Below are 57,671 nucleotides of genomic sequence, written 5' to 3' on the forward strand. Positions count from 1 at the left end.
TCGGTTATTTTCTATATTGAGAAAACCTGTAACTCTAACTGACTTACCAACCTGTAAACCCAAGATCGAAGTATTTAGTTCATCTATAAGGTCAACAAAGAAGTTTTGACCATTATCTGCCCTCAGAATAAAAGTATCGTTACCAGTAATAGAAAATATTGTTCCTGCTATTTCTGTGAATGTTAATTCTAACTGGGAGATGGTTGTAATGCTTGTCATTTCGGTTATCAGTTATTATTTATCAGTAACTCAGACTAAATCGAAGGTAATAAAATTAAAAAGTTCCTTTTTTATCCCCTTAAAACCCTTAAAAATAGAAGCTATTGATATGATGTATTTATCATAGTACCAAGGGTGAAAAAAGAATGTTACAAATAATCTGGGTAATCAAGAATAATTTAATTATATTTCTCTTTAACGATAAATGGATATTTAAACTAACCAATATAATGATATTTAAACTGTTTATTCTAACTCCTCAGTGCTATCTCCAGACTCAATAGTGGTGTCCTAAATATTTATAGCAAAAATTTATATTTCTAGTACTATTTATTATTTTATTTAACCTTATTATAAAAAAATTGTAGGGAATTATTATGAAACTTGCCTACTACTTTTATGAGAATATATTTTGTAGATGTCAAACTAGAATTAAATGTTTTATTTCATCTACTATCAAATGATAGTTCATTATTGTAGAGTGCATATTTACGTCTAAAAATTAAGTTTTGAAAGGTATTTTACAATCTGTCCTAACCCACTATTTTAATTATGTTAATCTACTACTATTTTGATTAATATAATTAGATATACAATCTTTTTTCCGATAAATTTTTCATAGTAATAATATACTTAGGTGTCACTTCAGTTATTAAGTAATTAATAAAAATATAATAACTTATTTACTAATTTAAACTAAATTAATGTTAATTATTCTTATGTTTTACGGTAAATAGAGTTACTCACTCATACCAATTACCAAAAAAAACTTTTTAGTTGTGAGTTGTCAGTCCTGAGTTATACTCCCCAGCTCAGGATACAGCTAGAAAAGTTATTGAGAAATAGTATTATAAAGTTACTTACTCATACCAATTACTAAAAAAAACTTCTGAGTTCTAATACCAAGCTCTGAGCTCTAACTTCTAACTTCTCAATTATAAATTCTATTCCTTTAGTTCTAACTCAAGTGGTTCAGGAAAAGCATCAGGTTTAACCAAAATTTTGGCAATTTTCCGATTACGAATTACCTCCACTGCCAAATTTTTTCCTACTAAACTTTTTTCTACTTCTTGTTGAACTTCTGTTGGACTTTTCACTACTACTCCCCCTACTTTTTGAATCACATCTCCTTGACGTAAACCAGCTTTTTGTGCAGGAGAATCTTCTATAACTCTCATAATTACTACACCTTGATTATCCTTAATTTTCGTATCCAGTTTTCTATTAATTTCATCCTTGACCTCAGGAGTTAAATCAACCATTGAAATACCTAAAAATGGGTGCTCTATTTTCCCATAGACAAATAATTCATCAGCAATTCTTTTTGCAGTTTCTATGGGAATAGCAAACCCTAACCCCTGAGCATTCGCTCTAATAGCTGTATTAATACCAATTACTTCACCTTGATCATTCAAAAGTGGCCCACCAGAGTTGCCAGGATTAATTGCAGCATCTGTCTGAAGAAAGCGAACTCGTTTATCTGGAATACCTACTTGAGAACTGGTGCGACCAATAGCACTAATAATTCCCACTGTTACAGTATTGTCCAAACCCAAAGGATTACCAATAGCGATCGCCCATTGTCCAGGAATTAATTGTTCTGATTTGCCAATAGATACCTCTGGTAAATCTGTGGCCTCAATTTTAATTATTGCTATATCAGTCAGTGAGTCCACCCCTTTAACCACACCATCAAATACCCGGCCATCTTTCAATGTCACCTTAACCGTATTTGCTCCATGAACAACATGAGCATTTGTAATTAAGCGGCCATCAGAACTAATAATTACCCCTGACCCAGTACCACGCTTAGTTCGTTCTTCTGGAACCGGCAAATTTTCCCCAAAGAAACGTTTCAATAGAGGATTCTTTAAAGCTTCTGGAGCTTCAGTTGTTAACTTTTTAGCTGCATCAATACGGACTACTGATGGGCCAACTTTTTTGACTGCTTCGGCAATAAAATTATGATGAGAAAAGGAAACTAGGTTATTTCCAGAGTTTGGAGTAGATGGTTGTGCTTGTTTCTTAACTACAGAAGATATTACATCAGAGTCATTTGACCATTTATTAGCTTCGAGATAATGATGACCCAACCATCCCGTAGCAGTACCAATGGACAACAGAGAAAAATACAAAGTTAATTGTTTAAAAGATAAAGCCATTTGTTTTTCCTACTAGATAATTCTATTTTTAAATATTGGGACAAGGGAGGGGAAGGGGGCTGCTTTGACCACATTCCCATGAACAAAAAAAATTACTTAAAAAATTTACTTGAGAACTAAAAATCAAAAAATACTGGGCTTGTCCTATTTAAATTAGATTTTCAATTCAAGAGAGTTGGACTCAACTACCCTTGTTCATGTTGACTAGAAGCTTCCAGAAGTTTTGATATTTATATCATTATACTTCTACATAATCAGGCGGACAGTTTCTGGCAAAAATTAATAATATTTGCTATTTGACTTCAAAAAATAACTATACCAATTTTGATTCTATATCTGAAATTACCAAAATTCATCAGTAACTAACCTCTAAATTTGCTCTCCAGCCATTTCAGATTTTTCAATATTAATTACTTCTGAGCAAAAAAAGGTAAATCTATTTTGATATCCTCCTAAAAATCCCCCATGAACCTATCTGAGTATGGAAAATAAAAAAACATTGCTAATAATATTATATCTGGATAATTAGTAATCAAAAAAAATTAGATTTTCTCCTCTCCTATACTTTCTCTCTATTCCGTTTTCCAAATTACGGTTTATTTATAAAGATCTAACCAGACAAGAGATCATAGATATTCTAGTGTTATGATTTTAGTTATAAAGTTTCTCAAGTTAGAGAGGTAGAGTTGTTTTTATTCTTTTCTATTGCGACTAAACCGAATTACTATTCTGTAGAGACCTTTCAGACAAAGTTCCTACTTATTCCCGCGCCAGAAAATAATTTTGTATTTTAAAAATATGGGATTTGCTGCTTATGGAATATCATAAGTAGCTCAACAAGATTATTTACCTATTTTAATTTTCTGCGCTTTTTAGAAGGCAAATAATTCAGGATTTAAAATGTGTAATTAATTTTCCATGACCACTTAACTAGAATTAATTTTTAAACTATGCCGAGTCTTATTACAAAAAATAATCTACAAAAATTAATACAAAAAAAATCACAAAATCGAATCCTAAATAAGCTATTTTCGATTGATATAATTGCTCCTGTAATTTTAGGAATTATTGTATTACTCACATGGGAAATTTCGGTAGAGAAGATGAATATTCCTCCCTATTTACTGCCTGGACCGATATTAGTAATCAAGACTATGATTCAGGAATGGAATGCATTATTTATGTCTTTAATAACAACTATAAAAATTACAGTTGTTGCTTTGGTAGTAGCAGTAAGTTCTGGGGTATTGATTTCGATATTATTTGCTCAGAATAAATTAATTGAAAGAAGCTTATTTCCTTATGCAGTAATTTTACAGACTACTCCTATTGTGGCTATCTCTCCTTTGATTATTATATGGCTCAGAGATAATACTTTTGGCGCATTAATTCTTTGTGCTTGGATTGTAGCATTTTTTCCAATTATTTCTAATACAACTTTAGGATTAAATAGCGTTGATAAAAATTTGAGCGATATGTTTAAATTATATGGAGCTTCTCCTTGGCAAACTCTAATTTATTTGAGATTTCCTAGTGCTTTACCTTATTTTTTAGGAGGGTTAAGAATTAGTGGTGGTTTGGCATTAATTGGGGCAGTAGTAGCTGAATTTGTGGCAGGTACTGGAGGCACTAGGTCTGGCATTGCTTATCAGATTTTAATGTCTAGTTATAATTTGCAAATTCCGAGAATGTTTGCTGCTTTATTCTTGACGACAGGTTTAGGGATAGCTATTTTTGTATTTTTCACAGTTTTATCAGATTATTTGTTAAAAGATTGGCATGAAAGTGCGGTAAAAAAAGATAGTTAATATTAAATTTAGTTTGTTGATATTAGCGGTTCCTAGGCTTGGCATGACAATTTAGTAAGATACCCTCAGAGAAATTAATAAAGACATACTATAACTGATTATTTCAACCTCATATAATCTCAGACTACAGGTAATAAATCTTTGCTAAATCTTATTGAGTTAGTCCTAGGAAATGGAGTAGTTAGAGACGTTTTAGAATTGCGTCTGAGAGTGAGCTAAAAGCATTATATATCTGTACAAAATAAGAATAATTAAGGATAATTAAGGATAATTTATACTAACTAGAATCCTAATTATTAAAGAGATTAAAAACCCATATTAATTATTCAATAATTGAAGTGTTATTTAGGTATATAATTATTTTTTTAAGTTAGTCTAATTTAGATTAGATACCTCCAAAAAATAATCTTTAATTTCCAGATATATCTATTAATTTATAGATGTTTTAATTTTGGAGAATGGTAAGCTATCACTGTAACTGCTACAGAATTAAAATTAGAAAAAAACCACTAAATGCCAAACACTTATTTGCGTAGTTCTATATATATAGGAACCAGCAAATTAGATAAGTTTAGTCTGGATATTTATTTATAAATAACTGTTGATTCACTTCTTAAGACTGTAGCTACTCAAGCACATTGAGTAGAGTATTAAATAGAATTAAATATCCTAATTCTGACAAATATAATTATTATTCAATCTCCTTTTTAAACTTTTATAAACGTACCTATCATACTAATTTCTATAGTAACTTTATAAAAGTTATTTTTTTCCTCTTAACCTAGAAATTTTAGACGTAAAATTAAATAAAATTAACAATAAAAAAATCATGGTTAAAACTATACCAGCAAGAAATATCAGATTCTACAAATTAGAGAAAAAGTTTAATCTCCAATGAGTAGAATATGAATAATTTTTCCGGTTATGACAAATATAATTATTATTCAATCTCCTTTTTAAACTTTTATAAACGTACCTATCATACTAATTTCTATAGTAACTTTATAAAAGTTATTTTTTTCCTCTTAACCTAGAAATTTTAGACGTAAAATTAAATAAAATTAACAATAAAAAAATCATGGTTAAAACTATACCAGCAAGAAATATAAGATTCTACAAATTAGAGAAAAAGTTTAACCTCCAATGAGTAGAATATGAATAATTTTTCCGGGAATTGCAAGATAATTTATCATAAATAACAGATTCAGAAAAACAAAGTATTGACCGATTTAAAGCTAGTTATTATAACTTACAAAAATATCCCCCACTCTTAGAAAATACTGTCAAAATATTTGTTTTATTTCCTCTATTAGATTTAGCTGGATTTTATTTACCCCCTTTTCATATTAAATCAGAAAAATCTATAGAAATTGCAGACCAAGATGAATAAATTATCCTTCAGGAATAAATTGATGTATTAACTATATTTAATCAATCCTGGATCTTAGTAATTGAGTCTAAAAAATCTACATTTTCCCTAGAAGTTAGTAAACCTTAACTATGAGCATACATGTTGGTAAACCCTAACCTAGAAAAAACCAGTCTACGGTATAATTACCAATGGTAATAGCTTCATTTTTATCAAATTAATTCAGCAAGAAACACCACAGAATGCTTGCTCTAGATTATTCTATATTTTTAATCCTGGAAATAACCTTTATGACATTTTAAAAATTTTCAAATACTTAAGTAATTTCAGTTATCAATTATCAGTTAACAGTACCTATTACTGAAGTAGGATAATTGAAATACTAACTGAATTTTTTTTATCCCCTTTATATTATTTATCAAAAATTTTTCTACTTAGCTATTCTGTACAAAATCAATAGTTTATATTGTTTGTGGAGAAAATCCTAATACAACATTTAAAGCTTCAGACTCTACTACCTATTATTACCTATCTAGTACTGTCTAATTTTTTGATTTATAGAGTTTATCTTACTTTGTCAAGGTACATTTTTTTCTTGATTTCCTATTTCTAGGTAGGCAATTAAAAATAATTTATCCAGTTTTTAAATTTTAAATTTTAACTTTCTTCCTTGGGAGAAGTAAGAGAGAATAGAACTTTTAGTTTTAAATTGATTACTCCTGTCGCCAAATTCTAATAGTATTATCACTACTACCACTAGCTAAACTCTTTCCGTCCCTAGAAAAAGTAACAGAATTAATATATTTTGAATGACCTACTAAATTTCCAATTTCCTGACCTGTTTTCCCATCCCAAATTTTAATAGTTCCATCCTCACTACCACTGGCAATAATATCTCCTTGAGGACTAAAAACTACTTGACGAATATCACTAGAATGTCCCTCCAAAATTTTTAATATTTCACCGCTTTCTATTTCCCAAATTTTAATATTTCTATCGCGACCGCCACTAGCTAAAACTTTACCATCAGTACTAAAAGCAACCGTATAAATATAATGTGTTCCCTGATAATAATGACATAGATTTTTAACAGTATTGCCTAAACTTAAATCCCATATTTTAATCATATTATCTTGACTACCACTTGCCAAAGTTTTGCCATCTGGACTGAAGGCGATCGCCCGTACTTGTTGTAAATGTCCAGTCAAAGTCATGATCACTCTCCCATAGTTAGGGTCATAAATATCATCCCCCAGTCGCCAAACTTTCACATTTTTATCTTTACTAGCACTAGCTAAACTTTTGCCATCTGGGTGAAAAGCGATCGCCGTAACTCCTCCAGAATGACCAAAATATTCTCCCCGACCCCAGTCACCGAGAATGCAAAGTAGTTTTCCCGTCTGAACTTCCCAAAGTCTGATAGTTTTGTCATCACTCCCACTCGCTAATATTTTGCCATCAGGACTAAAAGCAACAGAGTTTACATAACCAGAATGTCCGCGGATAGTCAATATTTCTCTACCACTATCTACTTCCCACAATTTAATGGTTTCATCTTCGCTCCCACTCGCCAAAATTTTTTGATCATTTCTCAAAGCAACGGAGCAAACCCATTTTCGATGACCAGTGAGAGTATCTATGCATTTCCAAGTTTTACTTGGTAAAGGTTCAGGTGTAATTTCTGGTTTTTGGATAACAGTTTTATCTTGAATAAAAGTCAAGTCGTCTGCATTTAAGTTTTCCATAACTTCATCAGCAGACTGATAACGACGGTTGACTGCATTTTCCACCAGTTTATCTAGAATATCACCTAATTTTTCACTAATAGAATTATTCTGTAAGTAGCGACGCCACACCCATGTTCCTTCACCTACATCAAATAATTCAAATGGGGAAATTTTGGTTAATAGATGCAAGCAAGTTACTCCTAGACTGTATAAGTCACTAGCAAATACTGCTTTGCCTCGGTTTTGTTCGGGAGCGGTGTATTCAGGGGTACCGATAGTTGTACCTGTTTTCAGGAGGGCCGTACCTAGGGCGTATTTAGCTGCACCAAAGTCTACTAATACTAACTCGCGATCGCTATTTTGACGACGAATAATATTTTCTGGTTTGATATCCCTGTGAATAACGTTATGAGAATGAATAAACTGTAGTACTGGGAGTAAATTTTTTAGTAAACCCCTAATTTGGTCTTCATTGTAGGAGTTCTCAATTTTTAAAGCCTCGGCCAAGTTTTGTCCAGCAATGAATTCTTGTACTAAATATTGTCGGCCATCTTGGGTGAAGTGGGCCATAAGTTCGGGAATTTGAGAATGTTTGCCCAACTGGTCTAATCTTGTGGCTTCTTTTTCAAAGAGTTGGGCAGCTTTGTTAATATTGTTTGTTCCTTGTGATGCGGGAAAAAATTGTTTAATGACACAGTAGGGTTTGGAGGGTTTATCTTCGTCGGTAGCGAGGAATGTTCTACCGAAACCTCCTTGACCAATTAGGTTTAAAGGTCGATAGCGGTCTTTGAGTAGTAGTTTTGAGCCACAATTTTGGCAATATTTATTCCAGTCTGGGTTTTGGGGAATTTGACAGTTGGGGTTGAGGCAATGAGTCATGCCGATGAGATGATTTTTAGCTAACGATAATAATATTGATTATATTTGGCTTTGGTCGGTTAGGTTTCTTGAAATATTATGATTTTTTGGCAATGGGTAGGACTTTTATGGTTTTTTATTATTCTATTGTAATTTTTTTCAGAGTTGATTGAAGTTAAGGGTAAATTAATTTTTCTGGTTTTTTGATGTAATTATGATAATTTTTGCCTACGAAATTGGTTTGCCTGTTATGGATATTTTGAAATAATTTTTTAGAGCTTTAGTAAATATTTTAAGACTGGGAAAATATTATACTAAGAAAAATATCTATGGGAAAAAAATCAGATTAGAAATAGAAGTAGAAGAAAAGAGTGAATAGTCTCACGGAGTGACAAGCAGCTTGAAAGCATTTATAGATAGTAGTTCTCCAGATATTCACTCTGTCAAAAATTGACGTTTTTTTTTGAGCATAATAATTATTCTTTTTAGGATGTGGGTTAGCGATATAGCTGCCACCACCATCCTCCGCTAACGCTAATTCACATCACTGAAATTAGCTTGATTTATTATTTAATAATAAAATTACATCACATCGTCTTCATTTTAATCAATTAATTTATTTTTAATAATCATATGAATAGCTAGATATTGACTGTAAATAATTAGATATTATCTAAGATTGACAGAGCTTTTGATTCCCTTTGATAATCAGACTTTTTTTGATGAATAAGCTTTATTATTCCTTGAACAATGTCAACTAAATAATCCCCAGCAAGTACCCATAATTTACCATACATACCTACCCAAAAATTACTATATATTCTATCTATTAATCCTAGTTTTTTTAATCGAAAATATATCTTTTACATCCTAATCTTTTGATATAATTACCATGATAAAATTCATCATTTTAAGCAATAGCTCCCAATAGAATTAAATTAGTAAAACGTAGTCAAACGTTGTATATTAGCTTGACTAAATTCTAGATTATATTCTCCTTTATTACAATCAGAAAACATATTTTCAATACCCATTCTCGACCGATAATTTTTGATAATTTTATCTTTTCAAGATTTATCAACAAATACCAAGGTTTTTATCCATTTTATTTTAAATTTTCTTTTCCAATAGGCAGCTAAATTAAAATATATAAATCCTTTTTTGTTAGTAATATTAATGTTACTTAAAAATATTTAATTTCCCGAATATACGGATAAATTAGTGAATAGCTAGTACTTTTAACCGTTTTTTATATAGTTATTATTAATTTTTTGAGGTATTTTTAGCTTTTTTAGTCAGTATAATAACTCTACACCATAGAATTTTTTTTCTCCAATAACTAAAAACTTATATTTTTTTTATAACCGTAAAACTGGTTTAATAAGTCATTTTTTTATGCCAAATTACTAGATTATTTTTTATTCAAAACTAGCCAATAAATAGGTAATTATCGTTTTTTATATATGATAGCAATAACAAAGATATTACTATCTTTCCATTGCGTCTTATCTATAGTCAAAATTAATTGGCTACCATCGGGAAATTATGGACTAATAATCATAATTATCATCGGAAAACACAACAAGGGAAAGCTCAAAAATATAATGTTAAAAATTTTTGTATATGTTTCCGACGACTCTCATATTTAATTGGTAAAGGAAAACAGGCAACTAGTCTTTCTATTTCAACAGTTTTGTGAACAGTTAATAACCAAACTAAAATTTTTCAAGCTTGGAATTGACCTTCAGTCAAAAATTGTTGAAAATCTGACTCAGATAATGAAAAAAAATCCATTGGGGTCGGTCTATTTATATAAGTGGACTGACTTTTTTTACCATATAATGTGATTTGTCGCTACCACAAAAGTGGACACAAAAATGGTAATGTAGGTTAGCGATCGCTAACCTACATCTCAAAAATAATAATTATCATTCTCAGAAAAAAAGTCAATTTTTGACAGAGTGAATATCCGGCAAACCACTAGATATCAATATGTTCGAGCTACTTTTTACCCCGCGATGTGGTAGAATCACCTTTTGAAAGACTTGATATTCAGTCAAACTCCAATACTTACAAGTTATCATTTAGTCAACCAATAATGCAAACACCCTGGCAAACCTTAAGTTTAGGTTTATCTGCAATTAAGCCACATAGTCAAACTTCTATATTAGGAGAGAATTATCCATTATCTGAGGGTGCTGATAAAAATGGGGAAACGAAATTATCAATTTTGTAGCTTTTCCCAAATTATGAACTACGGGGAAAAAATCAAGTTTTGGCGTTTAATTCTCAGTTGAATGTAGGGTTGGGAATATTAGATGCCACAAAAAATAGTAATGAACCAGATAGTCGATTTTTTTATTGGCTGGGTCAGGGACAATGGGTGCGTCAGTTAAGCAAAAATACTTTCTTGGTGGTAGGAGCATATCTACAGTTATCCCCATCACATTTAGTGCCTAAAGAAAAGTTTGGTTTAGGGGTTTATCAAAGTGTGAGAACTTATCGTCAGGATACTCGTTTGACAGATAATAAAGCGTTGGGAACACTAGAGTTACGGTTGCCAGTACCCTGGATATCTGGAAAAAATAGATTATTTCAGGTAGTGCCGTTTATTGATGGGGGAGTAGCGTGGAATAGTGATGGTAAAGAGGTGGAAGGAAGTAAGGCTTTGGCGGCGGCCGGGGTGAGGTTGCAGGTAAATTTATAGGAGAAGATAAATATGCCCTTAGATAATTGAATTCCTTTAGTAGATGTGGGCTCGCCAGATAAAACGGCTCAGGAGGAAGGGTTTTATTTTTCTTTTTTTACTACTCCTTTTTCTTTTTGATCAGGGAGGTAAACTGATGGGATGAAGCTTAGGTAAGTATGACACACCTAAAAAATAAAGTAGGTTGGGTAGAACAAAGTGAGACCCAACACGCCCTTTATTAAAGTCAACCCCCCCCCTTTTTTATCCCTCCCCGAGGGAGGGAAGCGAAGAGCTAAAAAGTAGGTGAACGGAACAAAGTGAAACCAAACACCCGCTTTATTGTGGTTTAGTTACCCTTACGCGATAGGGAGGTAGACTGAAATCAACAGTTCAGTTTTGAACCCAAGTAGCATAAATAAAGACAGTTACAGATTATCATAGATTCTAGGAGATTATAGCTAACAGCTAGTAACCATGCCATACCAACTCCCCTAGCAACTAGAATTTTTGATTGAACAAGAGGAGAATTACTGGATCAAAATTTATTATTAGGCATGAAAGGTTAGTGTTGCTCAATTGCAAGTATGAAATTCCTGACTTAAGAAAATATTAGTAACTCGTAAGACGTCCATGCTACTAATGTAACGTACCCACATTCAGCAACACCTCAAAACTAACCGGAAGTTTCCGGAACTTCTTCTGTTTCCGCTTCTGCTTTTCCAAACACTACTCGCAGTAGGGGAGGCGCTAGAAATGTTGTAAGAATCACCATCAGAATAATTGCCACATCCAAAGCAGGAGATAAAGCACCACTAGCAGAACCAACAGAGGCAAAAACCAAACCAACCTCACCCCGTGGGACCATACCAACACCAATAGCTAAACGATTAATTGGACCCAAACCAAACACACTAAAACCGCAGGCAACCTTACCAACAATAGCAACTGCTATCAAAAAAATTGCAATCACCAAACCTTCACGGTTAGTAGGAATAGCTGGGTTGAGAACATTTAGATTAGTTTTTGTTCCCACAGTAACAAAGAAAATAGGAACGATCACATCAGAAATAGGACGAATTAGCTCTTCCAACTCCCGTCCAACTTCTTTTTGATCTAAATTATCTAAAACTAATCCAGCAGCAAAAGCTCCCAATATTGCCTCCAAATGGATAGCAGTACCAATGTAAGCCATAAATAATGCGATAGTCAAAGCTGGAATAACTGCCCTTCCTCGGGTTTTAAATTTTTCAGCAAAGAACACAAAACCATCATTAAAGAAACGACCAAGTAAGATCGCACCTACCAAAAATACACTAGCACTAATAATTAGATAAACAACATTGATGATATCCACTTCACCAGTTTTTGCTAAACTTGCTACAACTGCCAAGATAATAATACCCATCACATCATCTATAACTGCAGCACCAAGAATAATTTGACCTTCTTGTGTATTGAGACGGTTAATTTCTGTTAGTACCCTGGAAGTGATACCGATACTGGTAGCTGTAAGTGCTGCCCCAGCAAAAACTGCTGGTACTGCTGATACATGGAAGATCGCCATCATTCCTGCCGTACCTCCGACGAAAGGCAATACTACACCAACAGTTGCAACAATTAGCGACTGAACACCAACTTGCATTAAATCTCTAATATTAGACTCTAGACCAATTTCAAACAACAAAATGATCACACCCAGTTCTGCTAGAACATCTAGTACCTCACTTTGAGCCTGCAATGTAGCCCCAGCAGCTTCAGGAGCTAAACCTGCTGTTGCCTCCAAAATGTTAATAATTACTGACGAAGAACTATCGGCCCCACTTTCTGGAAAGATTACCAAGTGTAGGGCAGAAATACCTATAACTACACCCCCCACCAATTCTCCTAATACAGGTGGAAAATTCAGCCAGCTAAAAAATTCTCCTCCTGCTTTACTAGCTATATAAATGGCCACTAAACTCAACAACACTCCTGCTAGTACCATTTCTGGTTCGGCTCCCGTTTCTGTGGCCGTAGCTAGTATCGGTGCAATTTTTCCCGATAAAGGAAATAAGAAAATTTCACTAAAAAAATTGGACTCTGCCATTAAACTAAACATTAAGTCTTTCTAAATCATCCTGATTTAATTTAACAAGACTTTGGGCAGTAGTGGTTTGTTAATTTGGAAATGATCACTTCAGATAAGTATAGAGGAGCATAACCTTATGGAGTAGGAAAAATTAAAGTAATTATACAATTATAATGATATACTTAATAAACTCAATTCTACATAACAGATATCTTCTATAGCTTGGCCTCAGAGTAATATCTCTATAGAATAGTCTTTTTCGGTCTAAGTTATTAGTTATCCAATTAATACCTACCTACTATTTCAGGAAGAGGCTTAAAATACTTAGGGCTTTTTGAAATTTGTCAAATTCTGAGCTTACCACACCAAAAAGCTTGCATAGGCGCCCACATAAGTCTAAAGCCTTTATCTGTAAATGCTTTCAGTTTTTGCAACAAACTCTACTTATAATTTTTTTTGATCTCCAACTAGACTATACCTGATAACTTTTTTTCTTCAGATAAAACTTGACAAAATAAAGAAGTTATGGGGAGATAATAATCTTCCTTTTTCTGTGATCAGAAAAAGGTTTTAAAAGTTACTTATAATGCATACCTGGAAAAGGGGAGATTTGAGTCCTGATTTTCTCGTCAAGATATAAATACCCTATGTTGGAGGGACGGCATTTGCCTACGAACTTGTTCTAAGCGAGTAGGGTCAATTTCTGCGATCGCCACTCCTGGTTTGTCCCCGGTATCTGCCAAAATCAAACCCCAGGGGTCAACTATCATTGCATGGCCATGAGTTTGTCTTCTACCGTAGTGATTACCTGTTTGGGCCGGGGCGATAATATAACAGGTATTTTCTATAGCTCGTGCTTGGAGTAATACTTGCCAATGGTCTTTTCCTGTGTATGCAGTAAAAGCCGCTGGTATAAATAAAACTTCAGCTCCTGCATTTGAAAGATGTCGATAGAGTTCAGGGAATCTTACATCATAGCATACTGATATACCTAAATTTCCATAATCTTTAGATTCATACACTGATGGTAACTTCATTCCTGCTTTGACCGTATTTGATTCTTGATAAGTATTACCATCGGGTAAGTTAACATCAAATAAATGTGCTTTTTCATACCTTGCTACTTCTATGCCATTAGGCTCAATTAAAGATGCAACATTGTAAACTTTGCCATTTGTTGTCGGTACTGGATAACCACCTCCTAAAATTGTGATTTGATATTTTTGAGCAATTGTTTTGAGAAACTTTTCACTCTCCTTAGCGATCGCTTCTGCTTGAGATATTTTTTCTTCCTCTCCACCTAAGAAAGAAAAATTTTCTGGCAAGGTAACTAATTCTGCACCTTGACGGATAGCTAAGTCTATTAATTCTTCTGCTTGTAATAAGTTTTTTGCCAAGTCAGGCACACTTGTCATTGATATAGCCGCAGCGAGATAGGATTTCATTAAGTCAGTTTTTTACAAAGTCTTAAAGTTTTTATTAGAGTAAAATATACAAGAAACAGATTTTAGATAATAGGAAATATAGGAAATAAAGAATAGACAATAGCAATCAATATTTTACCTGACATTATTATGGCCACAAACCCTATATTAGGCATTTTTTTTTGATATGTAAAATAAGTAATTTATGATTTACTAACATTCAAAATCCTTTTTCAAACCTTATTTATTTCTTGGATATTTTATGGATGCTTTTTCCTTAAAAGCATCCATATTTTTGACACAAATCAAATGAAATTATACAGATGGGGTGTCATCAATAAAATTATCAACTCCATTTTATTGACAATATTAATTTCTTTCTTCACCACCATTTTTAACTCTACAATAAACTATTGAGTCGAGTCTTATCTTTTTTTTCATAGTATTACATTCAGTCTAAATATACATAGTTCAGATAATTCAGACAAATTGTAACTCTGATCAAAAAGTTCACCTTTTTACTTTTACATAGGATGAAAAAGCAGGTCTGGGAAAAACCGATTAAACTCAATTAAAATTCCAGCTGTGATAATCATCCAAACTGTAGCCAAAACTGGCGCTGTGGACAGATACTTAAGTAAGTCTTGCATGAATATTTCTCCTGAAACTGATTTAAATAATCAGGTATTGTTCAGCCCATGTTAATTAGCATTCAGCTAGCTTCCCACCCTAAAAATAGGTTAACAGCTTTTAGCACCTCTCAATTAAAATACCAAAAAACTATTATATCAGATAGTTAACTAGGAGTTCCCATCTCCTGTTTAGTTCAAAAAATGAGCTTACTAACTTGATAGTGCTGATAGCTTCTTTAAAAACATGGTTTTAGATCAAATTGGTAATTATTAATTAGTATTTTTATACTGACTAAAATCACCATTATTTAACTACTCTTTTGGTCACTTTTCTAGCGAGGGGAAACAGTAATTTCATTATCCTTAGCAAACATTTTACCAGAGGTATATTCCTTGAATGCTAATACAGGCCATAAAAATCCACCTAGCATTTTTTTAGTTGCTAAAGGCAAGTCAATAATAATCTCTTTTTCCTCTGGATTTTTTTCTGTTTGTACTGCTTGAAGATAGGAACGACCTACCCAACCGATCCAACCTGCAATATACAAAAATAAAATACCAGGAATTGTAAAGTCGCCTGCGTGGTTCCAGCTTCCATCTACAATTAAATGAGGCAGTCCATCGTCTTCTCCACAAAGTTGTTGAGAATAACGTTCAAATCGTTTTTTGCCAGATTCTGGATCTCCTGTAGTAGGAAGAGCATCTTCAGCTAGTGCCTGAAAAATAGGTGATTCTGAACAAGGTACTAAATTATATGCTGATGCTGTAGGCACACAAGTTACCCAAAGACTAATGGCTAAAACCAAAGCCAAAAAACGTCTCATGGAATTGTTTCCTTTTATTACAAACTGTTGACAATTATCCATACTTTTGTACTTAAACTAAGCTCAAAGTAAGGATATTTTGATTGGCATTTTTCCAACTCCAAAAACAATAGCATTGGAGCGGTATTCTTTACTTTACATACAATGTTTTCTGCTTCAATGAATGCTAGTGGCGGCCAATCTTTCTGTTACCCTTTCTGCATCATCTCTACAGATATTTTACGGCAGATTTATCTCACCGCAGTTATTTATTGTCTGTTTGATTTTATAATACTTTATTGATATCAACACTAAATTTTTTTAGTGTTAGTTGTTTGAAAAAATTAATATCAATTTATGTAGCAATGACAACGGTTTTAGCTATAGAAACAAGTTGTGATGAAACATCTGTGGCAATTGTTAAAAATCGTCAAGTTTTAAGTAACATTGTGAAGTCACAAATTAATATCCATAGCTTTTATGGAGGAGTAGTTCCAGAGGTAGCTTCACGACAACATTTAGAAATAATTAATCAGGCGATCGCTCAAGCTTTCAGAGAAGCAAATTTAGACTGGCCAGACATTGATGGTATTGGAGCTACTTGCGCCCCTGGTCTAGTTGGCGCTCTGTTAGTTGGCCTGACGGCGGCCAAAACCTTAGCTATTGTCCATGAAAAGCCCTTTGTGGGAGTCCATCACTTAGAAGGTCATATTTATGCAACCTACCTAAGCCAACCCGAGTTAGTACCACCTTTTCTTTGTTTGTTAGTTTCTGGAGGTCATACCAGTTTGATTTATGTCAAAAATTGTGGGGAATATGAAACTTTAGGGCAAACAAGAGATGATGCAGCAGGAGAAGCTTTTGACAAAGTAGCTAGATTATTAAAACTTGGCTATCCCGGTGGACCTGTAATTGATAAATTAGCTGCAGAGGGTAATAAATTAGCATTTTCTCTCCCTGAAGGGAAAATTTCTTTGCCTGGAGGAGGCTATCATCCTTATGATTTTAGTTTCAGTGGACTCAAAACTGCAGTATTGCGATTAGTCCAGAAAATAGAACAAGAAGGTAATGAATTATTATCAGGGTCTTCAGTAACTAAAGACATTGCAGCCAGCTTTCAAGAAACTGTAGCAAAAGGGCTAACAAAAAGAGCTATCGCTTGTGCATTAGACTATAGCTTAAACACAATTGCTATTGGCGGTGGTGTAGCAGCTAATAGTAGTTTGCGACAGCACTTAAGTAGAGCAGTAGAAAGTCATAACTTGCAAGTACTATTTCCCTCACTCAGATTTTGTACGGATAATGCAGCCATGATAGGTTGTGTGCGGCTCGTTGGCCACTAAGACCAGATATTTAGGTAGAAATGGCCGTCCTAAATCAACAGATGAAGACAACCTCAGATTTATGGATAACTCTTATGACCTTGTAGGTGAAATTCCTACCGCCTCGTTGTTGGGCTGACAGCATAGACCACAGGGTAGCGAATGAACATCAATCCCTGAAGCTGGTCTAAATGCGGGACAACTTCAACTACCAGAAGTAAACTCTGCTAGCAGAGTCTGACAAGCGGACGAACAGGAAGGTAATAAAACTCTCGTAATCATCAACCACCCGCTAAGGTAGTCATGGGTGTAGGGCTGACCAGCCAGGGGGTCAATGGACAGTATTATGCAACCGATATTGTCAACAACAATAATGCGCCCTCCGGGAGACTTTACCCCGCTAAATCAGACGCAACAAAGGCATAAGGGAACGAGAAAACCTCTCTAATACACCTAAGAATATCGCTCAAGAACTTAGGAAGCCATTCAAGGTTAATCTACGCATTTTGGACGTAGGTCTTAGAGAGAGTAGGATTGGGTAAAAAGCAGGAATGCTGACGTACCCACTTTTAGACGTAATGTAAAATAATTACTAGCAATGAATAAAGCTAAAACACTAAAGAGAAGACTGAATAATTCAGAGCCCTATTTAAGTGTGGCATGGAATACATACAATATATCTAATCAATTAGATGTCAACCCCAACTTTAAATGGAAAGACATAGACAGGCATTTGGCCATTGAATAATGTGTTCAAGTTGTAAAAGTTAATTTACAAAGCATCCGGCCGTGGCGAAATCCGCAAAATGTGTAAACACCAAAAACTTTTAACCAAAAGCTATGACGCAAGGCTGTTGACTCTTAGACCATTAACTCAGGAGAATCAGGGCTAAAGAACTACGGGGATAAATGTCAGAAAAAGCCTGCCACCAAATTTCACAAATATCTCAATGTAGCACTAAAAGCTAAAACCTTAATAAAGGAATGCTTGAAGCAAATAGGATTAAAACTCAAACCAGAAAAAACCAAGATTGGCCAAACACTCAAGGAATACCAAGGAAATCAACTCGGACTTTATTTCTTAGCATTTGAAGTGAGGTAATACGAGGTTAATTCAGCCAAGCTAGAATTTAAAACTAAGTATTTATTACCGGAAATTAGCAGATATTTGTGATTCTCACAAATATGCCCCAGTTTCAGCCTTAGTAACTAAACTAAATCCATTAATCAGAGCAGCAGCTAACTATTACTCAGCTCTAGTCAGTCAAGAAATATATACTAAAGTAGACTATCTCTTGTAGAAAAGGCTAGGTCAATGGGCAAGACTATTGGGATCTGAATAAGTCCGCTACCTGGGCAAAAAAAAGTATTTTCCCACAAGAGAGTTCAGAAATTAGATTCAGTTCGGATGGGAAATATACGTTAAATAAACACTCAGATGTACTTATAGTTAAATACACTAAGCTAAGGAACGTACATTAAATAAGACCCGAAATTTGTAGTTTGTGCCTGAAAAATATATTGAGTGTCATTAATTTTCTCCGGCTTTATTTTATTCTCATTCCAAAAAGATACCAAGTCCATGACGGGGATTAGAATTATTGGAGTAATAGAATCACCAAAGCACCTAGGTATGAGGAAAGAAGTTTCAACGCTGTTGAAAATACAAAAAGGTAAATGCACATTTTGTAGATGAAAATTCAGACCGACAGATTTAATTGATATAGACCAAATTTTTCTCAGGTCTGAAAGCGCTAGTGACACATAAAAAAATCAACAAGTGTTGCACCGACATTGTCACGATACTAAAACTGCACTAGACAGGGAAGACTAGGCAGCCAAAAGGCTAAAAGAAAAACCTGACTTATCAGAAGGCTATCAATAGATAGACGATATGGTGATACTAGAAAGCAGGGATGTACCCATAGAAAGGGACGCCTAGGAGAGAAGCCGTGTGAGGTGAAAGTCTCACGCACGGTTTTGAAGACCAACAGGCCTTATAAAGGGTAATCTGGAAATAGGCTTGTTGAGTTTAACGCTGCGGCTGACCATCTTAGTCGAGGCCATATTTCATCCCTGAACTTAGGAGCCAATTCTCGAATGGCCATTAAAGATGTGATGAAATTATACACTCTTTCATTGAGTTGAGCTATTTATTAGAGTAGTTATTTTAGTTATCAGTTAGCATCTTGAGACTAATCGCTGCATTTTTCATGTCGCGTTGGGAAACAGTGCCAACTGCTGAAACCAGAGACTAAAAATACCGTAAGCATTCAGCTGAATGCTTACGAAATACTCAATCGAATATTTTTTTGATTCCTACAATTGGGAAAGCTTCAAACATAATCAGTAATGAAAATCAGAAATGCCGAAGCCAAAGACTTAACTGTAATTGTAAAAATTTATAATTCCTCAATTCCTAGTCGTATTGCTACTGGAGATTTGGAACTTATATCAATTGAGAATCGTATTTCTTGGTATCAAGAACACTCACCAGATAGTCGTCCTATTTTAGTTGTAGAACTAGATGGTCAAGTTATAGCATGGTTAAGTTTTCAGTCTTTTTATGACAGACCAGCATATCAAGCTACAGCAGAAATAAGTATATATGTTGCTCCTGAATATAAAGGTCAAGGAATAGGAAAAAAGTTACTTTCAGAGGCAATTTATCGTAGTCCTCAGTTGGGAATTAAGACCTTGCTCGGCTTTATTTTTGCTCACAATATTCCTAGCTTAAGTTTATTTAATAAGTTTGGTTTTCAACATTGGGGTTATTTACCAAAAGTAGCTGATTTAGATGGCATTAAGGGAGATTTAGTGATTTTGGGGCTTCATGTATTGGAAGTAAAAAATAAGAATAAGAGTGAGCAAGGGAATAGTCCCTCCTAGACAATGGCCTGTTAGTCAGGCCCTAGATAGGGCTTGCTGAAAAAGATATGTATGAGTTCAGGTAGAACTAAGAACTCAGAAGAATGTAAAGATGTTCCATGGAACAAACCTAAATCGAAATGGGAATTAATTAGGAGATAGTCGGATATATTTATTGCTGGCCACCCTCTGCTATAGGAAGGCCAAAAATACTTTCTATGCCTTAGCTAAATGGAGCTGAAAAACGTCGAATTTTTTCAAAACAAAAATGTAAATTTCATTTTGTATCAATGCTTTGAGAGTTAATCAGTAAACCCTAGATTACCATCGGGCCAGAGACTATAAGGTACAAAATGTGAATAGTCAAATTCTTGTTGTTCCCCTAAATGTGTACCTTACGGCCAGCCTTAAGTGCTGTATATTGATATTCTGTAATAGTATTGCTAAGTCAATGACTATAGATAATTGGGATTGCAGCTAAATAATAAGTTAATTTTTACTAATCTTTTTGTTGAGTCGATTTGAAGTTCCTCCAATTCTAACCCATTCATAAAATAGACATTGATAATCTTCCGATAATTCTGGAATTAGAGGTTACCAGGGGTGACAACTTAAAAGTTAGCCATATATGAATAGAAGTCCACTTGGAGATTGAGTGGAGGTACTCAATTAATTAATGGCCTATTGAACTCCTAGAATATCTATAGTTGTCTGATGGTTATCAAACTCGGTCTAATACCCAAGGTAATCAGAGTATTTATTAAAAATGGTGAGGACATTGTATGGAACAGACCTAGGTCAGATCGAAGTTGGAAGACCAAAGTTGAAATAAATCTTAAAAAAAAAAGGAGATATCAAGATTAATTGAATTAACTAATTGTCTTTAATGAATTATGGTTACTCTCTTGAAACTACTTTTACTTAAATATACTACCATGAAGTAGATTTTTTTTTATACTTATTATCAAATTACTCTTTTTAGGAGCAAGACTGTTTATAGCTCAATAGGGTTCAGTTAAGGACTTTTTGGGACAGTTCCATAATCTACACAACTCATAAATCATGTTCCATACCATAATAGTTTTGGTCTTATCTGAACCATTGTACCTAGGTTGGATATAACTATGATAGTTCTAATCCTTATCTAGAATAACTTTTTTCAATTGGTACACACAAAGAGCGAAAAGCTGTAAATTGAGAATAATCTCTATAAATAGCTTAAGAATGAAAAGGATTGTTATCCTAATTTCTCAATTATTGATGGTTTGTTGACAATGATTGATAGTGTTTTAGTTATAAGCATTAATAGTTGTGGGTTTTAGAGATTTATTTGATATTAAACTCAGGCTTATTGCTTGAAGCTCAGAGCTCACTAAGACGTATTTTAGATAGGTATGAGCTTAGTACCTCTCTCCCATCAATCTCTGTCGCACACCTTCAGCAATTTTTTGGCCGAGGTATTCTGGAATCAAACTTTCATTTGGCCCCAGAAGATAAAGAATGAGGCGAGTACGCCCACGCCAAACTAACAAGTTGGCATTAACCACTAACAAATCTTCTTGCCAGATGGCATACATAACTTTGTAGAATAGACCAGGTTGATTATCAGCTTCAATTAACAGTGCTGGTAGATGAAATACAGGATCAACATAAAATTCTGTTGCTACTTCTTCTAAACCACTATCTAGATTAAATTCTACTGCCAACATTTCTTCCACCTGAAAGTGGCCTGCTAGTGATTCACGGATGGCGCGACAAACATTTTCTGAGGTTTTCTCTGTTAATGTTTTGCCCCCCCGAGATATGACTAATTTGATAAAGACCAACATCGGTTGGTAAATTTGTCCATAAAGACTAAGGCTATGAATAGTTAGTCCATATGCAGCCAATACTCCAAAAATATCACTGAGTAAGAATGATTGATTTCTGTAGGTAAAGTACAGAGCACTTTTGCTACTTTCTGGTTTTAATTCTATTACAGCTTGTTTGCTTCTATACAACTGATATGCTAATTTCAAATTTTGTAATTGAATATCACTACTAACAAATTGTTCATAAAACTGTGGAAACGCTCGGTTGAAGCGCTTTAGCAGTTCTAGTGTTGATGATTTTAAACCCGGAGCCATAATCGAAGAGAGGGAACGGGATATATACTATCTAATAATGTCATTCAACTTCTACTAACTTAACCACACCTGCATGGGTTTCTGGAAAAATTTGTTTACCGGTTCTGAGCCAACATCTCAGTCTCAAAATTTAGATTTTGAAAGATACACAACTATTGAGGAACAAGATGCTTCTTCTCAAGCTTTTTGTTCATCTAATAGAAGTAATGGCCGTATCTTTTTTACTACCGATCGAGATATAGATATCTATGAACTCGAAGATCTTTGTAATGCTGTTGGTTGGTCTCGTCGTCCATTACGTAAAGTCAAAAAGGCCATTCAACATAGTTTTCTTGTGGTTTCCATGTGGCAAATGCGAGGTAGTCAGCGAAGACTGATTGGTTTTGCTCGAGCGACATCTGACCATGCCTTTAATGCTACTCTTTGGGATGTAGTTGTTCATCCTGACTTCCAAAGCAAAGGCTTGGGAAAGGCATTGATGAATTACATCATCAAAAAACTTCGTAGTGAAGATATAAGTAACATTACCTTATTTGCAGACCCTCATGTTGTTGATTTTTACCGAAATTTAGGTTTTATCTCTGACCCTGAGGGAATTAAAGGAATGTTCTGGTATCCAGATTAGCTGTTTTTGAGTTGATAGAATATAACTAAACATGTTATATTATAGTTGCTAATCTAAGATTTACATTTTTTGAGTAGAGTTATTTTTATAAATTTTATTCTTGAATAGATTTTGTAAAATGATATAGTTTTTTAAACTACTTTTGGTTAATATCCTCTTTAGTCTACTCTTACTAGAAAGCCTGGAATTAAGTCATCTGGCTTTTTCCAACTTTTTGTTTCTTGCCGAGCTACTTTAGGGAAATCTATTATTAGGGTTTTTCTACTAACTATAACTACTGGCTTGGAAATTTTTTCTAATTTTCTTGCAAAAATTAGAAAGGTGAGCTAAAATAGTTATAGTTAAGCCGGGATGTAGCGCAGTTTGGTAGCGCGCCTGCTTTGGGAGCAGGATGTCGCAGGTTCAAATCCTGTCATCCCGATACTTTATGAATTAGTCCACTTTGTTCCCTATATTTTCAGGTAGGTATACTCTGATACACATAATAGTTTATGGGGAAAAACTCTATGACTAACTACTAATCTACTAATCTAATTAAAATCTGTACAGTTGTCATTATTAGTCCAGCTCAAATTTTTCAAGTTAAGCTAATTTTGGTGACAATAATTATCTTGCCTGGGGAGGTTCCGACCTCTATTTTTCGGCATTAAACAGGTAAAAAGATTTGAAAAACTAGTGTCCTCAGGTTAAAAATCTTAAACAGCTGGACGAGGTCTACTTTGGACTACGGTAGAAGAGACTCCAATATGTTTAATCCTATCAATTATTTATATGTATTTGAAGCCATGAAAAAACTCTAGTACAATACCAGCTAGTCTAGGGTTAGTAACTGTTAAAAGTGGCTAATCTAAAGTTGTTAATGACTACCCGTTGACAAAAATGCTGCTATAAATTGCTAGACAAAGAGTTACTTTTCCTTCAATATCTATAATACGCTTCCTCTAGTGATACTAGGACAGGATCTGTTTGATGGTCAAAGTTTCACGTCGAGTTCTGAATAAAAAAATACTATAAAGGAATTACTCTGGAAATTATCTTACTTAGTTTAACACATTTCTGTATGAAGTCTAGGTAGGAAATTTTTCCCTTCCCTATTTCATAGCAATAGTCTTGAAAAACAGTTGGGAATAATTAAGGCTCACAAGTAGTGTCCACAATTTTCGCGGGGTTAATCTTGATTCAATTGAACCTCAAATCTCACTTCGTTAAGCTTTCTCAAAACCAAGTTAAGTAAAGCTATCTGAGGCCAAAAATTCGGAAATGAAATATTTGTGTTGCACTTGCCTAGAATAATTATGATTTATTGAAAAATAGGATTTAAAGCCTCCCCCTTCTAAATTAAATAGTTGTTTTTTTTGAATACAAATGTTATAATAATAATTATGTGTATATATATTGAAGGTGCGTAACTTTGAGAATGTTTAATGTTGCACAATTTTTATCGCGAGTTTAAAAATATCTATAATCCTTATGGAATTAGGGGAGAAGGGAGAAAAATATAGTAACTAAGCAAAAATACTTTATATCTTCAAAAAAAATGTATTCTTTAATATACTTTTACCGATTACAAAAGCCTCTCAAAGGCTCAAATGTAACTTGTGTATTTTGTCAAGTTTTATGTTAGAAATCAAAAAGATATTGATAAAGGATAGGTGTAGCTTGGCAGGCACTATCAATCTTTATATTTTGTCTATTGGGAATCTTTTGTAATTACACATCTGTGCCAGTCCTAATTCTCTATAAGTTCTTTCCTCAAATGAGAATTTTCGCACTGTGACTACTTTACTTAGTTAATGAATAATAAAATAACTGAAATTTTAGCTGAAAAATAACTCTGATTTGAGTTTGATAATTTAAGTAGTGGTGCAAAATTATTTACGCATTTATACAAGCTAAGTTTTTTGCCTTCTTGGGAGCTAAAATAATTAGGCTTGGCTGAAAAAACTGAAAGTATATACCTAAATACTACTTTAAATTTTCTTGGATGAAAAATGTATAATAAGGTGTTATAGCTCTGGGTAAAATGGATATTGAACTATTAAGGTTAAAGGGTAGAAAAATTGAAAATAGTTCTTACAATCACATTCTCTGTAATTCCTATTGTTCCTTACTTCTATGTGTGCCTAACTAAATATTTGTGATTCCCTGGCTTCTGCCCTTACCGGTAAAAACTAAGCATGCACGTCCTAATTAGAATAGTTATATAATTTAAGGTTACTTGATTTGTTTCATGGTTTAAATTTAAATTAGAATCAATAATTTGTGGCTCAATTAATAAATTAAAAGATGTTTTTAAGTATTATAAAAATATTCATAATTTAATGATTTTTGGTTGATAAGTGGCTGTGCAAAATTAATTCTACATTTATATCAAGCTGGATTCTTTTGCTTCAAAAAAGTGCAGATAATTAAAATAGGTAAATAATTTTGCTGGGGTACTTATTTTTGTTGAAAAAACATGAAATTATATCGCTTGGTGAGATTTGATAGGATAAATTTCTTATTTGACTTTGATGAATGTTTTCGCTGTGTCTGATGTTAATACTTTTTTTTGATGGTAATATCTTAAGAAAACTGGAGAATTTATGAAATCATTAATTCGTTTAAGTGCAGTGTTAGGAGTAATGGTTAGCAGTTTGATTGGACCTTCTCTGAAAGATATGTCTGCATTAGCACTGCCGGAGAAAGAAGTGTTACAGAAGTTAACTCCTGTGCCGGTTTTTACAATTACCGATCAAAATGGATCTCCTCTTGTCCGATCAATTAGAAGAGAAGGTAATGAAGTTAATTCTTCTGTGGCGGGAGTTTTTATTAGTAAGAGTGATGCAGATGCTTTTGTGAACAAATTAAAAGGAGAAAATCCTGATTTAGCTGCTACGGTTAAGGTTGTCCCTGTTTCTCTAGGTGAAGTTTATGAAAAGAGCCAATCTATACAAGAGAATGGTCAAAGACTAGAATTTGCATATGTTCCTATTAGAAGACAGGTTGAATCTGCTAAGGCTTTGCTTGAGAAGAATGGCCAGGATTTTAACAATTTTAGTGGGGTACCTTTGTTTATGGCTAAAGGAGGACCTGATGATGGATATTTAACTATTCAGCGCGGAGAAAAGCAAGTTATTCCTATGTTTTTTAATAAGGAAGATTTGCAAGGAATGTTGGATAGGGCTGAAACTCAACAACCTGAAGTTTTTTCTTCTGTGGAGATTGAGGTTGTAAATCTTGAGGGTGTGATTAATGCTTTAAAGAATGATGACGATCCTTTCTTGGAAAAAATTATTTTTATTCCTCCACGGGAGTCTTTGGAGTTTGTACAACAGTTGAGAGAATCTGATAATAAATAAGTTGAGATTCTGAGTGATTGATAGATGAATTTTCCTTTTAGGTGGCTGGTTTCAGGTAATGAACTCTGGGAATGGTATTGTCAAACTAAGGCTTGTGCTTTGAGGGCAGGTATATCTGTTGCTGAGGTTGATTTATTCTTAGAGGAGTTTGCTAGTCTCAATAGATTAACCCTGCGTTTGGAGTCTTTTAAAGATTGGCCTAATGTTTCAATGGAGCTTTCTTTAGTTGAGTTGGATAGTCTTTGGCGCCGACGTTTGGAAGATAGGGTTCCGCTTCAATATTTAACTGGGGTTACTTATTGGCGGAATTTTTCTTTGAGGGTTGGTTCTGGAGTTTTGATACCTAGACCGGAAACAGAGCTTTTAATTGATCTGGTTTTGGTTGCTACTAATTCGGTTTTGGAGCTTGGGCACGGAAATTGGGTGGATATGGGAACTGGTAGTGGAGCGATCGCTTGTGGTTTAGCAGATATATTGACAGATGCTTCTATTTATGGTATAGATTGCAGTCCAGTAGCTTTGGCAATTGCTAGACAAAATGCTGTTAGCCTAGGTTATGGTGATCGAATCAATTTCTATGAAGGCTCTTGGTGGCAACCACTGGAACATTTGCGTGGCCAGGTGAGTGGGATGGTGGCGAATCCTCCTTATATTCCTAGTGATATGGTTTCTACTCTGGAACCAGAGGTCAGGAAACATGAGCCTCATTTGGCCCTTGATGGTGGTGTTGATGGTCTAGATTGTATTAGGTTTTTAGTTGAAACTGCTCCACTATATTTGGTTTCTGGTGGTGTTTGGTTGGTGGAAATGATGGCTGGGCAAAGTGAGGAAGTCGCTAAAATTTTGTATGATCATGGTTCTTATTGTCAGGTTGAGATTTTCGGTGATTTGGAGGGGGTTGATCGCTTTGCTATGGCTTATTTAAAGTAGCAAAAGTAGCAAATATTATTTTTCTTAAGCTTAAAAAATTTGCGTCAAAAAATTGGGTTTGAAGTCTTGCCTATAAGTGGGCGACTTTTAAATAAGGTTTGCTGATTAAATATTAGAGTATTGACTGATATAGGCGCTTAGTTTTTTTTGGGGCTTTGAAAAAGTGCCTAGTTTTTGCTCCACAGATGTTAGTCTAGTCAGGTTTCCTGATCTTGGAGATTTAATATTGCTGGCAAAGCTTCACACTTATATATCAACTTTTAATTATAATGAGGGTAAGTGTTTGGAATAATTTAATTTTAAGGCATTATCATTTTTTTAAGCTCCTAAAGTTACAGTTGTTTTGTGCTAGAGATATTAAAGTTAGTTATATTTTTAAAAAATTAAAAAATAAAAAACGAAAAAAATGAGTTTAGTATCTATTGAGACTCTTATTGAGGGAGCAATATCTGGTAATTTAGTTAGCTTTCCTACTGATACTGTACCAGCACTGGCAGCTCGACCTGATCGAGCAAATTTAATTTTTCAAGTAAAGGGTCGTAGTCAAGATAAACCTGTGATTTTAATGGGGGCAAATGCTGCATCTTTGTGGCCTTATATTTGTGGAAGTGATCAAGAGTTACAGTTATGGCAAAGGGTGGCTGGAAAGTATTGGCCTGGGCAGTTGACTTTGGTGCTACCTGCTTCAGAAATGGTGCCCAGGGTAATGAATCCTGTTGAGGGAACTACTATTGGAGTCAGGGTTCCTAATTGTGATATTGCTAGAAAAATAATGGCTCGAACAGGGCCTTTAGCTACTACAAGTGCTAATATTTCTGGCCAGCCAACTTTAGGGAAAATGGCGGAAATTAGTCGTCAATTTCCAGAGGTTTTGGTTGTTTCGTTGTCCCAAAGTGAGGAGATAATGTTAACTTCTGGAGTCCCTTCGACTGTTGCTAAGTGGAATGGAATTGCTCGTTGGGAAATTTTGCGCCAGGGAGCAGTAAAGTTAAAATTTTAAGGTACTCTCAAAACATTTAGTATTTTTATTGGAATGGCTGGGAACAATTTTATTTATTTGGTACTAGGGTTTGGATTTGGGTTACTAGCTAGTAGGTTATGGTTTAGGCAAAAAAGTGAGGATTTATCAACCTCTTGTGTGGTTCCAAACCATTCTGAATCAAGTTCTGAGGAGCTAGAGAATATGTTTAAGCAACTGAAAAATACTCAACTAGCATATCAAATGGCTTCTGAAATGAGTAAGTTTAAAGCTGGTTTTTTGGCTCGAACTGCTCATGAGTTGCGATCGCCGATTAACAGTATGATTAGTGGACTACAGTTAATTATTTCTGATTTAGCGGATAATCCGGAGGAGGAACGCCAGTTTGTTAACGAAGCTTATAATTGTGCTTTAAAAACTTTAGGTTTATTGGATGAGATTATTTATGTGTCTAAAACCGAACATGGTACTGAGAAAGTCGAGGTGGAGCCACTACAACTCATTCAAGTGTTTGAGGTGGTGGAAAATTTAACTTATATGCAAGCTGCTAATCGTGGTATTGGTTTGCAAATCTCACCTCCGAAACCAGATATTTATGTTTTGGCGGATAGGTCTCGTCTCAAACAGGTTTTGTTGAGTTTGATTGATACTGCGATCAGGCAAATGAATGAGGGTAATGTGAATGTTTCTGTTCATCCTGCATGGGAATCTGGTTATGTTCATATTTGGATTGACGATCAACGTCCGGTAAGTGCTTGGAGTGAGTCTTGGGATTTACTCAAATATAATTTTGAGGAAAATGCTGAAAAAAATATGAGTGCTGATTTTCAGCTTTCTCCTGGTATGAGGTTATTAATGAATCAAACTTTGTTAGGAATGATGAACGGACGTTTGGAAGTACTAACAACTCCTTGTGATGGTGAGGAGTCTAATTTTAATCGGACTCAATGTTCTATTCCTATGAGTATAAAGGGAACTAAAGGTTAACTTTATGTGGCAATTAGTGATGCTTGATTTCTAGTTGTTAATTCAATTTCTGCTTCTATAGGTTGATTGTACAATATCATTGTTGTGCTTTGATTATATTGAAATCCAATTCGTTTGTAGAAATTTTGTTGATAGGTTGTCATTAGATAAACTCTTTCTACATAGCACATTCGTGGATGACTTAAAATTGTTTGAACTAATTTTCGTCCTAGTCCTCCTCCTTGATAGTTTGGGTGAATGACTATATCCCAAATTGTACCTCTGTATACACAATCTGATGTGGCACGACCAAAACCTATCATTGTTTGGAGATCCCATACAGTGATGACTGGGTTACTGTTGGCAATAGCTATTTCTAAGTCTTCTATTTTTCTATTTTTTGCCCAGATGGCTGCAGAATTAAATAATGCTATAAGTTGAGGAATATTTACTTTTAAATGACCTTCGCAGAATTGAATATGACGATAATCTCTGGTAGTATTTTTCATTTTTTTTTAGCGAGCTCTCTATAGCTTCAATTTACTCAATTAATTATTTTAATTTTTCTATTTATGTTCAGATTCAATATAAATTAGGGCTAAGTTTTACCTATATTTAATCATTTTTTTATGGTGAAAAATAGATCAAATCAGTAAATTTGAAATAATTTATTTTTAGCTTTAACTTGTATAGATTATTTAACTTGCCTCCATATTTTCGGGTCATACCATTTATTTATGAAGTTACACTTAGATATAAGATTATAATAGTCATTATAATCAGATCTTATAAAAATTATTAAGGGTACTATTATAGAGAAATAGTATTAGTAATATTGACCTTTTATAGTTTTTATTACAAGTAATCATAGACTTGGAGGGTAGTAAAAATTACTATAAACATCACAGAAGTTATTCAAAAATTAAATTGCCTTCATACATAGTTTTTAGAAAGATAAAGCTTAACTATACCAAAGTTTTTGAGAATTAGTATTATTTAGAAATATTTTTCTCTAGGAAAAAGCACTACTCAAACAATAAGTAAAGGCTATCTGATAGTTAAACAATAAATAGCCTTTACTTTTATTGTTTAACTATTTTGTATAGTATCATTCTTTTTTCTAATAATCAATATATTTTTAAATATTTTTTTGTGTGTTTTGTTAAGGTTTGATGATAATAACCAATTTATAATCATACCGTTTCTTAAAAACTTTTCTACCTGTGAGTTTTAGTAGGAGACATACCTTTAAAGCTGACCTTGGAGGGGAAGTTGAAGAGAGAAGTAAATATTTATAAAATTAATTAGCTTGAATTTTTTGTGTAATTATTGACTATTTTTAAGTGAATATTAATTATGATAGTCACCATGACTAGGGTGGATATATTCCAACTTATTCTTAGTATGATAATTAAACTTTTATAGTAGTTTCCTACTTAATAAAGTATATCTATTTATAGTTTTATAGAGTAGGGGAGATAGAGAATAGGGAACAGGCCAAAAATATTTGGACTTGGTGTTCAGTAGTAAAACTGTCCTACTAGAAAATGTAAACAGACTTAGAATATTCCATACTAGTAGAGTGTTTGGGATAGATTGAAAAATATAGGTAATATGAATTTTTGTAGTGATAATGTGGCTGAAGTATGCCCAGAAATTATGGCGGCTCTGATAGCTGCGAATGAAGGAGCTATGATGCCTTATGGTGAAGATGAATACACTCAACGGTTAGAAGCTAAATTTTCATCAATTTTTGAAACTCCTGTGACAGTTTTCCCTGTTGCCACTGGTTCTGCTGCTAATGCTCTGAGTTTATCGGCGATCGCTCCTGGTTATGGAGCTATTTATTGTCATAGTGAATCTCATATTAATGTCGATGAATGTGGTGCTCCAGAATTTTACACAGGTGGTGCAAAACTGGTGACACTTAATGGTACAGATGCTCAAATTAATCCTTCTGAGTTGAGCAAAACACTCGAAAAAGCAGGGGCAGGTGTAGTGCATCATGTTCAACCTGCCGCAGTTAGTATTACCCAAGCAACGGAAGCGGGGACAGTATACTTGCCTGAGGAGATAGGTGAAATTGCTAAAATAACTCATGCTCATAATCTATATCTGCATATAGATGGGGCACGCTTTGCTAATGCTGTTGTGAGTTTAGACTGTGCGCCAGCAGATATAACTTGGCGAGCTGGGGTAGATGTACTGTGTTTCGGTGCTACTAAAAATGGAGCGATGGCAGCAGAAGCGGTAATCTTTTTTAATCAAGATTTGGCAAAAACATTTGCTTATCGTCGCAAACGTAGTGGTAATTTATTCTCAAAGATGCGATATTTGTCTTCTCAGTTGGAAGCTTATATTACTGATGATTTATGGTTGAAAAATGCTTTCCATGCTAACCAGATGGCAACTAGGTTGGCTCAAGGTTTGGTAGACTTACCTTTGGTAAAGTTGTGTCATCCTGTGGAAGCGAATGAAGTTTTTGCAGAAATTCCTAAGTCTGTGGTTAATGGTTTGAGAGGTGATGGTTTTCAATTTTATGTTTGGGAAGAGGGAGCTTTTCCGGTAATTAGACTCGTTACTGCTTTTAATACTAAAAAGGAAGATGTTGATGCTTTGTTGAAAAGTATTCAACGTCATCTAAGAGTGAATTTAATAGAATAGAAACTGGAAATTTTTACTGACAATTATCAGAAGGCTAGCACTATAACCTTTGATGAATGTGTTTGGATGAATGGTGAAGATATAATTGTGATTCAATGTCACAATTATCTCACGGGGTGACAAGCTAGTTGAAAGCTATATATAGAAAGGAATTTGTGTTCGGGAACTAAAGAATATTTCAACAAAAAGAAAACGCTTATTGGACTGGGTAGGGGGTGTAGTGCGAGCGCAGAGCGCTCGCACTACACCCCCTACCCATGGTTGATTATTTATTCATTAAAACATTAAAAAAAACTGTTAAAAATATGATAAAAAAGGGTTAATAATTACAAAAAAAAAAGAAGAAAAAGTGAATATATTAGGCTTTTATCAAGACCATATTAAGCAAAAGTTGAGTCCATCTCAAGTAGTAACATTACAAATATTATTATACTTAATTTCAGTACATAAAACTGTACAAATATCAAAGCTAACCAATTATTTTCAGCTACCAATTAAATCAGAAAGTAAGCGAAAACTTATGCGAAAGATTTTTAACCCTAAAGGAATTAAGTTTACCTATATTTTGGTTCCCTTTAGTCAAAATAATGGTAAAAAATCTCTTCAGCTTTACCTCAGAGTTAGTGTTGATTTTAGACCGCACTCAGTGGCAAAATATTAATATTTTAATGATAACTGTAGCTTGGAAAAAGACAGCTTTACCTATATATTGGAAGATTTTATCTCATAAAGGAGCTAGTAATTTAACCGAACAAAAATCAGTAATTCGCCCTGTATTAAAATTATTGAAAGTACACAAAATAATTCTCACAGCACCCTAGAATTCCACAGTATTTTCCTGTGCCATTGGTTGAAAGAATATAAAAAAAAAGACGTATATTTTGTCTTGAGACAAAAAAAATCAACTATGATAAAACGAGGGAGAAAATATTTTCAACTCTCAGAGTTAAAAGTAAATATCGGTGAATCCCAACTATTATTGAATCAAAAAATTACCAAAATTTTGAAGGTAGGAACATATAATTTACTTGTATATAAAAGACAGAAATATCGTCAAAATTCTGTTTCAGAGAAATGGTATATTCTCTCCAATTTATCATAGTAATGTGGAAAAGTTAAAAAAATATATAGCCAGAGAATGGGCATAGAAGCCATGTTTAAGGATTATAAAACTGGTGGTTATAATCTAGAATCAGCAAAAGCCAACGAAACTAGACTTAATAATCTAATTTTATTAATAGCTATTTCATACACAGTTAGTTCATTTAAAGGACAAGAAATTAAAAACAAAGGAGTTCAAGAATATATATCAAGAACTAATGAAAGAGGTAGAAAAGAAAGAATAAACAGTAGTTTTTGCTTAGGTTTATCTAGTATTTATTGGGCAATAAATGATGATTTAATGTGGAAATTAGTAGAAAATTTAATGAGCCTTAATCCTCATAAATTACTATATTATCGCAGGGGAATAAAAGCGATGAATAAAGTGGTTAATTAGACTGTAATTTTTGATTAAAAATTAATTAATAAAGTTAAGTTTTTTCATGATATTATTCTACCGCACAACTTGAATTATTCCTCAGCCCCTGAAGGCAAATCCCTTTATATATATAGCTTTCAACTGGCTTGTCACCCCGTGAGCACAATTATATACAAATATTTGTAGTTTATCTAGTAGAGATTTTGGATAAACTCTAATTATCATTTTGGATATGCTCAAAACACTCAGTTATACTTTACTCCTGGCAAAATAATCTACAAAGGCTTTGTTCTTTAATAACAAAAGATAATAATTTTCCTGTAGCTAAAAAGCTAAACTAAACTCTCAAGCAAGACTTGTTTCAAAACAAACATTTACTGATATTATTACCATGTCAGTTCAAAAAAAAAGCAATAAAAGTTTGCGATCATACTCTTTAGCAACTATATCCGATAATGGTTCCTTACATTTAACTGTGGGAGAATACGACAAACTCCTTGTAGGTGGTATACAATTAAGTAATGGCAAAAATTTCGACCCCGGAAACAGCAAAGATAAAGCTTTTAATATTGGGTCTTTAAGTGATAAGTTTCAGTTAGATGAATCTGTAGGTAAGAGCGATCGCCAAGACTTTTACAAATTTACGGTAGAAGAACAGAGGAAAGTAGAGATTAAACTGATGGGTTTGACGGCTAATGCAGATTTATATTTACTACCCGAAAAAGGTAAAGTCATTGACAAGTCTAAAAATGGCGGTAAGAAGAATGAAAAAATCACTGCGACTCTTGAGCCTGATACTACTTATTATTTGCAGGTGCAACCGAGAAATAAGACGATCAAAATGCTGATTATCATCTCAGTTTGGATATTAGAGAAGCAACAGATAATCCTATAGTTCACAGTGATTTTCTTGAGAGAGTCGTGGAACTTACCAACCAATAGACATCTCCAAAATAGAAAATAAGGTAAAATTATCAAAACCATTTATGTATGAAGTCTCCCAAATGAATCCAACTTTAGAATATATTTATAATCATCCAAAAGAAACAAAAAGAATTATTGGCATTACTTATGAACAGCTAATAAAATTAATAGCAAAGGCCCAAATAATAGAATCAGAGAAAAAGGAGGCAATCGCCAAAACAGAAAAAAGACTAATTAAAGCAGGTGGAGTCAGAAAAAAGAATTTAACAAAGGAAGAAGAAATAATGTTAACGTTATTTTATTTACATCAAATACCAACTTTTCAAACATTAGGAATTAACTTTGGTATAAGTGAATCAAGTGCTAATAATATTTTTCATTACTGGATAGATATTTTCAGAGAATTACTGCCAGCAAGTTTATTAGAAAAAGTAAAAAAAAAAGAAAATGAATTGGAATGGGTAAAGGAGATAGTAACAGAATTAGAATTAATTGTAGATAGTACAGAACAAAGTAGAGAAAGACCAAGTGAATATAAAGACCAAGAAAAATATCAAATATGAAAAAAGAAAAATCATACTTTTAAAAATCAAATAATAACGACACCAAAAGGAACAGAAATAGTAGATGTAATAGTAGGAGAAAAAGGTCCAGTAAGTGATGTAAAAATATTAAGAAAACAACTGGATAAATTTGATAAAAAACAAAAATTTTAAGGAGATAAAGCTGATGAAGGAGTAGAAAGAACTACTACACCAAAAAAGAAACCAAGAAAAAAAGAAATGTCGCTAGAAATCAAAGAAGAAAATCAAGAAAAAGCCAGAAAGAGAATATTTGTAGAACATATAATAAGATTAATTAAAATATTTAGAATTGCTAGAGAAAGATTCAGATTAAAATATAATAATTATCAAAAAGTAATCTTAACAATATGTGGTTTAGTGCGACTAAAAATTGGCTCTTTTATATTAGTATAAACCATCAAAAGCTGAGACAAAAATAATAAATTAAAGTACAATAAATATTTGAATTAGTAACACGAAGTATCTCTGATGCCCATAAAACTGTACAAATTAACTATCTTCATAAGTAGCGATAGCACCACTAAAGATAGTTAGGATAAGCGTTTGAGTATTTTTGGAGATGTCTAATAGAATATGGCAGTGCAAGACTTTTATGAACATATTGGATTAGATGGTTCTTTAGGAGGCGATCATATTGAAGCTACAGGATATGACTTTTCAGCATGGGCAGAAAATATTGCGGTAGGATATCAGACACCAGAAGTAGTGGTAAAACTTGGATGAATAGTAAAGAACATCGTGCTAATATTCTCAATCCCAATTTGCAATAAATTGGTGTTAGTTACTATTTCTTGGAGGAAGATACTGGTAGCGTTAACTTCAATTGTTATTGGATACAGGTTTTTGGTATGCCTGATATGTAAATATGAGAGAGGTTTGACTTAGTGGGACTTACACAATTTTTAAGCCCAAATATAGTCTAAACTCTCCTTGGGAAGGGCAAATATGTCCCTGTTTTCAGTTAACTAATCAAAGAAACCCAAAGACATAGCTGTGCGAGCTTTTAAGGCTTCAGTAAATGTGTTCAAAGTTTCTTCGATCACTGTCTTTGTTAGCCTCCAGTTAATTTATGCAAATGATAAAAGTATAAGCACAAAACATCAAGATCAAATGGAGTAATGAACGCCATTTATCTCTCACTTGAAATTCTTTTAGCTTTAACCATTATGAGCGCTTTTATGTCAAAAACTTTGACCCAACAACTCTATTGAATAAGTCTTTACTATCCATTTTTTCTGATTGCTTAGAGTGCTTAAACTCTTATCTCAAAATAGCTTTGATTGCTTCTCAGTCCCTGATTTCTGAACCAGTAGAAGAATTATAAGTATAAATCGTAACTTCTTGAGAACGAACTAGCTTTCCATTAAACATATACCCTGGTCTTACAGTTTCACAGATTAGATCGTCTTTGTCTGGATCCTTCACAACCCGCGTAGCCATAATTTGCTGTTGCTCATAGTTATAGCTGCCAGTATCTTCTAGAGATTGCACCCCCTCTTTTTCCAAAACTTGCCCCAACTCTTGATATAAGGACTCTAGTAATTCAGGGGTATTTGCATTGTCTCCTGTTTTGGCGAGTAGAACTAAATCCCGTAATTTGATTAGCTCTTTCGCCGTTTCGGATAACTCTGGCTCCCGAGCAACTTCTGTTACTGGAGGAATGATTGTAGATTTTTCTAAAGCGATCTGTTCCGCAATTGCGTTATTCGCATTTGCTTCTACAGTCTCAGTTTGTGCGATCAGAATATCACCGCGATCGAGCAACCGCTCCAAAAGTAAGTTAGCTGATTTTAACAGGGAAACAGTGTTGGTGTTTCCAAAATTGTTATTTTCTGGCTGCAAGCCGTTCAACTTTCGTGCATTTGCTTCAGTTTTTATAGCCTCTTCTTTTGCTTGTTGCTGTTGCGCCATCCAGGGGCAGAAAATATTAAATATGGAAAAATCGTTAAGCATAGGAGTCCTCCTGTTGTGCAATTTGATAGAGTATTTGTTCGTAGGAATGGGCTATTACAGTAGCTGCCTCAATGGTCTGGCTGTCAGCACTCATATAGTCATTGGCTCTCTGTCTCCAAGACTGTACTCGTTGTTGGGCGACATGAGTCATCTCGGCATCAGTGGCATTTTCACCAAGCTCAAGTCGTGCTTTTAGGGAGGTTCCGTTTTCACCGGTCACTGCTTGAAGTTGTCTAACCTCATCCTTGTTAAAACCGAGCTCGCCCTGGTAATAACTGTGTAATACTGCCAACTGCTGAAAGCCTTGTTCCTCAACCTCCAGCCTTTCAAACTCTCCTGCTATGTCGGCGACCATCTGAAAATCTGCACCCTCTAAACGCTGTTTTTCCATGAAACAAGCTGCTTTGATTTGTTGCAATGCAACGCTCAACTTAATCAGGAAAGCGCGGTTGCCAAAGTGGGATTTAATCAAGTCTAGTAGTTCTGATGCGCCACTTCGCTGGAATAGTTTCCGAGCTAGCAATTCCTTTTCTCTAGTTCCACTGCGGATAAGATTGGCAGCCAACCAGATTCCGTATTGTCCAAGTCGGTCTAGTACCAATTTTCTCTTATCTGCGGGCGGTATCTCTGGCTCTTTTGGATACTCGCGCTCCCTAAGTCGCGTGGCATTTTTGACCAGACTCCGAAGTCTACTTTCCGGCAGTGCAGCTAGCTGCATTAGGGTATCAAACTCTTCTGGAGTTAGGGTTTGCGCTCCAAAAGCCAGAAGACCGCATACCGGCAGTGTGGTATAAAGCGCGCCGCGCAAATGTTCGGACTGCAATCGCTCTGTGATTTCACGACCTTTGAGAATCGGTTCTTCACCGTCCGACCAGTAATCATCTACTTTAGTCAGTACTCCAATTGCATTAATTGGCGTTGCTTGTCCGAATGCAGCACCTTGAAACTCAGCCATTGTGTTTTGGCTAGATTCAGAGAAGCTTTTAGCGAATAGGTATATTACGGCATCAGCATTAGAAGCTTCTTCCTGGGTTGCTTGCGTTAGTTCCTGACCGTGCAATTGCAGGAAGTTTTTGGTGTTTTCTGAATCAGCTTCGTAAGCTGACGCCAAACCCGGGGTATCTATTAGGTTAAATTTCTTCAGGATAGGGTTGGGATAAGATAACTCAATGTACTTAATGCTCAGTAAGTAGTTGAAGGAATCGCTGTTAGCTTCAGCCCGTAGGGTTAGATCTTCCAGTTCTTCAAACGATTTCGGTTCTGGCGGAGAGCCATTTTTGTAATGGACTAGCAGAGATTTGGATTCACCATATTTCAGCCAGTTGACGTTGAATGTAGCTTCTACCGTGCCGGTAGCTACTATTTTTTCCCCCAGAAGAGCATTCATCATTGTAGATTTCCCAGCTTTTATCATGCCAACTATCGCTACTCGCATTGGTAAATCTAACTGCTGGTAACACTGATCAATCTTTCGGTATAGGTTCTGCAACTTGGGGCGATTCATGGTGCAACCAAGAGCAAACTGAAATACCTCTTCAGCGCGATCGCGTAATGCCCGATTATCCATCTGCCCAGTCCTCTCCATAATCAGCATTGCTCGGTTCGTCGATTTGACTTGCTTCCAACACCTGCGAATCCCCATCCGATTTTGGTTGAAAATTTGCCATAGTTTCGGTCTGAACGACAGTTTCCTTTTGGGAAATTGTGGCATTGGCTAGATTTTCGACGCTGTTGTAGAGTTTGTTGAGTTGCTGCAAAGGAATTGCTAGCTGCTTGAGTTTTTCTTGCTTCTCTCGCTCGGTGAGCTTGCGAGTTTCCTGAATAGAACGTAACGTGCGATCGCAATTTTGCTTTAACTGTCCGATCTTTTCGCTCAAATCATCTGTCATCGCCCGCTTTAATTGTATAACAGTTTTATTCAAAGACTGTTGACAAAGCTCTTGACTTTCTCTGATAAACTGCTGGATGTGCGGGTTGATTTCTCTTTGAGCGGCAGCTGTATCCTGTTTCTTAACTTGGGATACTCCTTGTACTACTCCAGATGTAAGTCCCGCTATTCCACCAATTGCAGCACCAATTGACGAACCAATAACAGCTCCGGGCCCGGCTCCCACACCACCAAACAGAAAGCCGATACCTGCACCAACTGCTCCTCCTACCGCACTAGCAAGAGTTCCCCCGGCCGTAGCATTAAACATCCCACTGCGCGTTACGCTCAGGGTTTTTTCCCACCATCCTGACTTCTTAATCTCTATGCTATCTGTTGATAGTTCAGTTTTTTCCCAGTCTAAAGAGTCAAGATTAGAGATACCAAGCTCCAATCCACTTGATGTCTCAATTTGGTAATGCAAGCTGGCTGCTTTGCTGCTAACTTGCTTTCCTATGTCAGACATCAGGGTATCAATATCCCGCTCGACCAACTTAGCAATCTCCGCTGGTTTCTCTAACAATTTGCTATCTTTCATATAGTCATTTGCCCACCCCTGAACTTTGGTAAAGCCACTGCGCAATTGAGCGGACAATTCCATGCTGATATCTTCGATACCGCGACTTAACTGCTTTTGCCAGTTGGTGTTGTCATTTTGGAGATCTTGAAAGCGTTGCTTTTCATTCTGGAACTGGCTTTCCAGCTTATCAATCTCTTCTTTGCTTTGTTGCTGGCAAGTTGACAATTCAGCCTGGATCGGCATTTTCATATCCCTTAAAGCTGGTCCCAGTTCTCCCAGAGCACGGATCAGCAAAATGTAGCCCTTCTCTTGGGTGAGTAGTTTCCCCAATTCTGACTCTAATGCTATGAAGTTGCTATCCTCTAAGTCTTCCTCATCTTCATGCTTTAAGTAGTCAAGGTAGTTGTGGCTAGATACAGGGACGATCGGAATTTCATTGCCAGGACGCTGTAGCACTTGGGCTAGTTTTTCCCTGTTATTCGCCACGATAGTTTGGTAGTCTGCTTTAGAATCTATTTTGGTAACAACGAAGATAACGTTGGAAATAACATTAGGACAGCGATCGACAATAAATTTCAGAAATTTGAGTTCGTCTTCTGACAGAGGGTTTTTGACATCGCTAACAAAAAGGATGGCATCGGCTTCGGGGATGAAACTGTAAGTAATTCCCGTATGTTGGGTATTGAGTCCCCCCACGCCAGGCGTATCCACCAATACTAAACCATCCTTCAGTTTTTGGTTAGGCGATTCTATAACCAGCATCCGAGCTTGACGCTTGTTTCCTTTATTGAATTTCTCGTTAGCATAATTGCCTATTTCCTGGCGTTGAATTTTCTCTTTCTTTTCTTTACCTGGTTTTCCCAGGATAACCGTAATTTGTTCCCTTTCTCCGTAAGCGATCGTGGATACAATACCGGTGGCAATATCAGCATCTACCGGGAATAAGTCGTCATTGGCTTCCTTGAGAAGTGCATTAATCAAGCTAGATTTTCCTTCCTTGAACTCACCGCAGACTACAACCAGCAACTTACCCTCAAGTAGACGTTTTTGAGCTTCGCCCAGACGCCGCTCTATATCTCTGTATTTATAGGTTTTGGCAAAGGATATTGCTGATTGCAACAGCTTTAGGGTCTGCTGCTTCTGTTCCTGATATCGTGCTTGGTAGGTAGGCATACTTTCCTCGCAAAAATTAATTAGTTTTTGGTTAAGAAGTGGTCAAAAAACTTTGAGCCTAGAACGCGATAATACGGCTCCAGGGAAGGTTCCATCAAAGTCCGCAAAAGCTGGCTAAATCCTTCTTTCCATTGTGGAGAAAAAGATTTCCCTTGAGCCAGTTTCTCAAGCATTTCCTCATACATAGCTAACAAGCGCCTGCGCTTTTCTTGATATTCCCCCACTGTCATCTGGGCTACTTCTGCATGAGGAAAAGTACCAACCTCCTTTTCCCAATTTGCTTCCGGCCAAGGATTGCTATAGCGGAAGTTGAGGTATTCGACTATCATTTGGTTAGACCAATCCCAGGTTATTTTGGCAAACGGTGGAAATAAAGCCGTCTGAACTTTGCTCTGGGTATGAGCACCAAAAAAAGGTAAGGTGACATAGACTTTTCCACCTTTGCGTTGGGGAATTGGCCATCCGCTTTGCGCCTCCATTGGTACGAGCTGGCGAAAAAGTGGAGTTTTGCGGATGTCTTCCATCAAATTTTCAATTTTCTGCTTTGTTTGTTCCATGATTTTCGTGCTTAGGTTTTAGACTCCTCCCAATATGCCAAATAAATAATAACCAACGCTAATAATATCGGTACCGCCGACGGCTTTTATCGTTCCACCCATATTATGAACCTTATGACAACTATCAACCCATCCAACCTGAACTCCTTTGGCATCGTACACATTTCCATCGGCACCTAACTTTCCAACGTAATATCCTTGAGTGTTATAAAATTCACGGGCTTTGACACTTCCCACCGAGCTACCATTTATATAGCAACTACCATCAGGATAGACATTAAAATAGTCGTTACAGCCCAAGATTAAATCATGGGAATCGTGTTGTTGCAGGTCTCCAGAAAAGATTAAATCTTGTTGGTGAGTATTCTGGTTGTCATGTACGTTAGTAGCAACTAGATAGTTACCGCCCGCGGCCCAAGCCTTCTCAAATTGCTCCAAGGGAACCATCATCCCGCCTCCATCAGGAGAGCCGGGATCGTTGAGAACAACTTTTGGATGCAGGGGGTCTGACTCTGGGTATACAATCCCAGTAACTTCGACTGCATGGTCGGCTTGCTGGCCGGGAATACCTGAGTACTCATTTAAGGTTTGATTTAAGTTTGCCTCTTTCTCTGACATCCAGATTTCTTCAGAGTTTACTCCTACAATTACCTTTTCTCCACGAGCTAATTTGTCACTCAATTCTAGAGTAGTTCCACCAAAATGACGCTCTACGGGGATGCCGTGTTCTTCTAAGAGATGGCCAACATGGTATGCTGGTGTTCCGCTACCTGGGTGATAACATCCGTCAGCTATAGCTTCTCTACAGAGATCGTTTTCTGAGAAGTGCTTTCCCGTGAGGTTTTCCAGAACGAATTGTTGGGAGACAATGGCACAATCATCGGCGTAGCGTTGTTGATGCCAGCATTCCATGTCGTGACCAGGATCTCCAATCACTAAACCATCGGGGTGTTCTGGGTCAAAGTGTTGGTGAGCCGAATATTCTGACTGGTCTTCGGTGTCTCCTAATAAAGGGGAATAATCGCCGCTATCTTCTGCGGGTTGAAAGTGCCAGTCGTCTAGCTGACTGCTAGAATCGTCTAAGAAACTGTAATAATCAGTTTCGTAGGCATCGAAAGTATGCAAATTCGAGTCATGCTCGTCGTTACCCAAATCATGCTCGGTGTCGGGGGTATCGGAGTCGTAATTATGACCGAGGTCATCAAGGTTCGAGTCAAGAACTTCAATGGCCGCCTCTTCTAAGCTGTCCGTAACTAGCGAATTGTTATCAAATATGTTCAATTAACCATCCTCCTTGCTATGTAAATAGACGATCTTATGACAACAGTTTTTTGAAAAAGTTAGTCACTCCCGATAATGCTTTTGCTGCTGTTAAGGATTGACGAGCATCTTCGTGGCTAGGATCGAGGCGGATTGCTTCTTCATATTCCGCAATTGCTTCTTGATATTTGCCTTGTTTAGATAATTTTTCTCCCTTTCGATAGTGTGACTCTGATTCTCGCTTGCACAAGAAATTATCTATCTTGCTAGCTTCTTTGTCTTGGTTTTGAGTTTGGAATAAATCTCTTGCTTTTTTCAAATTGGCGATACCATCAGTCGTTCTATCTTGCTTGAGCAGGGCATATCCTAAATTAGCGCGAGCTGTTGCAAAGTTAGGATCGAGGCTAATCGCTTCTTTATAAGCGGCAACTGCTTCATCCTCCTTTTTTTGTTGCTCCAAAGCCACGCCTAACTTGTTGTGAACTATTGTAAAGTTGGGAGCAATGCCGAGGGCTTTTTTATAAGCATGAATAGCCTCATCTAATTTGCCTTGCATAAAAAAAGCCTGTCCCAAACCATCATAACCTTGTGCAAGTTTGGGCTCAATACAGAGGGCTTCTTGGTAAGCAGCGATCGCCTCTTCCCACTTTTCTTTAAATCCGAAAACTACACCTATGCCACAGTGAGCCAATGGGTTATTGGGATTAAGCTTTAAGGCTTTTTTGAATTTTTGTTCTGCTTCCTCAATATCGTTCAAATAAAGATAAGCAGTTCCTAAAGCATCGTAAGCATAACTATTATTTGGAGCTATTTCTAAAGCACGGTTGAAATCTTTAATCGCTTCTTGCTGATTTCCCAACCAAGAGTAGCACTTGCCCCGCTCTGCGTACACGACCGTATATTTATAATTTATTTGCAATGCTTTGTCAAACTCTTCAATTGCTTTTTTTAACTCTCCAGTCTGTTCAAAATGGATTCCACGCCAACCATAAATATCAGCATCGTTAGAATTCAGACTCAGTGCTTTATCAAAATTATCCATGACAGCCTGATGGTTTCCAAGTGCAGAATGAGCCATTGCACGATGAACATAAGCGCCAATGTTATTATTGTTTAACCGAAGAGCTTCTTGAAACTCTTCTAATGCTTTACTATGCTCCTCTAGCTGAGACAGAATTGCTCCACGGGTATTATAATCATCAGAAGTTTTTGGTATAATTTTCAATCCCTCATGCCAACAATCTTGTGCTTGTTTCTTCTTACCTAACTGTAAGAAACAGCGACCCTGATCATAATAAGCTAGGGGTAAGTTCGGATTAAGTCTTAGTCCTCGGTCATATATGCTAATTGCCTGTTGGTAATTATTTAAGCGAAAATCAACATCTGCCCGCTGAACATAAGCATTTGCATAGGCAGGTTCAAATTGTATTGCTCTATCAGCATCTTCGATCGCGATGCTATGCTTTCCTAGCTTAGTGTAAGCTGCTGATCGCTCTACATACGCCTTGGTATAGTTGGGACTCTCTTGTAAAGCTTGGTTGTACTTAGCGATCGCCCCTTGATGATCGCCTATATCTTCAAGGTCAATTCCAGCTTGCAGTGGAGCATAGCCAGGATTCCATCCTTCATAAATTGCCGCACCTTTGCAAACTGCTAGGTCTGGATCGTCTAACTGAAGTACGGATAGATTTAGTTCTTGCTCCAATACTTTCTGCACTAATGGAATCTTACAACTACCGCCTACTAAAATTATCTGATCTATCTGATTTTTTTTCAGATTGGCGTTTTTGATCAACTGCTTGCACAGTTGGACTGTTTCCTTAACATAAGGAGCAATCATTGATTCAAAAGCACTTCTGGTTAATCGATACTCTTGTAACCCCCCCAGGCAAAGGTAATGTAAATGAGTTTTCCTCCTTTGTGCTAAGACTTTCCTTGAGAACCCGACACAAGTCTGCCAAATAGAGACGGGTTCGCAAAGCTTCTATGTCTTTACGATTAGGATTGAACAGCGCGAGCTGTTTTGGACTACAACGCTCCTTTACATCCTCAAATATCTGGCGATCGAAGTCTATTCCACCACAACGCGCCAAACCAACTGGCGGAGCCATAAACTTATAGCCAGAACCTTTTCTCTGAATTAGAGAAGCATCAAAAGTACCCCCACCCAGGTCATAAACCAACAAAATTTCTCTGTCCTTGACACTGGTACGCTGGGCATAATAGATGGCAGCAGCAACCGGCTCTTCTACAAGATGTACCTGTCGAAACCCAGCAGCTTTACCCGCCTCTTCCATTAAGCGCTTCTTCTAATCTGAGTGAGTTGCGGGCACTGTGAGAACAACTCTTGTTAAGGATCCGCTAATCATTTTTTCGGCTTCGCGTTTCAGTTTTCTGATAACCTCGACCACTAAATCTTCAGGTCGGAACTGGCAGCCTCCAATTTGATAAGGAGCAGATTTACCTAAGTCCCGTTTGAACTGCTCTTTATATCGACTAGAGTCTCTCAAACGCTGGTTGTAGGCCTCGTGACCTACTACCACCTGATTCTGCTTAGTGACATAAACAGATGAAGGGAAAGAGTCACCAGGCGTGAAGCGACTATCCCTGACAACAAAAGGAATCCAGCCCCGCATCAAAGTCGCGCTGGAATTACAAGTTCCAAAATCAATTCCTAACCACATAAATTATATTTAACCAAAGAAGAATGAAAAACAAAATTTTACGGCTACAAGCAACCCACATAAGGTTTTGCTTGCCCCGTCGATGGCCATTTTTACGAATGTGCTGGTGGCTACATTCAGGACATTGCATGGGTTTATCTCCCACAGTTGTTAGTCACGTTAATTATTATCTGACCATTAGCACTCCTAAATATGTTAAGTTTTAGTAAGTTTAGTAGTTTCAGGTTTCAGTTTAATAGCAAACATAGAAAATAATTGAAGTAAAAAGTTCCAGTCGAAAAACCAGGCCAAAAATCAATAAATTTTGTAGTAAGATGTTATCAATTTGTTAATTTTTAAACCTGACACCTGAAGCATTAATTAACAACTAATTTGATTTTTACCTAACATCAGGTATTATAATGCAACGAACTATTTTTGGGAAATAGATTCATTCCGCCATCTAACAACGCTATGTTTAATAATAAAATTCAGAACCCTGATATCAAAAATGATACTACTAACTATAAGAATAAATTTTAGTCTATTTTTTCTCCGATAAACATAAATCATCAGTATAACCAACAAAAATCTATATCTTTTGTCAAAAAAAACATAGGCTCATTTGACTAATCATTAATACTAATTCTCAAAAGCTAGGCTATACTAGACATCTCCAAAAATTATCACTTCCCTTACTGTAACTATCTTCTCCAGAGCGATCGCTAGCTCCTCCAGATAGTTATTTTTTATGGTATTTATAGTATTACAGATAGTTATTGTTAATTATTTAGCATTTTTATGTAATTATTTCTTGCTTTTTACTAGACCTAAAGTTAGAATTTATGTTAACATTAGTGCTTAATCTCTTAATCTCACTAAACCACATATTGTTAAAATTACTTTTTCATAATTACTCTCTTTTAATCTGAATCTTTCTCGTGCAACTTTAAATATTTTTATCAGTCTTATTACATGTTCTACAAATATTCTTTTTTGAGCTTTTTTTTGATTCTCTTTTTTTACTTTGTATGACATTTTATGGTTTCTTTTTTTTTCTTTGGCGTGTCAATTCTTGACCCACCTTGATAACCTTTATCTCCTTGAAATCTTTGTTCTTTATCAAACTTTTTTTGTGGTTTTCTGAATAAAATTATATCACTCTCTGGACCTCTTTCTCCTACTATTACATCAACTATTTCTTTTCCATTATCTGTGATTATTATTTGATTTTTTAACGTATGAATTTTTTGCTTTCCTGAGTAATATTTTTTCTGCTTTTCATCATTTTTTGGCCTGAATATATCCTGTTATGTACTATCAACTATCAATTCTATTTCTTTCAAAGCTTCTTTTATCCATAAATATTCGTTTTCTTTTCCCCAGAATTCCTCTAGTAAACTAGATGGTAATAATTCCCTCAAAATATTGATCCAAAGCCTGAAAAATATTATTTGCTGTTGATTCACTAACTCCAAATATTGCTCCTAGCAGTTGAAATGTTGGTAAATGATGCAAATAATATAATGTCAAAATTATCTCTTCCGCCTTGCCTAAAGACTTTTTTCTGACTCCTCCTGCCTTAATTAATCTTTTTTCTTCTTTCTTCGATCGTCTGTCTTTTTTTGTCTTCAACTTTTTGAGCATTTTCTATTAATTTTATTAGTTGTTTATCTGTAATACCAATAATCCTTTTTGTATATGGATGGATGATTATAAATATATTCTAATACATTATTCATTTGGGGACAGCATATATATAATTGGGCACTACAATTTTACCTTAATTTCTATTTTGGAGAGGTCTACTTAGAACCTGGCAAAAATAACTTTCCTTCATAAACGAAGTTACCAATAATATCGAGTATTTGCTCCAACAAATAAATACTATATTATTGAAATAATTTTATTGTTAACTAACCTCTGTGATTTCTCCAGTCCTAGTTTACTATCTTCCAAGGGCAGCGTAAATGATCAAAAAATGGTATTATATATAATATCATCTCCAAATAATTAGTGCTCAATAACTTTCTCCTGTAAGTGCCTTTTCTTTCCTTCTCGCTTCTGCTTCCAGCCTAAGTGCCTTCTGCCTTCTGCCATGTAGATAAGTATTCAACTGGACATAATATAAGCACCCATAAACCCAGTTTTTTCATAGATGTCTATTGTTCAAACATAAGATTTATCTTAGCAACCAGGTTTATTTGCGTAAGTTATATTCTCCTAACCAAATGGGTTCTGTATAATTTCTGAAGATGTCTAATATTTAACTTGAAACTAAAAATCTGAAGATGTTGAAATTTGATGATAGTGAAAATCAAAATCAGCTCGATCCCTTAATTATGGCTCATTGTCTAGAACTAGCCCGACGTGCTTTGGGTAATACTGCCCCTAATCCTTTGGTGGGTTGTGTTATAATTAAAAATGGCCAAATTATAGGTGAGGGATTTCATCCTGGTGCTGGTTATCCTCATGCCGAAGTTTTTGCTCTCACAGAGGCGGGGGAAAAAGCAAGAGGAGCTACTGCCTACGTTAATTTAGAACCATGTAATCATTATGGCAGGACACCACCTTGTACAGACGCTTTAATTGCAGCAGGTGTAGCTAGGGTAGTAATTGGAATGATTGATCCTAATCCTTTGGTTGCAGGTGCTGGTGTGGCCAAGTTGCAGGATGCTGGTATAGAAGTAGTAGTGGGAGTATTAGAGGCGGAATGTCGCGAACTGAATGAAGCCTTTATTCACCGAATGCTTTACCATTGTCCTTTCGGAATTTTGAAATATGCCATGACTCTTGATGGTAAAATTGCTACCACTACAGGTCATAGTGCATGGGTGACATCTCAGGAGGCAAGGAGTGAAGTGCATAAGTTACGGGCTATTAGCGATGCCGTGATTATTGGAGGTAATACAGTTCGACGAGATAACCCCTTTTTGACGAGTCGCAGCACTCAAGCTAATAATCCTTTGCGGGTAGTTATGAGTCGTAGTTTAGATTTGCCCACAGAGGCTAATTTATGGGATGTCAGTGAAGCTCAAACTTTAGTATTTACAGAAATAGATTCTAATCAAGAATTTAAGGAGTATTTAAGGCAAAAAGGGGTGGAAGTGCTGGAAACTTCGACTTTAACTCCCGCAGTAGTAATGTCTAATCTCTATGATCGCGGATTTCTTTCTGTACTTTGGGAGTGTGGGGGAACTTTAGCAGCCAGAGCGATGGCTGATGGCGCAGTACAAAAAATTTGGGCTTTTATTGCTCCGAAAATTATTGGAGGGGAAATAGCTCCAACACCAGTAGGGAATTTAGGGTTAACTAAAATGACGGAGGCTTTTGAGTTAGAAAATATTAGTATGCGTACTGTTGGTTGTGATTATTTATTAGAAGGTTATTTGCATCAGAAAAAGGAAAAATTTTGAGTCTTTTTATAAGACATTTACAGCATATTTCAAGTATATGAGTTACAAGTATTAATATTCAAACCTCTCAGGGCTTTTTGGAAAATGGGGTTTCAGGGGAGATTTCTCAACTAAGAATCAATTTGCTATAATACTAAGGGGTTTGGAATACTTGTTACAAGTGCTAGGGATATTCCATGTAATGGACCTAGGTTAAACTGAAGTTAGAGTAAATCTTGAAACCATATGGGGGATCGCGATAGAGATAACTGCTCTTTTATATTTTGAGTGGCTATTTTTGAACGTATGTTATCAAGATGTAACTTTTTAGTAAACTATTTTTTCACCGGTGGTATTGTAAAAATGATTGATACAATTTTAGTTGTTCAAGGGCAAGAATTAAAGTCTGTGAAGCGTGGTCTTAGCTGTAGCTTATCTGTACCTCCAAAATTGTTACCTCTACCAATAGGCTTGACATCTGTTAGTCGCCATTTGCATCAGTGGCAAAAAAAAGAGGATTTTTGCTCTCAGCAACCATCAAATATATTAGTTATGGGATTGTGTGGAAGTCTCTCTAGTCAATATATGCCTGGAGATATAGTTATTTATGATGAGTGTGTTTTACTTGATAAGTCTCAGTTGCTTAGGCAAAAGTGCAATAGCGTTTTAACTAATAAATTGCAAACTAATTTACCAAAAAAAGCATCTCTAGTAAGAGGTTTAACTAGCGATCACTTAATCTATAAAGCCGAGGAAAAACAATTACTGGGAAAAAACACTGGCGCAGCAGTAGTAGATATGGAAGGTTTTGCTATTCTGAATTTCTGCGCTAAGTTATCTATTTCGGTGGCGATGGTGAGGGTAATTAGCGATGACTGTCATCATGATATTCCTGATCTCTCTTCTACTATAACATCATCAGGAAATTTGCGACCCTTACCATTAGCGATCGCTATGTTTCGGCAACCAATTGCTGCTTGGCAACTTATTCGAGGTGCCAGCAAAGGATTACAAGTTTTGCAACAGGTGACAAGCTGTCTTTTTACGGATTAAAAAAAAGCGGTCATTTTAGTCATCAGTTATCAGTTATCAGTTATAACTTATTAGCCATTAGTTATAAGTTATCAGTACCTCTAGCAGAAGCATTCAGATGAAATACTAAAGTTTATTTTCTCTAGGAACCTTGAAAGAGCATACTTAAAACCTTGTTTTTTGGTAAGCACTGAGATTAAATTATTTTTTTTAAGGTGCGAGAAGCAGATTTCCAATCATCCTAAACCATCCAGAGTTTTTATTCTCCGGGAATTTTAACTCTAAGTTGCTCACAGTTTATAGCTAGTTATAGTTAGCATATCTATTGTCTAATGGCGTGAGGGTTTTTCCACCTCAGCAGGTCAATACAGATAAATGGCTTGGTCACCAGGTCCGGTGTAGTAAGAATTGTCCCCTAATTTTTCTGCTGCCGGTATGCCCAAAATCTTATCTATGCATGAGCTTGAGTCACCGACTTCTCGTATTTTGAGAAACCCCGAAATTTGGTTGGCTATGAGCATAATTTGTGTCAATGCTTTGCGAATTAACCAGCAAGCCCTAGTTAAAAAGAATTAAATAGTTACTCTGTGACCACCCAATTTTATTTTCCTTCTCCAACTCATTTAGTATTCGCGTAACAGTAACACGACTAGTACAAATAATTTCAGCTATTTCTTGATGAGTTAAGCGAATATTAAGTATTTTCCCTTCTGGCAGTTGATTCCCAAATCGATCTGTTAACCATTTTAATAATCTCAGCAGTCGTAATTTAATTTTTCGAGAATGAATAATTCTTAATAGTTCTTGAGTTTTTTGAATATGAGAAAGCATTACCTCTTGAGCATAAAAATAGCTCTTTGGTAAAATACTTGCTTGCACAATAGTTAAGCATTGAACTTGATAAGGATAAAAAGGAAATAGAGGTTGACCAACAATATCTCCTTGACCCCAAAATCCTAGAGTAATAACATTTTTTTCTTCATTTTTACTTAAAGTGCGAACTACTCCAGTATCTATTCGCCATAATAATATATCTGTTAATGGCATGAGTTGATGACGTTTAAATTGATGATGCCTCAACTTAGGGGATGCAGTCATTACTGAATTTAAGGTCACTTTTATTCTCCTGTTTATGTTGCATAATAATTATTTTTATAAGTATTTAGCTGTCAGTCATCAGCTACAGTACTTCCCGCTGTAATGAGGAGAAGATTTAGCGGTTAAAATGTCTATACCATAAGGGTTTTACTATTAAAAATAGTATATCATTTATCCGAAATCTGCTGTATTATTTATAATTTTTAAGTAATTTGTGAAGTGAGAATAATTAATAAATAAAAGCAGAAAAATAAATTAAATTATGAACAATTACTACTTATTAATTATTCGTTTAGTATAGCTTAAGACTGACATTTTTTTGCCATGCAACAATTAATTCTCAGCTAATTATTTTTGAGAAAATTAATTGTGAGTTGCTGGATTTTTAGCTTGGGAATAAAATCGTCGTGAATTAGCTTTAAATACTTGTAAAAATGGTTTTTTTTGATTATTGTTTTCTTCATAATCCCTACAATTTATTGCTGTTTCAGTTAGTGCGCTATAGGGATGTACAGTACATTTTAAACGATAGTCTCCTGTGAAAAATGTACAGCGACTACAAGGAATTTGATGCAGTCGTTTTACATAATTTATTCCTGAGTGAAACGTCAAATAAAAATTATACAAACTAATAGTAATTAGTGATATAATACCAATCATAAAAAATACATGAGCTAGGCTTTGAACTATCTCTTGGTGAAATAAATTAATCATAGTTTCAACTCTATACTGAATCAATACTTAGTGAAAAAATCCTAGTTAGAGGTAGTAATACAACTAACCAAAAACTGAAGCGATCACTTATATTATATGTAATCTCAATAATAAAATTCAGACTATCTCCAGAACCATTATAGTATCAAACCATTTAATCATCCGCCTGAAAATTGTCATAGTAATTAAATGTGTAGGAAGTAATCTCAAGGGTGGCGCGAGATCGCTTCCTGTCGCTCCGTTGTAGTCACTGATCATCTACAATGGAACTCATTATTGGGATTTGATATGACTGCATTGAGAATTTAAAAATAATATCAAATGATCAACTGTTGTTGTTCATAAAATAACTAACTAATTAGTAATTATGATCTTCTGCTTAACTACCGTGCAAATATCAACAATAGAGTGTAAGCACTCAGTAGTAAGCTAGCATCTTACAGAAAAATTGCCGCTTCATTACCTTTAGTTGAAAACTCAAAGTCGTTTTCTTTGTGTTTCAATTCTTTGATTGAAAATATAGTATAAGTTAAGGGAATACCTACTTTATTCATTAAAACACTGAGAGATGACTGGGAGCTAGCTGAATGTTTATAATAGACTATAATTTTAACAGGACATAAGGCTTTGAGAAGCTTTTTTGAAGGGCTCTAATAGAACATTTAACTTGCTATTGCTTGTGGAGTGATATTTGATGAAACCAGGCTATTTTCTTGCCAAAATTCTAGAAGTGGTTGTCCTACATTTAGAGGTGAAAAATGATGGAAAAAATAACCACCTTCAGGGCATTCCCAAATGCGATCTTCTGGTTTTAAAAACGGTTGCCATCCTTGAATTAAATTAGGATCAACAATTGTATCATCGTAGCTGCCACATACCATTAAAGGTACAGGAGATTCTCTTGGAACCATACTTTGGCGTTTTAATAATGAATGAGGGGATGGAGATAAATCTAAATCTCTCTCCAATATTTTCACTAAATTTTGAGTAATTTTTTTACCTTGTTCACCAAATAAACTTTTTACCATATTCCTCAAAATTATTTCACGACTACAAGGTAAAAGATAACGATGTACATAATAATGTGCTTGCCAATCAACTGTGGGATGAACACCTACAGATAATAAGGTTAAAGATTTGACTCTTTCTGGATATTTACGAGCATACATTAATCCTACTAATCCACTTGTACTATGACCAATAAGATGAATAGGTCTATTTATAGATTTGAGATAATCATGAAGTAAAGTTACAGCTATATCAAGAAGACAAGGTTCGTCGGGAGTTTGCAAATAATCCCATTCTGCAATTAAAATTTTTCTCGATAAGTAACGAATTAATCGCTGATTAAAAACTTTTAGACTCGGGCTAGTATTTAACCACAATACATCTGGAATTTTAGACATTGCTTTTCTGTTCTCCTAGGTTATTAAGGTACTAATAAATAGTACCTTTGAGTAAAAAATAATTTTTGGAGAAGGAAGTGTCTGAAATCAGAAGTATAAATTGACCTTTTCTAGTAGAATTTTTTTTAGTTTCAACTAGATATTGCTCAAATATTCTTTTCATTTTTCTCCGAAAGCTTCCTTCTCCTAGAAGTTTTGAACGTTAAAGGAATTTCTCTGATTTAATCAACCTTAGTCAAATCTGAGAATTTTGCTGATTCAACCAGACTAAACCCCAAATTCTGTTTTCAGTTGCTTTACCCATTCTTTGATCCGTTCATCTGTTAAATCGGCTTGATTATCATCATCTAGAGCTAAACCTACAAACTTGCCATTTTTGACTGCTTTGGAATCTTCATGATCATAACCCTCTGTAGACCAAGACCCAATAGTAGTACCTCCAAGCCCAGTGATTTTTTCCTCCAAAATACCCATGGCATCCTGAAAATTATCAGCATATCCTATTTGATCACCTGTACCAAAATAGGCCACTTTTTTGCCGGTGAATTTTACATTATCTAGTTCTTCACTATAGAAACCACTCCAGTCACTTTGTAGTTCACCAACATCCCAAGTAGGACAACCAATAATTACATTTTGATAACCATCAAAATCTTCGGGACTTGCCTCGGATATGTCATGGATAGTAACTACATCGTCACCACCAAATTCCTCCTTAATCTTTTCTGCAGCTTCTTCAGTTTTACCTGTTGTGGTACCGACAAAAAGACCAATTTTTGACATTTTTACCTCCGTAGTAGTAGTTTTTTTTGTCTTAATACGTAAGATTTTAGCTTATCATATTCTAATATGTTTAAAAAAAAGAATGTCTTTGAATAATTTAGTCAACAAAAATAGTTATATTCAGATATATACTTCGTACAATAAAATTGCTTCAGAGTAAAAATGTAACAACAGCTCAGTCTAGCTGACTATTGATTATTTAAAACACTCCAAGCCTTTGTGGCAAATATTTATCACCCTTGGTATGAGGCATTAAAATTTTTCAGGTATTACAGCATCGGAGCGGAAATTATTATTTACAGGGAGTGAATAGTAAAACTATTGTGGTGCGGGCATATTCTCCCTAAATTTTTCCTCGCTAGCAGCGGGAAGTGCTGTATGTAATACCAATTTCTAAGAATCAATAAAATTATATAATCTCATTGTTTCAGATAATTTATAGCCATACTTGAGAAAATTGGTGTCAGAATTGAAAGTTTGTTATTTCTGGATTATCATAATTAGTTAGAATCTGCTTTAAGACTGTCTGCATAAAAAATAGTTATTTTTGAATTTTGATTTTTCTCTGAAGTAATAACTAACTGCTACCCTCAAAACCTATTTATCAATATGATATCCTAGGGGAAGAGTTGATAAATATTTTCAATAAGTCTGGGAAACAAGTCTTAGTATAATTATCTATAACTATATTTACTGTTGATTAATTATTGCGATGTAGTTCAGTTTGAAATATAAGTAGCATAAAATAGATAGTTGGTAGTTATTACAGGTTAAGCAAGATAGATTATAAACAACAGTTAAAACCTTCTAAGCTACTACCAAGTAATGGCTACCGAACAAAACGCTAACAGAGATATATCGCAAATTTCTTCTCACTCAAGTAACTACTGATAAAAAAAGTAGCTGCACTACAGAAATTAATCTGAAATCATTATGATTCTTAGGTGAAAACTTCATTTCTAGATCATATGTAATATTTAGGCTGCATTGTCATTTAATTCACCATAAGGAATTTGGTATTTATAATTAAGATAAATGAGAAAGATTTCTATTTATTAATTATATTAACTCATAACTAGAGTTAGTTTGTCAAGCCTGAAAGGCAAATTTTTTTATCACAGAAATTTTTCGTTTCCCGAAACACTTGCAGGGAGAATATCTACGCTCTCCCTACTGTAAGCTTTCCAGATACATAGTTTGAAAGTTGGAATTTGACAAATCACACTTAAAAACTCCAAATCTCAAACAGGTAAATTAGATTAAGATTCTTCTGCTACGCCATTCAAAGCATCTTCTACGCGCTTAAAGTCAAAACCTATAGCTCTCAGAGCGTGCCATAAATGACCTTGCAAGAAAAAGAACGATAAGAAGAAATGAGCATTTGTCAACCAACAACGAGCAGTATGAGCACCATTAGGCAACTTGACACTGTCGGCAAAATAAGGAGTAATTCCTAACTTAATATCCAAAACAGGACCGTAAAATTCTACAGGATAAGCCAAAGTATTAACAGCACAGAAATAAGTTGCAACAAACCCTGCTAGGGCAATTCCACCTAGAGAGTAAGAAAGAATTGCTTCACCAGAGAAGATGAGAACCCGTTTTGCCCAAGGAAGGGGTTCCTTAATAATGTGCCAAATGCCACCTAAAACTAGAATAAATCCCACATAAATGTGACCTCCAACTAGGTCTTCTAAACTATTAACAGTGGCGAAATGAGTTTGATATCCATATATTACCAATGGATCGAGAGTGGGATTTGTTACTAAACGAACTGTTTGAGTTGTCGCATCATAAAGCCCATCGAAATACATAGCTTTTGCTGCTAATAATAAAGCACCAAATCCTAAGAAAAGTAGGTGATGGCCTAAGATAATACCTAGCTTTTTTGGATCATCCCATTCAAAGTGAAATTGCTTCGCTTGACCTGTTGCATCCTTTAAATTTGCTGGAGCTTTAAAGGTGTGAAAAAGTGCTCCTGCTCCTAATACTGCTGATGAAATTAGATGTACAATACCAACTACAAAATAGGGATAAGTGTCTACAACTGCTCCACCTTTTCCAATACCTAAGCCTAAAGTTGCTAGGTGAGGAAGTAAGATTAAACCCTGTTCACCCATAGGTAAATCTGGGGAATATAAAGATATTTCAAATAGAGTAAATGCTCCAGCCCAAAAAGTAATTAGAGCAGCTTGACCTGCATGAGCAGATATGAATAAACCAGATAATTTAGCGAAGCGAGCATTTCCAGCCCACCAATCGTATTTAACTTCTGGACTACCATAAGTTTGCATTAAGTTTTGCCTCTTTGAATTATAATCAATAGTTTATCGAAACAGTAAATACTAATTTTTATACAATAATTAGTCGCTGTTAATGTTCAATATTATTCAATAAGTCAATCAAAAAAACAGTATGATCAATTACTTTTTTTAAAAGAAATTATAAAAATAATTAATCATCTATTAATTTGATGATTTGGTGCTAAGTTATAATCGATTAATCCCTGAAATATTCAGCTATTCAGCCGTAATAATTCCGGGAAAATTATATATTTTTAACCACTAAAAAATAGATGACATTTCTGTCAAAAAAAACACTGATATTAGGAAATTTTTCTCGCTAAAAATCTAACAACTATGTCAGTATTAGGGATAAAACTGCCTAAATATAAACTCTAATTTTCTGTGATATTTGTGATCTTATCCCACTATCAAATTGTCATTGACTTGATATTCAGTCCTGTTTTATATTTTTGTTTAGGAGTCGAAGATCTTTCTTTAGTTACTAATTGTGGTATCATGCCTTCAATCAAAATAAATATATCTGGCCACTAATTTATAGTGGTCATTTTTTTCTCTTCAAAGTTAGATGGCCATTACTAGTCTATAAACCAATAGTTTTTGATTTTAGACTAAAGGATTCATGGTTAATGACAACTGTCACTACATCTGGCCTTTTGATTTATAAGTATATTACATACTTATTGCAACTAATATTCAATAATTTACTAATTTTGTCAAGGTTTTTTTGAAATTATTTATCATTAATTTTTGCAAATACATATTTAAGTGTTTATAAATATTCTTAATGCAAATTTTTTTTAGTAAAATCTCAAAAAAGTATTGACAAATTTTATCATTAGCTTCATAATACAAATTACATTGCTTATGGTGTTCTTCTCTCTGGTAGGACAACGTATATTAAATTAGTCGAGTCCCTCGGTCACAATGATGATATTTCATTGATAGACTGGAAAGCAATTGGGGACTCTTTATTATTTTGAGCTAAGAACTTGAGAAGGCTTGAAAGAACGAAGTTATACCAAATAAACTTGGGAGTAGAATCTTATAAGAAACTGAGTTGATGGAAGGTAGATGGTAGCATGGTAGAGCATTTAATGCTTGAGCAAAAATAATTGACTTTTTTAGACTAAGACTACCGAATTTGAAGTTATAAGGTATTGGTTCATTTCTAGAGAGCGATCGCTTCCAAGTTATAAAATTTTCTTGGTATGGGAATACAGATATTAGTATGGTAGAGCATTTAATACTTGACGAGGAATAATTAACTGTTTTAGACCAAGACTACCGAATTTGAAGTTATAAGGTATTGGTTAATTTCTAGAGAGCGATCGCTTCCAAGTTGTAAGATTTTCTTGGTACAGGAACAAAAAGGTAGTAGAAAACTATGAAAGAAAATAGTTAACACATCTTGGCAACACTTCAAATCTGAAACACCCTCCTCATTGTCGGTTTCTTTGTGGTTTTCTTGACTTTATTTCTGATGCCATTATCTCTGGTAAGCTAATTCTTTTCTTAACTTTCTTTGTGCTAGATAATAGACTAACAAATACAATCATAATCATTGCTACTGCTTCTAATCTTTCTTGGTTTTTTACAAATACGCGCTTATGCAAAAAACGTAAAAAACAACGAGTGTTTCAAAAATTTTAACCCTCTCTCATTACATTGTTGGGTTTTGCATTCCCCTTCCAAAAGGTCTATATTTTGGATAGATAGGATAACTAATGGTTCTTTCATACTTTTTTTCTTTGTTGACTTGACTTTCATTGATTATAAAAATAAAGAGCCTGAAATAATTTTCAGATAATCATCTCAGCCTTTATGATCAACCCAATTCACTCCGGTATAAAATCTGTTTCAATATCTGCTGAATTTTGGCTACAAAATAATTAAAGCCTATTCTTCAATGATAGCTTTAGTTAATGATGAACAACAGGAAGCTCTCAGACTCGCAGAAGCAACAGCAGACCATTGTAATCACAAAGTTGAATATGATAAGGAGCAGTTAATAGATCTCAATAACTTATTAGATGTTGCAAGTATGCTCCAACCTGATATAGTATTAGCAGTGATAGGCATGGAGTTTTTCTTATCTATTATGATAAAAAAATTGAGATGACTTTTAATTTTTAATTTTTGACTTTTAATTTTAACTTTTAACTTCCATAATGTTAACTCCAGGACAAATTTTAAAAGAACGTTACCAACTACAAAAACAATTGGGGCGTGCTGTAGCAGGTCGTAAAACTTGGCTAGCATTTGACTCTCAATTAGAAGAACAAGTAATTATCAAAATGTTAGCCTATAGCCCGGAAA

General features: G+C 35.0%; 43 protein-coding genes, 1 tRNA gene and 5 pseudogenes (2 of these 49 running past the window's edge). 24 read left to right on the forward strand and 25 right to left on the reverse strand.

Annotated features, from left to right (window positions below; genetic code table 11):
• A protein-coding gene (locus tag TERY_RS24980; protein WP_011611276.1) for a calcium-binding protein crosses the window boundary here: on the reverse strand, window positions 1-219 show its 5' portion. It extends 1,623 nt beyond the left edge of the window; 219 of the gene's 1,842 nt are visible here — the first part of the coding sequence; the start codon lies at window positions 217-219; the stop codon falls past the left edge of the window.
• 944 nt (window positions 220-1,163) lie between these two features.
• Complete coding sequence (locus tag TERY_RS07550; RefSeq protein WP_011611277.1) at window positions 1,164-2,381, reverse strand: HhoA/HhoB/HtrA family serine endopeptidase; 1,218 nt, start codon at window positions 2,379-2,381, stop codon at window positions 1,164-1,166.
• 950 nt (window positions 2,382-3,331) lie between these two features.
• Here TERY_RS07550 and TERY_RS07555 point away from each other — a divergent pair.
• Entirely contained in the window at window positions 3,332-4,189 is an 858-nt protein-coding gene (locus tag TERY_RS07555) for an ABC transporter permease subunit (protein ID WP_011611278.1), read from the forward strand.
• Window positions 4,190-6,271: 2,082 nt separating this feature from the next.
• Here the strand turns inward: TERY_RS07555 and TERY_RS07560 are convergent.
• Window positions 6,272-8,164: a protein kinase domain-containing protein gene (locus TERY_RS07560; protein ID WP_011611279.1), complete on the reverse strand. Its 1,893-nt coding sequence runs from the start codon at window positions 8,162-8,164 to the stop codon at window positions 6,272-6,274.
• Window positions 8,165-10,163: 1,999 nt separating this feature from the next.
• Here TERY_RS07560 and TERY_RS36480 point away from each other — a divergent pair.
• Both TERY_RS36480 and TERY_RS36485 read left to right on the forward strand, forming a co-directional pair.
• Window positions 10,164-10,379: a hypothetical protein gene (locus tag TERY_RS36480; protein ID WP_011611280.1), complete on the forward strand. Its 216-nt coding sequence runs from the start codon at window positions 10,164-10,166 to the stop codon at window positions 10,377-10,379.
• A gap of 27 nt (window positions 10,380-10,406) precedes the next feature.
• Window positions 10,407-10,850, forward strand: a pseudogene (locus TERY_RS36485) (ShlB/FhaC/HecB family hemolysin secretion/activation protein); the annotation flags it as partial.
• A gap of 655 nt (window positions 10,851-11,505) precedes the next feature.
• On the opposite strand, the gene TERY_RS07570 reads toward TERY_RS36485, so the two are convergent.
• The 4 genes from TERY_RS07570 to TERY_RS07585 form a co-directional block, all read right to left on the reverse strand.
• The gene (locus TERY_RS07570) at window positions 11,506-12,918 is read right to left on the reverse strand and encodes a cation:proton antiporter (RefSeq protein ID WP_370496815.1); all 1,413 of its coding nucleotides are present in this window, start codon (window positions 12,916-12,918) and stop codon (window positions 11,506-11,508) included.
• 611 nt (window positions 12,919-13,529) lie between these two features.
• Window positions 13,530-14,345: a nitrilase-related carbon-nitrogen hydrolase gene (locus TERY_RS07575; RefSeq protein ID WP_011611283.1), complete on the reverse strand. Its 816-nt coding sequence runs from the start codon at window positions 14,343-14,345 to the stop codon at window positions 13,530-13,532.
• 503 nt (window positions 14,346-14,848) lie between these two features.
• A complete protein-coding gene (gene psaJ, locus TERY_RS07580; protein ID WP_011611284.1) occupies window positions 14,849-14,974 on the reverse strand; it encodes a photosystem I reaction center subunit IX in 126 nt (41 codons plus the stop codon).
• A 314-nt stretch (window positions 14,975-15,288) separates the two neighbouring features.
• Window positions 15,289-15,780 carry a photosystem I reaction center protein PsaF III gene (locus TERY_RS07585; protein ID WP_011611285.1) on the reverse strand — a complete coding sequence of 164 codons (492 nt, stop codon included), beginning with the start codon at window positions 15,778-15,780 and terminating at the stop codon, window positions 15,289-15,291.
• Window positions 15,781-16,124: 344 nt separating this feature from the next.
• On the opposite strand from TERY_RS07585, the gene tsaD reads away from it, so the two are divergent.
• From tsaD to TERY_RS07595, 4 genes are all read left to right on the forward strand, one after another.
• Window positions 16,125-17,102, forward strand: a complete 978-nt coding sequence (gene tsaD / locus TERY_RS07590) for a tRNA (adenosine(37)-N6)-threonylcarbamoyltransferase complex transferase subunit TsaD (RefSeq protein ID WP_011611286.1) — start codon at window positions 16,125-16,127, stop codon at window positions 17,100-17,102.
• A 785-nt stretch (window positions 17,103-17,887) separates the two neighbouring features.
• A complete protein-coding gene (locus tag TERY_RS36490) occupies window positions 17,888-17,974 on the forward strand; it encodes a hypothetical protein (protein ID WP_370497173.1) in 87 nt (28 codons plus the stop codon).
• A gap of 273 nt (window positions 17,975-18,247) precedes the next feature.
• Window positions 18,248-18,382: a group II intron maturase-specific domain-containing protein gene (locus TERY_RS27595; protein ID WP_370497175.1), complete on the forward strand. Its 135-nt coding sequence runs from the start codon at window positions 18,248-18,250 to the stop codon at window positions 18,380-18,382.
• Window positions 18,383-19,433: 1,051 nt separating this feature from the next.
• Entirely contained in the window at window positions 19,434-19,970 is a 537-nt protein-coding gene (locus TERY_RS07595) for a GNAT family N-acetyltransferase (protein ID WP_011611287.1), read from the forward strand.
• A 1,379-nt stretch (window positions 19,971-21,349) separates the two neighbouring features.
• Here the strand turns inward: TERY_RS07595 and TERY_RS07600 are convergent.
• A complete protein-coding gene (locus TERY_RS07600; RefSeq protein ID WP_011611288.1) occupies window positions 21,350-22,075 on the reverse strand; it encodes a hypothetical protein in 726 nt (241 codons plus the stop codon).
• A 73-nt stretch (window positions 22,076-22,148) separates the two neighbouring features.
• Between TERY_RS07600 and TERY_RS07605 the strand changes: the two genes are divergently transcribed.
• The 6 genes from TERY_RS07605 to TERY_RS07630 all read left to right on the forward strand — a co-directional run bounded on the left by TERY_RS07605 (window position 22,149) and on the right by TERY_RS07630 (window position 28,937).
• Window positions 22,149-22,700, forward strand: a complete 552-nt coding sequence (locus TERY_RS07605; protein WP_011611289.1) for a GNAT family N-acetyltransferase — start codon at window positions 22,149-22,151, stop codon at window positions 22,698-22,700.
• Between the two features lie 347 nt (window positions 22,701-23,047).
• Window positions 23,048-23,121, forward strand: a tRNA-Pro gene (locus TERY_RS07610).
• A gap of 2,164 nt (window positions 23,122-25,285) precedes the next feature.
• On the forward strand, window positions 25,286-26,041 hold the full coding sequence (locus TERY_RS07615) for a Tic22 family protein (RefSeq protein ID WP_011611290.1): 756 nt from the start codon (window positions 25,286-25,288) through the stop codon (window positions 26,039-26,041).
• A 24-nt stretch (window positions 26,042-26,065) separates the two neighbouring features.
• On the forward strand, window positions 26,066-26,971 hold the full coding sequence (gene prmC / locus TERY_RS07620) for a peptide chain release factor N(5)-glutamine methyltransferase (protein ID WP_011611291.1): 906 nt from the start codon (window positions 26,066-26,068) through the stop codon (window positions 26,969-26,971).
• 406 nt (window positions 26,972-27,377) lie between these two features.
• Window positions 27,378-27,971 (forward strand): Sua5/YciO/YrdC/YwlC family protein, encoded by a 594-nt coding sequence (locus tag TERY_RS07625; protein ID WP_011611292.1) that lies wholly within the window; start codon window positions 27,378-27,380, stop codon window positions 27,969-27,971.
• Between the two features lie 33 nt (window positions 27,972-28,004).
• Window positions 28,005-28,937 (forward strand): sensor histidine kinase, encoded by a 933-nt coding sequence (locus TERY_RS07630; protein ID WP_044136562.1) that lies wholly within the window; start codon window positions 28,005-28,007, stop codon window positions 28,935-28,937.
• A 2-nt stretch (window positions 28,938-28,939) separates the two neighbouring features.
• Here TERY_RS07630 and TERY_RS07635 read toward each other — a convergent pair whose 3' ends face one another.
• Window positions 28,940-29,425 carry a GNAT family N-acetyltransferase gene (locus TERY_RS07635; protein ID WP_011611294.1) on the reverse strand — a complete coding sequence of 162 codons (486 nt, stop codon included), beginning with the start codon at window positions 29,423-29,425 and terminating at the stop codon, window positions 28,940-28,942.
• 1,105 nt (window positions 29,426-30,530) lie between these two features.
• Between TERY_RS07635 and TERY_RS07640 the strand changes: the two genes are divergently transcribed.
• The 7 genes and pseudogenes from TERY_RS07640 to TERY_RS32670 all read left to right on the forward strand — a co-directional run bounded on the left by TERY_RS07640 (window position 30,531) and on the right by TERY_RS32670 (window position 35,291).
• On the forward strand, window positions 30,531-31,580 hold the full coding sequence (locus TERY_RS07640) for a beta-eliminating lyase-related protein (protein WP_011611295.1): 1,050 nt from the start codon (window positions 30,531-30,533) through the stop codon (window positions 31,578-31,580).
• 587 nt (window positions 31,581-32,167) lie between these two features.
• The gene (locus tag TERY_RS30220) at window positions 32,168-32,401 is read left to right on the forward strand and encodes a hypothetical protein (RefSeq protein WP_011611296.1); all 234 of its coding nucleotides are present in this window, start codon (window positions 32,168-32,170) and stop codon (window positions 32,399-32,401) included.
• 317 nt (window positions 32,402-32,718) lie between these two features.
• Complete coding sequence (locus TERY_RS30230) at window positions 32,719-33,078, forward strand: hypothetical protein (protein WP_011611297.1); 360 nt, start codon at window positions 32,719-32,721, stop codon at window positions 33,076-33,078.
• Window positions 33,079-33,451: 373 nt separating this feature from the next.
• Complete coding sequence (locus TERY_RS07660) at window positions 33,452-33,955, forward strand: pre-peptidase C-terminal domain-containing protein (protein WP_011611298.1); 504 nt, start codon at window positions 33,452-33,454, stop codon at window positions 33,953-33,955.
• Between the two features lie 109 nt (window positions 33,956-34,064).
• Entirely contained in the window at window positions 34,065-34,547 is a 483-nt protein-coding gene (locus tag TERY_RS07665; protein ID WP_081432533.1) for a helix-turn-helix domain-containing protein, read from the forward strand.
• Window positions 34,548-34,736: 189 nt separating this feature from the next.
• Window positions 34,737-34,961 (forward strand): annotated as a pseudogene (locus tag TERY_RS36495) (transposase family protein); the annotation flags it as partial.
• Window positions 34,962-35,141: 180 nt separating this feature from the next.
• Window positions 35,142-35,291: a CAP domain-containing protein gene (locus TERY_RS32670; RefSeq protein WP_155994357.1), complete on the forward strand. Its 150-nt coding sequence runs from the start codon at window positions 35,142-35,144 to the stop codon at window positions 35,289-35,291.
• 564 nt (window positions 35,292-35,855) lie between these two features.
• Here TERY_RS32670 and grpE read toward each other — a convergent pair.
• The 10 genes and pseudogenes from grpE to TERY_RS34755 all read right to left on the reverse strand — a co-directional run bounded on the left by grpE (window position 35,856) and on the right by TERY_RS34755 (window position 46,268).
• Entirely contained in the window at window positions 35,856-36,521 is a 666-nt protein-coding gene (gene grpE / locus TERY_RS07680) for a nucleotide exchange factor GrpE (RefSeq protein ID WP_011611300.1), read from the reverse strand.
• Entirely contained in the window at window positions 36,514-38,088 is a 1,575-nt protein-coding gene (locus TERY_RS07685) for a dynamin family protein (RefSeq protein WP_011611301.1), read from the reverse strand. Before TERY_RS07685 ends, grpE begins: the two co-directional genes overlap by 8 nt.
• Window positions 38,081-40,141 (reverse strand): dynamin family protein, encoded by a 2,061-nt coding sequence (locus tag TERY_RS07690; protein WP_011611302.1) that lies wholly within the window; start codon window positions 40,139-40,141, stop codon window positions 38,081-38,083. The genes TERY_RS07685 and TERY_RS07690 overlap by 8 nt, the downstream gene beginning before the upstream one ends.
• 20 nt (window positions 40,142-40,161) lie before the next feature.
• Window positions 40,162-40,698, reverse strand: coding sequence for a hypothetical protein (locus TERY_RS07695; protein WP_011611303.1), 537 nt, complete (start codon window positions 40,696-40,698; stop codon window positions 40,162-40,164).
• Window positions 40,699-40,716: 18 nt separating this feature from the next.
• Entirely contained in the window at window positions 40,717-41,850 is a 1,134-nt protein-coding gene (locus tag TERY_RS24995) for a hypothetical protein (RefSeq protein ID WP_155994358.1), read from the reverse strand.
• A 163-nt stretch (window positions 41,851-42,013) separates the two neighbouring features.
• Entirely contained in the window at window positions 42,014-43,798 is a 1,785-nt protein-coding gene (locus TERY_RS07705) for a tetratricopeptide repeat protein (protein ID WP_011611305.1), read from the reverse strand.
• Between the two features lie 4 nt (window positions 43,799-43,802).
• Window positions 43,803-44,642 (reverse strand): annotated as a pseudogene (locus tag TERY_RS36500) (Hsp70 family protein).
• Window positions 44,643-44,673: 31 nt separating this feature from the next.
• Window positions 44,674-44,772 (reverse strand): annotated as a pseudogene (locus TERY_RS36505) (IS1 family transposase); the annotation flags it as partial.
• Window positions 44,773-45,482: 710 nt separating this feature from the next.
• Window positions 45,483-45,925, reverse strand: a pseudogene (locus tag TERY_RS36510) (transposase family protein).
• Window positions 45,926-46,022: 97 nt separating this feature from the next.
• A complete protein-coding gene (locus TERY_RS34755; protein WP_011611306.1) occupies window positions 46,023-46,268 on the reverse strand; it encodes a transposase family protein in 246 nt (81 codons plus the stop codon).
• A gap of 644 nt (window positions 46,269-46,912) precedes the next feature.
• On the opposite strand from TERY_RS34755, the gene ribD reads away from it, so the two are divergent.
• Together ribD and TERY_RS07735 are read left to right on the forward strand one after the other, a co-directional pair.
• Window positions 46,913-48,037 carry a bifunctional diaminohydroxyphosphoribosylaminopyrimidine deaminase/5-amino-6-(5-phosphoribosylamino)uracil reductase RibD gene (ribD, locus tag TERY_RS07730; RefSeq protein WP_011611307.1) on the forward strand — a complete coding sequence of 375 codons (1,125 nt, stop codon included), beginning with the start codon at window positions 46,913-46,915 and terminating at the stop codon, window positions 48,035-48,037.
• 342 nt (window positions 48,038-48,379) lie between these two features.
• The gene (locus TERY_RS07735; RefSeq protein WP_044136573.1) at window positions 48,380-49,069 is read left to right on the forward strand and encodes a hypothetical protein; all 690 of its coding nucleotides are present in this window, start codon (window positions 48,380-48,382) and stop codon (window positions 49,067-49,069) included.
• A gap of 341 nt (window positions 49,070-49,410) precedes the next feature.
• Here TERY_RS07735 and TERY_RS32690 read toward each other — a convergent pair whose 3' ends face one another.
• From TERY_RS32690 to TERY_RS07760, 6 genes are all read right to left on the reverse strand, one after another.
• The gene (locus tag TERY_RS32690; RefSeq protein ID WP_155994361.1) at window positions 49,411-49,569 is read right to left on the reverse strand and encodes a hypothetical protein; all 159 of its coding nucleotides are present in this window, start codon (window positions 49,567-49,569) and stop codon (window positions 49,411-49,413) included.
• 37 nt (window positions 49,570-49,606) lie between these two features.
• The gene (locus TERY_RS07740) at window positions 49,607-50,164 is read right to left on the reverse strand and encodes a Crp/Fnr family transcriptional regulator (RefSeq protein WP_155994362.1); all 558 of its coding nucleotides are present in this window, start codon (window positions 50,162-50,164) and stop codon (window positions 49,607-49,609) included.
• Between the two features lie 345 nt (window positions 50,165-50,509).
• Window positions 50,510-50,860, reverse strand: coding sequence for a hypothetical protein (locus TERY_RS36515; protein ID WP_011611310.1), 351 nt, complete (start codon window positions 50,858-50,860; stop codon window positions 50,510-50,512).
• Window positions 50,861-51,522: 662 nt separating this feature from the next.
• The gene (locus tag TERY_RS07750; protein WP_011611311.1) at window positions 51,523-52,266 is read right to left on the reverse strand and encodes an alpha/beta fold hydrolase; all 744 of its coding nucleotides are present in this window, start codon (window positions 52,264-52,266) and stop codon (window positions 51,523-51,525) included.
• Between the two features lie 267 nt (window positions 52,267-52,533).
• Window positions 52,534-53,049: a flavodoxin FldA gene (gene fldA / locus TERY_RS07755; protein WP_011611312.1), complete on the reverse strand. Its 516-nt coding sequence runs from the start codon at window positions 53,047-53,049 to the stop codon at window positions 52,534-52,536.
• Between the two features lie 1,259 nt (window positions 53,050-54,308).
• Window positions 54,309-55,343: a chlorophyll a/b binding light-harvesting protein gene (locus TERY_RS07760; RefSeq protein WP_011611313.1), complete on the reverse strand. Its 1,035-nt coding sequence runs from the start codon at window positions 55,341-55,343 to the stop codon at window positions 54,309-54,311.
• Window positions 55,344-57,261: 1,918 nt separating this feature from the next.
• Between TERY_RS07760 and TERY_RS07765 the strand changes: the two genes are divergently transcribed.
• Window positions 57,262-57,474: a hypothetical protein gene (locus TERY_RS07765; RefSeq protein WP_044136575.1), complete on the forward strand. Its 213-nt coding sequence runs from the start codon at window positions 57,262-57,264 to the stop codon at window positions 57,472-57,474.
• A 49-nt stretch (window positions 57,475-57,523) separates the two neighbouring features.
• Window positions 57,524-57,671 carry the beginning of a protein kinase domain-containing protein gene (locus tag TERY_RS07770; protein ID WP_011611314.1) on the forward strand. 1,148 nt of this gene lie beyond the right edge of the window, so only the first 148 of its 1,296 coding nucleotides appear in the window; the start codon lies at window positions 57,524-57,526; its stop codon lies off the right edge, out of view.

The sequence above is a fragment of the Trichodesmium erythraeum IMS101 genome, from assembly GCF_000014265.1.
Lineage (GTDB): Bacteria > Cyanobacteriota > Cyanobacteriia > Cyanobacteriales > Microcoleaceae > Trichodesmium > Trichodesmium erythraeum.

Excerpts from the sequence above, each read along its gene's own strand:
- TERY_RS07550 (WP_011611277.1), bottom strand. The coding sequence starts at position 2,381 with ATGGCTTTATCTTTTAAACAATTAACTTTGTATTTTTCTCTGTTGTCC.
- TERY_RS07555 (WP_011611278.1), top strand. The coding sequence starts at position 3,332 with ATGCCGAGTCTTATTACAAAAAATAATCTACAAAAATTAATACAAAAA.
- TERY_RS07560 (WP_011611279.1), bottom strand. The coding sequence starts at position 8,164 with ATGACTCATTGCCTCAACCCCAACTGTCAAATTCCCCAAAACCCAGAC.
- TERY_RS07570 (WP_370496815.1), bottom strand. The coding sequence starts at position 12,918 with ATGGCAGAGTCCAATTTTTTTAGTGAAATTTTCTTATTTCCTTTATCG.
- TERY_RS07575 (WP_011611283.1), bottom strand. The coding sequence starts at position 14,345 with ATGAAATCCTATCTCGCTGCGGCTATATCAATGACAAGTGTGCCTGAC.
- psaJ (WP_011611284.1), bottom strand. The coding sequence starts at position 14,974 with ATGCAAGACTTACTTAAGTATCTGTCCACAGCGCCAGTTTTGGCTACA.
- TERY_RS07585 (WP_011611285.1), bottom strand. The coding sequence starts at position 15,780 with ATGAGACGTTTTTTGGCTTTGGTTTTAGCCATTAGTCTTTGGGTAACT.
- tsaD (WP_011611286.1), top strand. The coding sequence starts at position 16,125 with ATGACAACGGTTTTAGCTATAGAAACAAGTTGTGATGAAACATCTGTG.
- TERY_RS36490 (WP_370497173.1), top strand. The coding sequence starts at position 17,888 with ATGTGTAAACACCAAAAACTTTTAACCAAAAGCTATGACGCAAGGCTG.
- TERY_RS07595 (WP_011611287.1), top strand. The coding sequence starts at position 19,434 with ATGAAAATCAGAAATGCCGAAGCCAAAGACTTAACTGTAATTGTAAAA.
- TERY_RS07600 (WP_011611288.1), bottom strand. The coding sequence starts at position 22,075 with ATGGCTCCGGGTTTAAAATCATCAACACTAGAACTGCTAAAGCGCTTC.
- TERY_RS07605 (WP_011611289.1), top strand. The coding sequence starts at position 22,149 with ATGGGTTTCTGGAAAAATTTGTTTACCGGTTCTGAGCCAACATCTCAG.
- TERY_RS07615 (WP_011611290.1), top strand. The coding sequence starts at position 25,286 with ATGAAATCATTAATTCGTTTAAGTGCAGTGTTAGGAGTAATGGTTAGC.
- prmC (WP_011611291.1), top strand. The coding sequence starts at position 26,066 with ATGAATTTTCCTTTTAGGTGGCTGGTTTCAGGTAATGAACTCTGGGAA.
- TERY_RS07625 (WP_011611292.1), top strand. The coding sequence starts at position 27,378 with ATGAGTTTAGTATCTATTGAGACTCTTATTGAGGGAGCAATATCTGGT.
- TERY_RS07630 (WP_044136562.1), top strand. The coding sequence starts at position 28,005 with ATGGCTGGGAACAATTTTATTTATTTGGTACTAGGGTTTGGATTTGGG.
- TERY_RS07635 (WP_011611294.1), bottom strand. The coding sequence starts at position 29,425 with ATGAAAAATACTACCAGAGATTATCGTCATATTCAATTCTGCGAAGGT.
- TERY_RS07640 (WP_011611295.1), top strand. The coding sequence starts at position 30,531 with ATGAATTTTTGTAGTGATAATGTGGCTGAAGTATGCCCAGAAATTATG.
- TERY_RS30220 (WP_011611296.1), top strand. The coding sequence starts at position 32,168 with ATGGTAAAAAATCTCTTCAGCTTTACCTCAGAGTTAGTGTTGATTTTA.
- TERY_RS30230 (WP_011611297.1), top strand. The coding sequence starts at position 32,719 with ATGGGCATAGAAGCCATGTTTAAGGATTATAAAACTGGTGGTTATAAT.
- TERY_RS07660 (WP_011611298.1), top strand. The coding sequence starts at position 33,452 with ATGTCAGTTCAAAAAAAAAGCAATAAAAGTTTGCGATCATACTCTTTA.
- TERY_RS07665 (WP_081432533.1), top strand. The coding sequence starts at position 34,065 with ATGAATCCAACTTTAGAATATATTTATAATCATCCAAAAGAAACAAAA.
- TERY_RS32670 (WP_155994357.1), top strand. The coding sequence starts at position 35,142 with ATGGCAGTGCAAGACTTTTATGAACATATTGGATTAGATGGTTCTTTA.
- grpE (WP_011611300.1), bottom strand. The coding sequence starts at position 36,521 with ATGCTTAACGATTTTTCCATATTTAATATTTTCTGCCCCTGGATGGCG.
- TERY_RS07685 (WP_011611301.1), bottom strand. The coding sequence starts at position 38,088 with ATGGATAATCGGGCATTACGCGATCGCGCTGAAGAGGTATTTCAGTTT.
- TERY_RS07690 (WP_011611302.1), bottom strand. The coding sequence starts at position 40,141 with ATGCCTACCTACCAAGCACGATATCAGGAACAGAAGCAGCAGACCCTA.
- TERY_RS07695 (WP_011611303.1), bottom strand. The coding sequence starts at position 40,698 with ATGGAACAAACAAAGCAGAAAATTGAAAATTTGATGGAAGACATCCGC.
- TERY_RS07705 (WP_011611305.1), bottom strand. The coding sequence starts at position 43,798 with ATGATTGCTCCTTATGTTAAGGAAACAGTCCAACTGTGCAAGCAGTTG.
- TERY_RS34755 (WP_011611306.1), bottom strand. The coding sequence starts at position 46,268 with ATGCTCAAAAAGTTGAAGACAAAAAAAGACAGACGATCGAAGAAAGAA.
- ribD (WP_011611307.1), top strand. The coding sequence starts at position 46,913 with ATGTTGAAATTTGATGATAGTGAAAATCAAAATCAGCTCGATCCCTTA.
- TERY_RS07735 (WP_044136573.1), top strand. The coding sequence starts at position 48,380 with ATGATTGATACAATTTTAGTTGTTCAAGGGCAAGAATTAAAGTCTGTG.
- TERY_RS32690 (WP_155994361.1), bottom strand. The coding sequence starts at position 49,569 with ATGCTCATAGCCAACCAAATTTCGGGGTTTCTCAAAATACGAGAAGTC.
- TERY_RS36515 (WP_011611310.1), bottom strand. The coding sequence starts at position 50,860 with ATGATTAATTTATTTCACCAAGAGATAGTTCAAAGCCTAGCTCATGTA.
- TERY_RS07750 (WP_011611311.1), bottom strand. The coding sequence starts at position 52,266 with ATGTCTAAAATTCCAGATGTATTGTGGTTAAATACTAGCCCGAGTCTA.
- fldA (WP_011611312.1), bottom strand. The coding sequence starts at position 53,049 with ATGTCAAAAATTGGTCTTTTTGTCGGTACCACAACAGGTAAAACTGAA.
- TERY_RS07760 (WP_011611313.1), bottom strand. The coding sequence starts at position 55,343 with ATGCAAACTTATGGTAGTCCAGAAGTTAAATACGATTGGTGGGCTGGA.
- TERY_RS07765 (WP_044136575.1), top strand. The coding sequence starts at position 57,262 with ATGATAGCTTTAGTTAATGATGAACAACAGGAAGCTCTCAGACTCGCA.